At 35.5% G+C, this 57,671-nt stretch carries 46 protein-coding genes and 2 pseudogenes (1 of these 48 running past the window's edge); 30 read left to right on the top strand and 18 right to left on the bottom strand.

The window, feature by feature from the left end:
• The 5 genes in view from hypD to BKH40_RS06440 are tightly spaced (at most 41 nt apart) and all read right to left on the bottom strand, a layout consistent with a single transcriptional unit that may run on beyond the window.
• Nucleotides 1-716, bottom strand: the 5' portion of a protein-coding gene (hypD, locus tag BKH40_RS06460; RefSeq protein WP_095277963.1) for a hydrogenase formation protein HypD. 406 nt of this gene lie to the left of the window's left edge; only the first 716 of its 1,122 coding nucleotides appear in the window; the start codon lies at nucleotides 714-716; its stop codon lies beyond the left edge, outside the window.
• The gene (locus BKH40_RS06455; RefSeq protein WP_095277961.1) at nucleotides 691-1,878 is read right to left on the bottom strand and encodes an MFS transporter; all 1,188 of its coding nucleotides are present in this window, start codon (nucleotides 1,876-1,878) and stop codon (nucleotides 691-693) included. Before BKH40_RS06455 ends, hypD begins: the two co-directional genes overlap by 26 nt.
• Nucleotides 1,879-1,886: 8 nt before the next feature.
• Nucleotides 1,887-3,821 carry a 6-hydroxymethylpterin diphosphokinase MptE-like protein gene (locus tag BKH40_RS06450; protein WP_095277959.1) on the bottom strand — a complete coding sequence of 645 codons (1,935 nt, stop codon included), beginning with the start codon at nucleotides 3,819-3,821 and terminating at the stop codon, nucleotides 1,887-1,889.
• A 41-nt stretch (nucleotides 3,822-3,862) separates the two neighbouring features.
• A complete protein-coding gene (rny, locus tag BKH40_RS06445) occupies nucleotides 3,863-5,422 on the bottom strand; it encodes a ribonuclease Y (protein WP_219350157.1) in 1,560 nt (519 codons plus the stop codon).
• Between the two features lie 6 nt (nucleotides 5,423-5,428).
• A complete protein-coding gene (locus BKH40_RS06440; RefSeq protein ID WP_095277957.1) occupies nucleotides 5,429-5,992 on the bottom strand; it encodes a 5-formyltetrahydrofolate cyclo-ligase in 564 nt (187 codons plus the stop codon).
• 126 nt (nucleotides 5,993-6,118) lie between these two features.
• Between BKH40_RS06440 and BKH40_RS06435 the strand changes: the two genes are divergently transcribed.
• The 3 genes from BKH40_RS06435 (at nucleotide 6,119) to BKH40_RS06425 (ending at nucleotide 9,606) form a co-directional block, all read left to right on the top strand.
• Entirely contained in the window at nucleotides 6,119-6,760 is a 642-nt protein-coding gene (locus BKH40_RS06435) for a hypothetical protein (protein WP_095277955.1), read from the top strand.
• Between the two features lie 27 nt (nucleotides 6,761-6,787).
• A complete protein-coding gene (gene ftsY / locus BKH40_RS06430) occupies nucleotides 6,788-7,663 on the top strand; it encodes a signal recognition particle-docking protein FtsY (RefSeq protein WP_095277953.1) in 876 nt (291 codons plus the stop codon).
• A 296-nt stretch (nucleotides 7,664-7,959) separates the two neighbouring features.
• A complete protein-coding gene (locus BKH40_RS06425; protein ID WP_095277952.1) occupies nucleotides 7,960-9,606 on the top strand; it encodes an outer membrane protein transport protein in 1,647 nt (548 codons plus the stop codon).
• 131 nt (nucleotides 9,607-9,737) lie between these two features.
• On the opposite strand, the gene lon is transcribed toward BKH40_RS06425, so the two are convergent.
• Nucleotides 9,738-12,206 carry an endopeptidase La gene (gene lon / locus BKH40_RS06420; protein ID WP_095277950.1) on the bottom strand — a complete coding sequence of 823 codons (2,469 nt, stop codon included), beginning with the start codon at nucleotides 12,204-12,206 and terminating at the stop codon, nucleotides 9,738-9,740.
• 10 nt (nucleotides 12,207-12,216) lie between these two features.
• Nucleotides 12,217-12,837 (bottom strand): outer membrane protein assembly factor BamD, encoded by a 621-nt coding sequence (bamD, locus tag BKH40_RS06415; protein ID WP_095277983.1) that lies wholly within the window; start codon nucleotides 12,835-12,837, stop codon nucleotides 12,217-12,219.
• Nucleotides 12,838-13,226: 389 nt separating this feature from the next.
• Here bamD and fliW point away from each other — a divergent pair, with 389 nt between their 5' ends.
• The 3 genes from fliW to miaA all read left to right on the top strand — a co-directional run bounded on the left by fliW (nucleotide 13,227) and on the right by miaA (nucleotide 15,550).
• Nucleotides 13,227-13,622, top strand: coding sequence for a flagellar assembly protein FliW (fliW, locus tag BKH40_RS06410; protein ID WP_095277948.1), 396 nt, complete (start codon nucleotides 13,227-13,229; stop codon nucleotides 13,620-13,622).
• A 209-nt stretch (nucleotides 13,623-13,831) separates the two neighbouring features.
• Nucleotides 13,832-14,653, top strand: a complete 822-nt coding sequence (locus tag BKH40_RS06405; RefSeq protein WP_095277946.1) for a pyrroline-5-carboxylate reductase — start codon at nucleotides 13,832-13,834, stop codon at nucleotides 14,651-14,653.
• Nucleotides 14,654-14,662: 9 nt separating this feature from the next.
• Nucleotides 14,663-15,550 (top strand): tRNA (adenosine(37)-N6)-dimethylallyltransferase MiaA, encoded by an 888-nt coding sequence (gene miaA / locus BKH40_RS06400; protein WP_095277944.1) that lies wholly within the window; start codon nucleotides 14,663-14,665, stop codon nucleotides 15,548-15,550.
• Nucleotides 15,551-15,664: 114 nt separating this feature from the next.
• Here miaA and cysK read toward each other — a convergent pair whose 3' ends face one another.
• Nucleotides 15,665-16,585, bottom strand: coding sequence for a cysteine synthase A (cysK, locus tag BKH40_RS06395; RefSeq protein ID WP_095277942.1), 921 nt, complete (start codon nucleotides 16,583-16,585; stop codon nucleotides 15,665-15,667).
• A 135-nt stretch (nucleotides 16,586-16,720) separates the two neighbouring features.
• On the opposite strand from cysK, the gene acnB reads away from it, so the two are divergent.
• Complete coding sequence (acnB, locus tag BKH40_RS06390) at nucleotides 16,721-19,279, top strand: bifunctional aconitate hydratase 2/2-methylisocitrate dehydratase (protein ID WP_095277941.1); 2,559 nt, start codon at nucleotides 16,721-16,723, stop codon at nucleotides 19,277-19,279.
• 365 nt (nucleotides 19,280-19,644) lie between these two features.
• Here acnB and BKH40_RS06385 read toward each other — a convergent pair whose 3' ends face one another.
• Nucleotides 19,645-20,016: a hypothetical protein gene (locus BKH40_RS06385; protein ID WP_095277939.1), complete on the bottom strand. Its 372-nt coding sequence runs from the start codon at nucleotides 20,014-20,016 to the stop codon at nucleotides 19,645-19,647.
• A gap of 65 nt (nucleotides 20,017-20,081) precedes the next feature.
• Nucleotides 20,082-21,884, bottom strand: a complete 1,803-nt coding sequence (locus BKH40_RS06380; RefSeq protein WP_095277937.1) for a hypothetical protein — start codon at nucleotides 21,882-21,884, stop codon at nucleotides 20,082-20,084.
• 185 nt (nucleotides 21,885-22,069) lie between these two features.
• On the opposite strand from BKH40_RS06380, the gene BKH40_RS06375 reads away from it, so the two are divergent.
• From BKH40_RS06375 to cysS, 3 genes are all read left to right on the top strand, one after another.
• On the top strand, nucleotides 22,070-23,107 hold the full coding sequence (locus BKH40_RS06375) for a Cj0069 family protein (RefSeq protein WP_095277935.1): 1,038 nt from the start codon (nucleotides 22,070-22,072) through the stop codon (nucleotides 23,105-23,107).
• Nucleotides 23,108-23,172: 65 nt separating this feature from the next.
• Nucleotides 23,173-24,618, top strand: a complete 1,446-nt coding sequence (murJ, locus tag BKH40_RS06370) for a murein biosynthesis integral membrane protein MurJ (RefSeq protein ID WP_095277934.1) — start codon at nucleotides 23,173-23,175, stop codon at nucleotides 24,616-24,618.
• 11 nt (nucleotides 24,619-24,629) lie between these two features.
• Nucleotides 24,630-26,042 (top strand): cysteine--tRNA ligase, encoded by a 1,413-nt coding sequence (gene cysS, locus BKH40_RS06365; protein ID WP_095277932.1) that lies wholly within the window; start codon nucleotides 24,630-24,632, stop codon nucleotides 26,040-26,042.
• A gap of 282 nt (nucleotides 26,043-26,324) precedes the next feature.
• Here the strand turns inward: cysS and lgt are convergent, their stop codons facing one another.
• The 3 genes from lgt to coaBC all read right to left on the bottom strand — a co-directional run bounded on the left by lgt (nucleotide 26,325) and on the right by coaBC (nucleotide 29,544).
• Nucleotides 26,325-27,260, bottom strand: a complete 936-nt coding sequence (lgt, locus tag BKH40_RS06360; protein ID WP_095277930.1) for a prolipoprotein diacylglyceryl transferase — start codon at nucleotides 27,258-27,260, stop codon at nucleotides 26,325-26,327.
• 119 nt (nucleotides 27,261-27,379) lie between these two features.
• Nucleotides 27,380-28,159, bottom strand: coding sequence for a hypothetical protein (locus tag BKH40_RS06355; RefSeq protein ID WP_095277929.1), 780 nt, complete (start codon nucleotides 28,157-28,159; stop codon nucleotides 27,380-27,382).
• Nucleotides 28,156-29,544, bottom strand: a complete 1,389-nt coding sequence (coaBC, locus tag BKH40_RS06350; protein ID WP_095277927.1) for a bifunctional phosphopantothenoylcysteine decarboxylase/phosphopantothenate--cysteine ligase CoaBC — start codon at nucleotides 29,542-29,544, stop codon at nucleotides 28,156-28,158. The genes BKH40_RS06355 and coaBC overlap by 4 nt, the downstream gene beginning before the upstream one ends.
• A 68-nt stretch (nucleotides 29,545-29,612) precedes the next feature.
• Here coaBC and BKH40_RS06345 point away from each other — a divergent pair, with 68 nt between their 5' ends.
• The 6 genes from BKH40_RS06345 to BKH40_RS06320 all read left to right on the top strand — a co-directional run bounded on the left by BKH40_RS06345 (nucleotide 29,613) and on the right by BKH40_RS06320 (nucleotide 37,713).
• Nucleotides 29,613-30,554 (top strand): hypothetical protein, encoded by a 942-nt coding sequence (locus BKH40_RS06345; protein WP_095277926.1) that lies wholly within the window; start codon nucleotides 29,613-29,615, stop codon nucleotides 30,552-30,554.
• Nucleotides 30,554-31,840 carry a UDP-N-acetylglucosamine 1-carboxyvinyltransferase gene (murA, locus tag BKH40_RS06340; protein WP_095277924.1) on the top strand — a complete coding sequence of 429 codons (1,287 nt, stop codon included), beginning with the start codon at nucleotides 30,554-30,556 and terminating at the stop codon, nucleotides 31,838-31,840. The genes BKH40_RS06345 and murA overlap by 1 nt, the downstream gene beginning before the upstream one ends.
• 32 nt (nucleotides 31,841-31,872) lie before the next feature.
• Nucleotides 31,873-32,430: a GTP cyclohydrolase I FolE gene (folE, locus tag BKH40_RS06335; RefSeq protein ID WP_095277922.1), complete on the top strand. Its 558-nt coding sequence runs from the start codon at nucleotides 31,873-31,875 to the stop codon at nucleotides 32,428-32,430.
• A 9-nt stretch (nucleotides 32,431-32,439) separates the two neighbouring features.
• Nucleotides 32,440-36,348: an N-6 DNA methylase gene (locus BKH40_RS06330; protein ID WP_095277920.1), complete on the top strand. Its 3,909-nt coding sequence runs from the start codon at nucleotides 32,440-32,442 to the stop codon at nucleotides 36,346-36,348.
• A gap of 31 nt (nucleotides 36,349-36,379) precedes the next feature.
• Entirely contained in the window at nucleotides 36,380-36,796 is a 417-nt protein-coding gene (locus tag BKH40_RS06325) for a CrcB family protein (protein WP_095277918.1), read from the top strand.
• A 146-nt stretch (nucleotides 36,797-36,942) separates the two neighbouring features.
• A complete protein-coding gene (locus BKH40_RS06320; protein ID WP_095277916.1) occupies nucleotides 36,943-37,713 on the top strand; it encodes a hypothetical protein in 771 nt (256 codons plus the stop codon).
• A 113-nt stretch (nucleotides 37,714-37,826) separates the two neighbouring features.
• Here the strand turns inward: BKH40_RS06320 and BKH40_RS06315 are convergent, their stop codons facing one another.
• Genes BKH40_RS06315 through flgK form a run of 3 tightly spaced genes read right to left on the bottom strand, consistent with a single transcriptional unit; the run spans nucleotide 37,827 to nucleotide 41,178 of the window.
• Nucleotides 37,827-38,723, bottom strand: coding sequence for a CCA tRNA nucleotidyltransferase (locus BKH40_RS06315; protein WP_180675154.1), 897 nt, complete (start codon nucleotides 38,721-38,723; stop codon nucleotides 37,827-37,829).
• Nucleotides 38,724-38,737: 14 nt separating this feature from the next.
• On the bottom strand, nucleotides 38,738-39,346 hold the full coding sequence (locus tag BKH40_RS06310; protein WP_095277913.1) for a hypothetical protein: 609 nt from the start codon (nucleotides 39,344-39,346) through the stop codon (nucleotides 38,738-38,740).
• A gap of 11 nt (nucleotides 39,347-39,357) precedes the next feature.
• Nucleotides 39,358-41,178 (bottom strand): flagellar hook-associated protein FlgK, encoded by a 1,821-nt coding sequence (gene flgK, locus BKH40_RS06305; protein WP_095277911.1) that lies wholly within the window; start codon nucleotides 41,176-41,178, stop codon nucleotides 39,358-39,360.
• Nucleotides 41,179-41,515: 337 nt separating this feature from the next.
• Between flgK and lepB the strand changes: the two are divergent.
• The 9 genes and pseudogenes from lepB to BKH40_RS06260 form a co-directional block, all read left to right on the top strand.
• A pseudogene (gene lepB, locus BKH40_RS06300) lies at nucleotides 41,516-42,379 on the top strand (signal peptidase I); the annotation flags it as partial.
• Between the two features lie 222 nt (nucleotides 42,380-42,601).
• Nucleotides 42,602-43,258, top strand: a complete 657-nt coding sequence (locus tag BKH40_RS06295; RefSeq protein ID WP_095277908.1) for a site-2 protease family protein — start codon at nucleotides 42,602-42,604, stop codon at nucleotides 43,256-43,258.
• 9 nt (nucleotides 43,259-43,267) lie between these two features.
• On the top strand, nucleotides 43,268-43,696 hold the full coding sequence (rpiB, locus tag BKH40_RS06290; RefSeq protein WP_095277906.1) for a ribose 5-phosphate isomerase B: 429 nt from the start codon (nucleotides 43,268-43,270) through the stop codon (nucleotides 43,694-43,696).
• Nucleotides 43,697-43,706: 10 nt separating this feature from the next.
• Nucleotides 43,707-44,045, top strand: coding sequence for a hypothetical protein (locus BKH40_RS06285; protein WP_095277904.1), 339 nt, complete (start codon nucleotides 43,707-43,709; stop codon nucleotides 44,043-44,045).
• Between the two features lie 104 nt (nucleotides 44,046-44,149).
• Nucleotides 44,150-44,707, top strand: coding sequence for an adenine phosphoribosyltransferase (locus BKH40_RS06280; RefSeq protein ID WP_095277981.1), 558 nt, complete (start codon nucleotides 44,150-44,152; stop codon nucleotides 44,705-44,707).
• 11 nt (nucleotides 44,708-44,718) lie between these two features.
• Entirely contained in the window at nucleotides 44,719-45,342 is a 624-nt protein-coding gene (locus tag BKH40_RS06275) for a DedA family protein (protein WP_095277902.1), read from the top strand.
• Nucleotides 45,343-45,357: 15 nt separating this feature from the next.
• Nucleotides 45,358-46,779, top strand: a complete 1,422-nt coding sequence (locus BKH40_RS06270; protein ID WP_095277901.1) for a leucyl aminopeptidase — start codon at nucleotides 45,358-45,360, stop codon at nucleotides 46,777-46,779.
• Between the two features lie 2 nt (nucleotides 46,780-46,781).
• The gene (ychF, locus tag BKH40_RS06265; RefSeq protein ID WP_095277899.1) at nucleotides 46,782-47,873 is read left to right on the top strand and encodes a redox-regulated ATPase YchF; all 1,092 of its coding nucleotides are present in this window, start codon (nucleotides 46,782-46,784) and stop codon (nucleotides 47,871-47,873) included.
• 54 nt (nucleotides 47,874-47,927) lie between these two features.
• Nucleotides 47,928-49,073 carry an MraY family glycosyltransferase gene (locus BKH40_RS06260; protein ID WP_095277897.1) on the top strand — a complete coding sequence of 382 codons (1,146 nt, stop codon included), beginning with the start codon at nucleotides 47,928-47,930 and terminating at the stop codon, nucleotides 49,071-49,073.
• A gap of 290 nt (nucleotides 49,074-49,363) precedes the next feature.
• Here the strand turns inward: BKH40_RS06260 and BKH40_RS06255 are convergent, their stop codons facing one another.
• A complete protein-coding gene (locus tag BKH40_RS06255; RefSeq protein WP_095277896.1) occupies nucleotides 49,364-49,912 on the bottom strand; it encodes a hypothetical protein in 549 nt (182 codons plus the stop codon).
• Between the two features lie 74 nt (nucleotides 49,913-49,986).
• Here BKH40_RS06255 and BKH40_RS06250 point away from each other — a divergent pair, with 74 nt between their 5' ends.
• From BKH40_RS06250 to BKH40_RS06230, 5 genes are all read left to right on the top strand, one after another.
• The gene (locus BKH40_RS06250) at nucleotides 49,987-52,098 is read left to right on the top strand and encodes an FUSC family protein (RefSeq protein ID WP_095277894.1); all 2,112 of its coding nucleotides are present in this window, start codon (nucleotides 49,987-49,989) and stop codon (nucleotides 52,096-52,098) included.
• A gap of 29 nt (nucleotides 52,099-52,127) precedes the next feature.
• The gene (locus BKH40_RS06245; protein ID WP_095277892.1) at nucleotides 52,128-54,170 is read left to right on the top strand and encodes an FUSC family protein; all 2,043 of its coding nucleotides are present in this window, start codon (nucleotides 52,128-52,130) and stop codon (nucleotides 54,168-54,170) included.
• A 25-nt stretch (nucleotides 54,171-54,195) separates the two neighbouring features.
• The gene (locus tag BKH40_RS06240) at nucleotides 54,196-54,966 is read left to right on the top strand and encodes a TIGR02757 family protein (RefSeq protein ID WP_095277890.1); all 771 of its coding nucleotides are present in this window, start codon (nucleotides 54,196-54,198) and stop codon (nucleotides 54,964-54,966) included.
• Between the two features lie 86 nt (nucleotides 54,967-55,052).
• Complete coding sequence (locus BKH40_RS06235; RefSeq protein WP_095277888.1) at nucleotides 55,053-56,213, top strand: NifS family cysteine desulfurase; 1,161 nt, start codon at nucleotides 55,053-55,055, stop codon at nucleotides 56,211-56,213.
• Between the two features lie 10 nt (nucleotides 56,214-56,223).
• Nucleotides 56,224-57,204, top strand: a complete 981-nt coding sequence (locus tag BKH40_RS06230; RefSeq protein WP_095277886.1) for an iron-sulfur cluster assembly scaffold protein — start codon at nucleotides 56,224-56,226, stop codon at nucleotides 57,202-57,204.
• 252 nt (nucleotides 57,205-57,456) lie between these two features.
• On the opposite strand, the pseudogene BKH40_RS08760 reads toward BKH40_RS06230, so the two are convergent.
• Nucleotides 57,457-57,671, bottom strand: a pseudogene (locus BKH40_RS08760) (methyl-accepting chemotaxis protein); the annotation flags it as partial.

Here is a 57,671-nt window from a genome sequence, read left to right as displayed (position 1 = left end):
GAATGAAGCATATCTACTGGCTCAAAGCCACTAACTACTATTGGAATCTTAAAATCCCTAGCTAGCTCTTCATAGATCTTAGCACCCGTTATAACACTTACGTGAGAGGGTGCTAAGAGGGCGTTAACTTTGCAAAGTGGGTCGCTTAAGATAAGCTTTAGCGGAGGTGGGACTAAGACGTGGTTTATATGAAAGTAAAGGTTAGTTATATCTTGCTTTATTGCTTGTTCTAAAAGTGCTGCACTCATAGGCGTTGTAGTCTCAAAACCTATGGCAAAGTAGACTATCTTTTTATCTTTGTTTTCTTTGGCGATTTTTAGACAATCTAGAGGCGAGTAGACAAATCTTACATCAGCCCCTTGTGCTCTTGCATCACTAAGTGAGCCTTTAAGACCAGGCACTTTTATCATATCTCCTAGTGTGCAAAGGATGACGTCTTTATTAAGACTTAATGCATAAGCGTGAGATATACGTGACTTAGGCATAATGCATACTGGGCAGCCTGGGCCATGGATAAAGTGTAGATTTTTAGATTCTATTAAAGACTTTAAGGCGTACTTCATAAGAGTGTGGGTGTGACCTCCACAAACTTCCATAATATAAAGTGGCGCTTTTAGTTTTAAAGCCTCACGCTTTATCTCAAGACTTAAGGCTTTTAAAATCTTATCATCCCTATAAACCCCTATATAATCAAGCTTCTTTGCAGGCTTTTCCATAGTAAACCTTTCTAATAAATATCAAAAGTAAAAGTAGGCTAATAAGACTAAAGATAGCACTTAAGACCCCATTACTAAACACGCTTATATAAGCACTGCTTAAGCCTCCTACAAAGCTAGCTAGTGCTATGCCTACGTTAAAAGAGCCTTCATTTAGCGAGATAGTACTACTTATAGAATCTGGTGTAAATCTATGGGCTAAAAAAGAAGAAAGCATCTTTAGTGGGGCTATGCTTGCAAAGCCAAAAAAGCCTAAAAGCACAATACTTAATATACTTAAATCATGCTTTAAAACAAAGATATAGCTTAAGGATGAATAGCTTAGTACTTGTAAGATTAAAACTATCATCAAAGCTTTATATGAACCAAACCTATCAGTTATCTTTCCACCTACTAGATTCCCACAAATCGCACTTACCCCATAAAGCAAAAAGATATTAACTATAACTTCGCTGCTAAAGTGTAAAGATTCTAAATACACTCTAAGATAGATATAGCTTACAAACTGAGAGCCACAAGTAAAAGCCGTTATCAAAAAGCCTATGCTTAAAGCCTTAAATCTAAAAGCGTTAAATAGGGTTTTAAAACCATGCTTTATAGAATCTATTTTCGGCATAAAAACTAAGATTAAACCACTAACTATGAAGCTAACTACAGCTAGAAACAAAAAAGGAAAAAGTAGATGAAACCTTGCTAGATAGATACCAAGAGGCACGCCACTTACTAAGGCTAAAGTAAGGCCTAAAACCATAAGGCTTAAAGAAAAGCTAGTCTTAGCCTTAGGGGCGACTTTTAAAGCTACAACTGTGGCTATAACGAAAAATAGCCCGTGCATCAGCCCGCCAACAAAGCGTGCTACTAAAGAAAGCCAAAAGTTATCAAAGATAAAAATAGCCAAGTTAGAAAACCCAAAGACAAGTATGGTACTAGCAAGCTGTGTTTTGTAGTTAAAGCGTGAGATTAGCAAGCTAAGTATGGGTGCACCTATAACTACGCCTACTGCATAGACTGTAGACATATAGCCTATTAACTCATCACTTAAAGAGTACCTAGCCCCAAGCTTAGTTAAGATTCCAGCGACTATAAACTCAGCCACACCCATGCAAAAGCTAGATAACGCTAAAAGTAAGATTACTTTTAAGTAGCCTTTAGTTGTTGACATTAGTTTTTTTAATTAGATAAAAGGGGTTTTGACTTTGCTTTTAAAGACCTTAAAGCTTTACTTACTACTTTAAGTACAGAATCTATCCCGCCAGCAAGACTAAAAAGCCAGTATTTATGAGCATAAAGTAGCTCTAAAGTTTTAGCTTTTTGCTCTATCTCTGAAGTTATGGGCTTAACTAAGATTTTAGCGATGTCTAGTTCTTGATGGAAGATATAAGACTGCAAAGCATCTCCAAAGTAGTCTCTAAAACGCACTTCATTATAAGTCTCTTTTATCTTATCTATATCTTTACTTATAGATTCCATCTTATCAAATACAAGTAAGGTAAGCTTATCTTGGCTATTAAGCTTTTCTATCTTTTCTAAAAACTTAACTAGCTTTAAGAAAGTTTTTTCTACGTCTTTTTTAACCCTTCGTCCATAGCTAAGTAAGTCTTCAACTTGAAGCATGGCCTCTTTTAGTCTAGTCTTAGTGTAGTCTCTATCTGGATAGTGTAAAACTATAGGGTCTTTTTTAACTCTTGGGATTAGCTTGATGGCTTCTTTGAAAGGGATTTCTTTAGTGCCTTTTATCCTAGCACCCCCTTCAGTAGAGTTAATCACTTCTAGGTTGTAAGGAGTTTGGGCTATATCTTTTTCATAGAAGTTTAAAAAAAGCTTCCAGACTTCAGTAGTCTCTACTAGTCCACCACCTCCATACTTTTCTATCATAAGCCTATCTTTTTTAGGCTTTGGCTTTATCTCACTTTCTCCATAAACTGCACCTTTTGAGTGAGAAGTCCCATCCTCTCCAAAAGCTAGGTCTTGTCCTATGATGATACAGCGTTTAAAGCGTGAGTGGACTACTAGCTCATAAGCCATATTAGCCGCACTCATACCTATGCCAAGGTAACCATACTCATGAAAGGAAAAGATGCTTGTATAGCCAAAGGGTCTAAAGCTAAACTGCTTAGTGCCATTAGTTATAGCTTTTATAGTATCTCTATGCACTATAGAAGTTAGCTCAAAAACTACTCCTTCTTGGGCTTTTTTAGGAGTGTCTTTATAAAACTTCGCACTTTCTTTTACACGCTCTAAAGTAAAGACGATATCAGGCTTTATGCCAGCTTTATAAAGCACAGGAAAGCTTGCATCTATGCAAAAAAGCGTAGCAAAAGGTGCTATGTCTTTTAAGGTATCTAGCTGTTTATATAAACTTGGGCCAGTTGAGACTATGATGGCTGTGTCTCTATCTTTAAGGATGTTATGAAGTTCCATAAGATTGGGATTTGAAAGCACATCTAACATATTAAGTATATGGTGTTTCAGGCCAATTATGGCATCTTGTGTGTCATTACCAACGCTTATGACGTTATGCTCTATGGCTTTTATAAATTTGTGATTTATATCTATTAATTCATCTTTATAAGTGTCATAGAATCTAAAAGGGCAAAGCAAATCATAGACTTTAGAGTAGATTTTAGAATCTTTATCTATCTCAAAAAGAGAAGCTATCATATGATAGTTACAGTACTTTGAAAGTAAAAGTATCACTCTATCAGTATATATTTCACTACTTAAATCTATTAGATTAAGCACTATGTAGATTATCTCAAGCTCTGGCTCTATGATAACTAGACGCTTTAAGATAGTACTCCCTAAAAGCATCCTATAAAGCACGCCATTGCCCAGTCCATAAAAGTAAAGATAAGGATAGTAGCTATAAGATTTTAAGTCTTCATAGAGGGCTAGGTTTTCGCTTAAAGAGTTAGTTTGAAAAAGTGGAGTCTTAGAATCTATATCGATGATATTAAAATCGGCATTATCACTGCCTAAAAAAACTTCAAACTTAGTATTAGTCTTTACTCCTAAAAGGTCACTATAAAGCCTTGGGTCTTTAACTCTTAAGGCTTCTAGATTTTTTTCATATATGCTTAGTGCTTTAGTTGTATCTTGTGCCATTTTCTTTCTTTAATAGATGGGAGTTGTGAAAAGATTCTATCTTATTGTTTAGCATACTCTATAGCTCTAGTCTCTCTTATAACGCTTACTTTTATCTCTCCGGGATACTGCAAGCTTTTTTCTATCTCGCTGGCTATATCTTTTGATAAAGTAGTAGTTTGTAAGTCATCAACTAAGTCTGCTTTTACTATAACTCTAAGCTCACGCCCAGCATGTATTGCATAAGCTTGCTTTACTCCAAACTTATTCATAGCTATCTTTTCTAAATCTTGCATACGGCTTAAAAAGCCTTCTAGTACTTCCATCCTAGCACCCGGCCTTGCTGCACTTAATACATCAGCTGTGCAAACTGCACTACACTCTATAGACTTAGATTCCTCATTACCATGGTGGGCAAGCACTGCATTTATCACAACTGGGTGTTCTTTGTAGTGAAGGCATATCTCAGCACCTAAATCGACATGATTACCCCCTCTTTCTTGAGTTAGACTTTTACCTATATCATGAAGTAGTCCAGCTCTTCTTGCTAGCTTTTCATCTCCATTAAGCTCGCCTGCTATAGTGCCAGCAAGATAGGCTACTTCTATACTGTGTGCTAGTGCGTTTTGTCCAAAAGAAGCCCTATATTTTAGCTTTCCTATAAGCCTTTTTAGCTCAGGGTCCATATAGCCTAAGCCTAGATCAAGCACTACTTCTTCACCTTCTTGAAGTATCTCTTCATCCATCCTAGCTTTTACTCTTTCATAAACTTCTTCTATCCTTGCAGGGTGGATTCTACCATCCATGACTAGCTCTTCTAAAGTGCGTGTAGCCATGGCACGTCTATAGGTGTTAAAGCTTGAAAGGAGTATTGTATTAGGCGTGTCATCTATTATAAAATCAACGCCAGTTATAAGCTCTAAGCTTCTAATGTTTCGCCCATCTTTACCAATGATGCGTCCTTTTAACTCATCATTAGGTATATTTACTACATTGACTAAACGTTCATTTACATATTCACTTGCAAAGCGAGTGGTGGCTTGGGCTATGATGTAGTTAGCTTTAGCGCGAGATTCTTCCCTTGCAGCAACCTCAGCCCTTCTTATCATAAGTGCTTTTTCTCTCTCTAAGTCATCTTCTAATCTAGCAAGCAGCATCTTTTTAGCTTCATTTATATCCATGCTAGTGTAGTTTTGTAAGACTTCTTTGGCTTGCTTGTTAGCCTCTTCATAGTCTTTCATGACTTTTTCTTGCTCATAGTTAATTCTAACTAGCCTAAGATACTCTTTTTCAGCATTTTCATTATGAAACTTGGCTTCTTGGAGGTGATGGTCTATCCTATGCTCTAACTCTTTTTCTAATCTATCGATCTCATAAAGCTTATTTTTATACTCAGTTTCTAAGATACTTCTTTCTTTTTGCATGCTTTTTTCAAAGTCGTGTCTTTCTTCTTTTAGTTTTAGATGTCTATCTCTCATTATTTGTTTGATTTCAGATTCTAAGGCTTTGATTTGGGCTTTGCTTTGTTCAAGTTGTAAAACTACGTTTGAGTTAAAAAAGCGTTTAGTCATATATCCTATAAAAAGTATTGCTATTATTGTTATTATTACTGATGCTAAAATCTCCACTTAGATGCTCCATATATAATCTTTTGAGTAAATATCATGTTTTAATCCTACATTTAACCTAGTTATATTCCTTATCCTACTGACAAATATCAAAGAAGGTTTAAGTTTTTGTAAACTATAAAAAATATCATACATACCTTTTCCAAATCCTAGTCTTTTATAAGACCTATCAACTCCTAATACTGGGACTACTAAAACATCCATTTTGATAGTTAGGTTTAAGGGTCTAGCACTTGACTCTTTTATGCCAAAAGTTCCAGTTTTTAACGGCAGGTGTAATTTTACTACCTTAAAAGTTCTACTTTGTGAGTGGGGTGAGTTATCTATACTTGGGACATAGACTTCATAGAATCTATTAAATCTTAAAAGTTTTATAAGAGGGGATAGATTAACTTCATGAGGAAGGTTAAGATATAAAAGTACTTTTAGTTTATGATCTTTTGAAGTAAGTCTTTTAGATTCCAAAAGTTTTAGGATTTTAAGTGCGGCTAGATTGTCTCTAATATTAAAGCCACTTTTTTTAAAAAGAGCTTTCTTAAACTCTTTTCTAATCACTTCTTTCATATACCAAAACCCTTAACTATATCTTAAAGCCATATCTTGATGCCTGCCTTATAAAAACCTTAAACTTTAACTTTTTAAGCTTATAATTAAGCCTTTAATATCCCACTTCAAGGTCTTTTTTATAACATGAAAACAAACAAACTAAGATACTCTTTTCTACTAGCTTTTTTATGTGCTTTTATCTTTGTGGCTTGTAGCACACATAAAGATAAAGAAAACTCTTTTAGTTTTGCACCACTTAGCACTAGTGCTAATAGTGAAGCTAGTATACTTAATATAGCCATACAAAAGACTAAGTTTGATATAAGCACTTCTAGCCCTTCTGCTTCAGACACTAAAACGCAAAGCAAAGATTCCAAGCAAAAAGTAACTCTTATCTACTATATGCCAAGTGAGTGTTTAAGCTGTGCTAGTAGCTTAGTGCATCTAGATACGCTTTCTAAAAACGTCCCACTTTTGGATATAAAAGTAGTTGCTTCTTCTAAGCTTAAAGCAGCACTGCAAGATGACTACACTGGCAAGCTTCCTATATATATAGATACATCAAGTGAGGATTTAGAAGCTAAGACAAAAGAATCTAGTTCAAAAAAACCTTTAGAAAAAAAAGACTTTATAAATGTCTTAGGTACAAATCTCGGTATAGAGATAAAGCCAGATGAGCCATTTTTTGTCTTGCTAGATAAGGAGCATCAAGCGGTAAAAAGCTATGAAGGTATAATCTTAGAAGAAAACTTAGAGTTAGATTCAAGAGCACTAGTAGCAAGATAATAAACGCAATACATAAGGCAAGTAATAATGTTTAACTTTCTTAAAAAGACTAAAGAAAACCTAGCAAGTATTTTTAATACTAAAAAAACGCTTATCCCAAAAGATACCCTAGAAGAGATACTTATAGAATCTGATATACACTATGACATAGTAGAAAAGATGCTTAATAACTTAAGTGAAAATGTAAGTCGTGATATGCTAGATGTCGCTTTTAGGCGCTTTTTTAGAAAAGAAAGCTACTATGATAAGGTAAGCTTTGAAGAGCACGCTAATGTAAAACCGCTAGTTTATTTGATACTTGGGGTTAATGGCGCTGGTAAAACTACAACTATAGCTAAGCTTGCTAATATGAAGAAAAAAGAAGGCAAAAAAGTGCTTTTAGGTGCTGGAGATACCTTCCGTGCTGGGGCTATAGAGCAGTTAGAGCTTTGGGGTAAAAAACTTGGCATTGATGTCATCTCTACTCAAAAGACTAGTGATCCAAGTGCACTTTGCTTTGATGCTATTAATGCGGGTATTGCTAGGAAGTGCGATGTAATCTATATAGATACAGCAGGCAGACTTCATAATCAAACAAATCTTAAAAACGAACTAGTAAAGATAAGCAAAACTTGTGCTAAAGCCTTAAAACACGATTCATTTCATAAGCTTTTAATCTTAGATGGGACGCAAGGAAGTAGCGCTATAGCCCAAGCTAAAATCTTCCATGAGATGTTAGAGCTTGATGGAGTAGTGCTAACTAAGATGGATGGCACAAGTAAAGGCGGCTGCGTTTTTAGCATCATCCAAGAGTTAAGCTTGCCTATACTTTACATAGGTGTAGGTGAAAAAGAAGACGACCTTGTAAGGTTTGATGAAGAAAGTTATATCAATAGTCTTTTAGATTCTATATATCAAAGTTAGATTCTAGACTTGATTAATCCATCATAGAATATATGTCTTGATGCTAGAAGAAGGCATAAGCTTTAAAGTGATAGCCTTTAAGTTGTAATTAGGCTAAGCAAAAAGATAGATTCTAGTAAACATTAAGTCTAATCTTAAGCTTTATTATATGCATCTAAGGTCTAGGCTTTGGGATAGGGGGCTTAAAAACTAGGTCTGATTATAGATACTTAGTTAAAATATAATCTTTATCAGTTTTGATGGTTTGGTTTTTTGCATTAGGCGTTTAGGCAGTGAATATATGTAAGAGGTAGTTGATGCTAAGAAAAGTCATTATATGTGGAGTAGCTAGTTTATCTGTTATGTTTGCTAATGGCTTTAAGATTCAAGAACAAAGTCTAAATGGCACCGCCCTTTCAAGTGCTTATGTAGCAGGGGCTAGGGGGGCTGATGCAAGTTATTACAACCCGGCTAATATGGGCTTTGATAACGACTATGGGGAAAATAAAAATGAATTTGAGATGGCTTTTAGTATCATCAATATCCCGGGCTTTAGCTTCCAAGTGCCAACTACTAATAGAGGCTTAACTTCTATAACCCATCTTACTTATAAGGGTATAGCCCAAACAGGCGGGGCACTTTTAAATGGGATAAATAGTGCATTTAACTCTAATATCAACGTCCAAAATCTTATTCCTTCAACTATAGCCTTACAACACACTATGCCAGATAACTCCTATGTGCAAGGCTTTACTGGGGATACTAACTTTTTCATGCCTAAGTTTTTTTATAAGTCTAAAACTTATAATGGCTTTACTTTTGGTGCTAGTTTTATAGCCCCTAGTGGTCTAGCACTTCAGTGGCAGGGAAAAGGTGGGGAGTTTTTACAAGATATATTTATCTTTTTAGTTGAGCTTAGCACTCCTATAAGCTATACATATAACGACAGGATATCTTTTTCTATAGCCCCTAGAATCCTTTATGGCATGGGTAAGTTTAACAACACTGTTTATGTGCCTTTAGGCACGGCAGAAAAACCGGGCAATACCCCTTCATTTGACCCTAGCATACTTCAAAGCCTGCCTAATGGCCTTATACCTTCTAGCATGGTAGATAGTCTTGAGATGGTTAGAAGAAGCCCAGTGCTTTTGGGGATTTTGGGTCTTCCTCAAGGAGCTAGCCAGTTAGATGTTATAAAAAGCATGGTTTCTAATATACAAACTTCTATAGCAGGAACAGCGCGCGTTGATCAAAGAAGCGATGGAAGCGACCTTGGCTTTGGTTATAGGGCAGCTTTATCAGTAAGGGTTGCTGATAATGGCATGTTTTCAGTAGTTTATAGCTCGCCAGTTAGCTTTGACTTTAAAGGTAATCTTGATGCTAATACAATCATAGGTGGACCAGTAGGAAGCGTCAGGATGCAAACTACACTAGATCTTTTTATAACTATGCCTGAAATCATCACTTTAGCCTATGCCCACCAAATAGGCCCAGTGAGACTAGAAGCGGTTTATGAGAGGACTTTTTGGAGTAGGGGGAGGAAGTTTGATATAAAGTTTGATGCAGACCATGCTAAGTTTAGTGCAAGTGAGGGCAGTGTGGCACAAAGCTTTTCACAAGACCAACTAAAAGGCATGATTAATCTTGCTGACTTTAGTGCAGTTGCTATGGGGGTTGGCTGGAGGGATACTAACCACTTTAGGCTAGGGGCTACTTATATAGGCAGGAAACTCCGCCTTATGGCAAGTGTGGCTTATGAGCAGTCTCCAGTGCAGCAAGATATGATAGGTATACCAGATAGCGATGGTTTTATGGTTGGATTTGGTGCGAAGTATAACTTTAGGGGCTTTGATATAGGTGTGGCTTTAAGCCAGACTTTTAAACAAAATAGGGATTCTATATATAGTAACCCGACAATTGGTCAGCTTAGGATAGCGACTGCTTCACTAGGATATAGGTGGTAGTTGGATTTTGTAGTTTTATAGAATCTTTTTTCTATGATACTTTTGTATCTTATATAACGCAAATACTTTATTGTGTCATTTAAAGGAAGGGACTTAAAGTCCCTGATGTGGTAAGCAAATATTAAAAAAAGCTATTTGTTTATAAGTATCTCTTTTAAGACTTCATCTATGCTAGAAACTGGGACTATCTCTAAGTTATCTAAGACTTCTTTAGGGATCTCATCTAAGTCTTTTTCATAGTTCTTTTTTGGGATAAGTACTTTTTTAATGCCTGCTTTATGGGCAGCTATAAGTTTTTCTTTTAAGCCACCTATAGGTAGTACTTCTCCACTTAAAGTTAGCTCTCCAGTCATGGCTATATCTTGCCTTGCATCTTTTCCAAAAAGTATACTAGCTATAGCACTAGCCATAGTTATACCAGCACTTGGTCCATCTTTAGGTGTAGCACCTTCTGGCACGTGGAGATGTATATCTATGTTGTTAGTTTTAGACTTTTGAGAAGTTTCTTTTTCATCTTTAGATTCTAAAGTTTTAGCCTTTTTAGAACTTTTTTCTAACTCCATAGAATCTAACTTTGACTTTATAAGACTATAGGCTATCTGGGCACTTTCTTTCATGACATCTCCCAAGCTTCCAGTTAGCTTAAGATCACCTTTTCCGATAAGCTTTATAGCCTCTATAGTTAAGACATCCCCGCCAACACTAGTCCAAGCAAGGCCATTAACCACGCCTCTTTTTGGTTTAGGGTTAGTCTTTTGTATCTCAAAGACACTTTTTTTAAGATAGTTTGGTACGTCTTTGACACCTATAGTTATAGCAGTGGCTTTTTTTTCCAAAAGCTGAACTGCGACTTTTCGCATGATATTAGCGATACTTCTTCTTAGGTTTCTTACGCCTGCTTCTCTAGTATAGTTTTGGATGATAAGCTCTAAGGCGTCTTTTTGGATTTTCACTTCGCTAGGTTTTAGACCGTGCTTTTTTGTCTCTTGAGGGATAAGGTACTTTTTAGCTATCTCAAACTTTTCTTGAGGCGTGTAGCTAGATATCTGTATAAACTCCATCCTATCTCTTAGAGGCGCTGGTATAGCACTTATATCATTAGCAGTGGCGATAAAGACTACGCTTGAAAGGTCTATATTAAAGTTAGTGTAGTAGTCTCTAAAGCTTATGTTTTGCTCAGGGTCTAGCACTTCTAAAAGCACAGAAGTAGGATCACCTCTAACACCTCGCATAATCTTATCTATCTCATCTAAGACCATGACTGGATTCATACTCTTAGCATCTATTAGCCCTTGTACTATACGACCGGGCATAGATCCTAGGTAAGTTCGCCTATGACCTCTAAGCTCATTAACATCTTCTAGTCCACCTAAAGCTATCCTAACTAGTGGCCTTCCTATGGCTAGGGCTATGGAGTTTGCAAGACTTGTCTTTCCAACCCCCGGAGGCCCATAAAAGCAAAGTATGGTGCCTTTGTACTTAAAGTCATCACCTTTAGCTTCATCTTTTTTTAGCTCTTTGCTTTGTTGCTTAGTCTCTTTAGAATCTTTTTCTTTAGCCTCTTCTTCACTTCTTTTTTGTAAAAGCTCTTTTACTGCAAAGTACTCAACTATACGTTCTTTTGGCTCTTTTAAAGAGTAATGATCAGCATTTAGCTGCTTTTCTACGTTGCTTATACTTAGTTTTTTATGATTAAAAGTAGTAAATGGAATCTCAAGTACCCACTCTATATAGTTTTGAACTACGTTAGCATCTGAGCCATCTGGGTTCATACGAGAAAGTCTAGTGATTTGCTTTTTTATCTCTTTATACACATCTTCACTCATGCCACTTTTTAAAGCTTCAAGCTTTTTAAGATAGGCATCTATTTCTTCATCTTTTTGCTTATCAACGCCTAGTTCTTTTTGGATCTGCTTTAACTGCTCTCTTAAAAAGTACTCTTTGTTGACTTGGTCCATCTTAGTGTGGACTTTTGCTTTTATCTCGCGTTGGAGTTTTTGAGTTTCTATCTCTTCACTTACTAGCTGAGTTAAAAGCATAAGCCTTTCTTCTATGTCATCGCTAGCAAAGATTTGATAGCTTTGCTCTTTTTTGGGTCGTATGGCAGCACAGATAAGATCTATGGCTTTGTTTACATCTTCAGATTCTTCTATATTTCTAAGTAGGTCTGGTGAGATGACTTGAGAGATGTGGGCTAGGGCGTTTACTTTTTCAAAAAGGATGTTGCTCATAGCGTGGATTCGTGTAGGATCATAAGGCTTATAGCTCATACCTTGAACGTCAACTTTTTCCTTACTAGCATCGCTAAATCCTAAGAACTTCCCTCTTGAAAGTCCTTGAAAAAGTAGCTTTATCCTACCATCTTGGAGTATGGACTTGCGCATGATCCTGCCTATAACACCTACATCATAGAAGGGAAGCTCTTCAGCTTTAGGGTTGTTTTTCCCACAAACTACAAAGCAAAGCCCATCAGTTTCTGTGTCTTTTAAGCCTTTTATGCCACTTTTATCAATTACAAATATTGGAGTTATCATAAAAGGAAATATGAACATCTCATGCTCTATGATTAGTGGTAGCTTTTCTAAAATCTTAGAATCCATTTTTATCCTTTTACCAGTTTAATATCCATTTATACCAAGGAATCTTTGAAGGTTTAGCGTGGGCTTCTTTATTAAGCACATCATCTATCCTTTCATCATAAATAGCTACCGCTTTTGGTTTTTTTGCTTTTTTATAAACGCGGGCTATGGCTTTATTAAGCTCATTAGTCCCTAGTGTAAACTGTATCTCTATCTCTTGAACATAAGGTGTATATCTACTATTAGGATATCTATCAAAAAAGTCTTGCACTAAGGATAAAGTATCAGTCATAAAGGCTTGGTCTTTAGCAGAAGTTTTTATTGAAAGATATCTAGCTTTTAGTTTTAAAAAGGCTATGTAGTCAAAGTTGTTTGGATTCCCATAGCGTTTTGTGTACTCATTAAAGTAAAAATCTGATAGTAGATACTCGCTATTATACATATGAGCTTGTCCTAAAGCTAGCATAGCTTCTGGGAGTAAGGGAGAGTTTATATGCTCACTTTGCAAGGAAGTAAAGTTGTTATCAGCACTTTCTAAGTCTCCTACCCTGATGTTTTTAAAGATACCCGAGTACCAATAAGTCGCAGGTTGGTTAAAAGTAGTATTAGTCTTGCTAGCACAGGCTATAAAGAAAAAGCCAAGTGCAAAGATTAGCGTTTTAGGAGGTAGTAGTCTAAGTAGTTTACTTTTAGCTTTTAGGCTATTAGGCACGTTTGATTCTACGTAAGCTTTTATAGGTTTAAGAGTAGTTGACAAAAAGGACTCCAGTTCTTGAAAAATAATTCTAAATTATAGCAAATGACTTTCTTAAAAATTTAACTTAACCTTCTTTAAGTAGCTTATATAGATTCTTAGTGAGTAAAGTGAGTAAAGCTAGCTTTTTAGGCTTGAATGGGCTATAAATTTATATTTGTGTTATAATGACAAGATAGTGATTAAAGCAGTGCTTTTAAAAAGGCTTCATGCTTTAAGTCTTAAATGCAGCATAAGATATTTCTAGGGTAGTTGCTAATCAATCGTTCCTAAATGGAGAAGTGTAAATGGTTTTTGAAGTTAAGTCGCCAGTTTTAGGCTTCGAAAGTGTCAATAAGATGAAATTAGAAAAGATAGATGATGTTTTTATGCGCTTGACTAATGCAGAAGATTCTTCTCCGATATTCACTTTAGTAAATCCTTTTATGCTTAGAGAGTATGAGTTTGAAGTGCCAGCTTCTACTAAGATCTTACTTGATTTAGAACATAGTAAAAATATCCTAACCGCTAACATCATGGTTATACAAAACCCTATAGAAAACTCAACTATAAACTTTTTAGCCCCACTAGTTTTTAACTTTGACAACCTAACCATGGCTCAAATCGTACTTGATAGCTTTAGGTATCCAAACTATCAGTTAGCAGAGCCTATATCTGCTTACTACCCAAAAGATGAGAAGTAATAAAAACTTTACACAACTACTAGCTTTCATCTAGTAGTATGCATCTTATGACTACGCTTTATGTTTTTAATATGCCCTCTTACACTTTCTCTTGTCTGTACTTTTTTATCTTTACTTTTTTTTGCATTCCCCTTGTGTTTTAGTCTTTAATATAAAACTTAATAAAAATATGCCATATTTAAAACTTATAAAATACAAAAAGGCTAAGCATGGATACATTAGTAGTTATAGGCTATGGCAACATGGCAAAGGCAGTTTTAAGTGGAATCTTTAAAAGTGAAAAAAGTAGTTTTAGGCTGATAAGAGTAGTGGGTAGAGATCCGCAAAAGTTAAGGCCATGGGTGGAATCTAAGCTTTTAGAAAGTAGCAATAAAACTTCTAGTAAGCTTGAAATCTTATATGAGACTACTTATGAGGCAGATATCACAGGCTGTGATGTGCTGCTTGCTTGCAAGCCTTATAATCTAGATGTGTTTAAGTTTAAAGGCAAGGCTAATATCGTTTATAGTCTACTAGCTGGCATAAACTTTGCAACCTTAAGCAAGCACTTAAAGGCTATTAACTTGGTTAGAGTTATGCCTAATGTAGCGGCAAACTTTGGTCTATCTAGCTCTAGTGTGTGTATAGAAGATTCTAAGTGTGAGTATAAAGAGACTATAAAAGCTTTTATAGAGTGCTTTGGCAACTGTGTCTTTTTAGATAGTGAAGCTAAGCTTGATGCAAGCATAGCTACTAATGGCAGCACTCCTTCTATGCTAGCTATCATCGCCCAGGGGTTAATTGACGCTGGGGTCAATCAAGGCTTGCAAGTAAGTGATGCTAAGTCTTTAGTCGCTCAAAGCTTTTTAGGAGTAGCTAAGATGTTAGAAAACTACACTCCTAGAGAGATAGTTGATATGGTGACAAGTCCAGCGGGCACTACATCTGAGGCAAACTTATACTTGCAAGCTAAAGGCGTGCAAGGTCTAGTAAGTAAGGCTGGTATCAAGGCAGTATTAAGGGCTAAAGAGATAGCAAGAAGTAACGCTTAAAGCCTAAAGATGGAGTTAGTAGCCCTTGTTGGACCTAGTGGGAGTGGCAAAACTAAAGCTTCTATAAAGCTAGCAAAGATGTTAGATGCTAATATCTTTTCACTAGATTCTTTAAGCGTGTTTAAGTATGTTGATATAGCTTCAGCTAAGCCTACTTTAGAAGAAAGAGAAGGCATAAGGCACTTTGGCATAGATGTGCTTCCTCCAAGTAGCACTATTAATAACGCTGGTTTTTTTGCCACTCTTTTAGATAAAGCCTTGATGCAAAGTCTAAAGCAAGATAAGCCCTTAGTTATAGTTGGGGGTTCTAGCTTTTTTTTAAAAGCTATACTTTGCGGTCTTAGTCCATCCCCTAAACCAACAAAAGATTCCATAAAAGTTTATCAAGACCTAGAAAGCTACCCACTAGAGTATAAATACAAGCTTTTAAGCAAGCTAGATTATGCCTATATGCAAACGATAAGTCCGCAAGATACTTATAGGGTTAATAAAGCCTTAGAGCTTTACATCCACTCTCGCCTTACACCAAGTGAGTACTTTAAGAAACATCCTCCTAAAAAGTTTAAGCACAAAGTCCACACCTTTACTATGAGTGTAGAAAGAGAGGCACTAAAAGAAAAGATAAGGGCTAGGACTAAAGACATGATAGAAAGAGGGCTAGTTTATGAGGCAGAGTTTTTGTTAAAAAAATATGGCGAAAACATCTATCCTTTTAAAACTATAGGACTAAAAGAAAGCTTATCTTACCTAAAAGGAGAGTTAGACTTACAAGCTTTATGCACGCTTATAAGTGCTAATACTATAAAGCTTGCAAAAAGACAAAGCACTTTTAATAAAACTCAGTTTGATTCTAAACCTTTTAGCATAGAAGACGCACTTAAAGTATATAAAAAGTAAGAAGTTATTTTGTGAAAAAAGACTAGAGTTAGAATCTTCTAAGCCCTTTTATAGGCTTAAAAGTTTATGCACAATCAAAAAAGCTAAATTAAAAAGCAAGCTAAAGGCTAAGTCTTACTCTTCAAAAAGGTCAGTTGAAAGGTAGCGTTCACCCGTGTCATTTAGCGTAGTAAGTATGTTTTTACCCGGAAAGTCTTTAGCTAGCATACAGGCTGCTTGGATATTAGCTCCACTTGAGATTCCAGCTAGGATGCCTTCTTGCTTACCTAAAAGCCTTGCCATGTTGTAGGCTTCTTCATTAGTTACTTTTAAGATTCCATCATAGATGTGAGTGTTTAGATTATCAGGGATAAAGCCAGTACCTATACCTTGAATCTTGTGTGGGCTTGGTGTGCCTCCACTTAGAACTGGGCTAAGACTTGGTTCCATAGCAAAGATTTTAATGTTTGCATTATGTGCTTTTAGCACTTCGCCAACACCACTTAGTGTCCCACCTGTGCCTACTCCTGCTACAAAGACGTCTAAAGTAGTGCTTCCAAAAGCATCTATTATCTCTTCTGCGGTTGTTTCTCTATGGGCTTGAGGGTTAGCTTTGTTGCTGAACTGATTAACTATTATGGAATCTTTAATAGCTATGTTTAGCTCTTCAGCCTTAGCTATAGCACCTTTCATACCAAGCTCTGGAGGAGTTAACTCTAAAGTGGCACCAAGTGCTTTCATAAGCTTGCGTCTTTCAACTGTCATAGATGAAGGTATACATATAACTAGCTTTAAGCTTAGGGCTGCACACACACTTGCAAGTCCAACTCCAGTGTTACCAGAAGTAGCTTCTATGATGGTTGTAGTTGGTCTTATGCTGCCATTATCCATGCCAGCTTTTATCATAGCGTAGGCTATCCTATCTTTGATAGAGCTATTAGGGTTCATAAACTCGCATTTTGCAAAGATGTTTGCACCATATTGCTTACTAAAAGTTTGTAGCTTTACTATAGGTGTGTGTCCTATAAGCTCTGTTACATTTTGTGCTATTTTCATTTTAGTCCTTTTTATCTACGTATGTCTTGGGATTATTATATAAATGAGATAAAATATACCTTAATCTTAGCTTAAGTAATTAATGCTAAAGATTTTTATCCCAAAACTACCTAGGGCTATATATAAGGAGAATTGATGAGTGATTTTATAAAGAACTATAAGTTAATGGAAGAAGAAAGGGCAAAGGAGGGAGTGCCACCTTTAGCATTAGACGTTAAGCAAACTATAGATGTGCTTAAGATACTACTAGATTCTAAAAGTAGTAAAGAAGATGCTAGCTTTGCTAAGGAGCTTTTAATACATAGAGTAAATCCGGGAGTTGATGATAGCGCTAAGCTAAAAGCTGAGTTTTTTGGGCAAGTACTAAGCGGGCATGCTTGTGAGTTTGTAAGTAAGGAAGAAGCAGTTAAGTATCTTGGCACCATGCTAGGAGGCTATAACGTTCCTTACCTTATAGAAGCTTTGTCTAATAAAGATGCAAAAGTAGCAAGTATCGCGGCAGATTCTTTAAAACACACTTTACTTGTTCATAACGCCTTTGAAGATATAGCAAAGCTAAGTGAGACTAACCCTCTAGCCAAAGATGTCATAAAGTCTTGGGCTGATGCTGAGTGGTTTTTAAACCGCAAAAAGCTTGATGATGAGATGAATTTCATAGTATTAAAGATTGATGGTGAGACTAATACTGATGACTTAAGCCCAGCAAGCGATGCCTTTACAAGAAGTGATATACCACTTCACGCAAAAGCCATGCTTAAAAACAGAGTGCCAAACTATGAAAAAAGACTAGCTGATATCAAGTCTAAAGGCTATAAAGTAGCTTATGTTGGTGATGTTGTAGGGACTGGAAGCTCTAGAAAGTCAGCAGCTAACTCTATCATGTGGCACTTTGGAGAAGAGATACCTTATATACCTAATAAAAAAGGTGGTGGTATCGTTATAGGTGGTGTTATAGCGCCTATCTTTTTTGCAACTTGTGAAGATAGTGGCTGCCTACCGATAATCGCTGATGTAAGCAAGCTTAAAGAAGATGACATCATAACCGTAAAGCCTTATGAAGGTAAGATTCTAAAAAATGGCGAAGTAGTAAGCACTTTTACCCTAGAGCCTAACACTATGATAGATGAGATGAGGGCAGGAGGTCGTATACCACTTATAGTAGGTAGAGGTTTAACTAATAGAGCTAGGAAGTTTTTAGGACTAGGAGAAAGTGACGTCTTTACAAAGGCTACTTCTCCAAAGGCTGCTACTAAAGGCTTTAGTCTAGCACAAAAGATGGTTGGGCTTGCTTGTGGAGTAGAAGGTGTAGTGCCGGGGACTTACTGTGAGCCAAAAGTTACAACAGTAGGAAGCCAAGATACAACTGGCGCCATGACTAGAGATGAGATAAAAGAGTTAGCAAGCTTAAAGTTTAGTGCTGACTTTGTTATGCAAAGCTTTTGCCATACAGCAGCTTACCCAAAACTAGCTGATGTTAGCTTGCAAGCTACTTTACCAGACTTCATGACAAGTCGTGGTGGAGTTGCTTTAAGACCAAAAGATGGAGTTATACACTCTTGGCTTAATCGCTTCTGCTTGCCTGATACTGTAGGAACTGGTGGAGATTCTCATACTAGATTCCCAATAGGTATAAGTTTCCCTGCAGGAAGTGGACTAGTGGCATTTGCTGCAGTTACTGCCTCTATGCCGCTAAATATGCCAGAATCTGTATTGGTTAGATTTAAAGGTAAGCTTAATCCGGGCATAACTTTAAGAGATCTAGTAAACGCTATACCTTACTACGCTATCAAACAAGGGCTTTTAACAGTGCCTAAGCAAAATAAGAAAAATATCTTTAATGGCAGAATCTTAGAGATAGAAGGCTTAGAAGATATAAAAGTAGAGCAAGCTTTTGAGCTAAGTGATGCTAGTGCTGAAAGAAGTGCTGCAGCTTGTACAGTCGCTTTAAATAAAGAGCCAATAATTGAATACCTTAAATCAAACATCACTCTAATTGAAGGTATGATAAAAGATGGCTATGAAGATGCTGAGACCTTAAAAAGAAGAGCTAAAAGGATGGAAGAGTGGATAGCTAATCCTAAACTTTTAAAAGCGGATAAGGATGCAAGTTATGCCGCAGTTATAGAGATAGATATAGCTGATATAAAAGAGCCAATCCTAGCTTGTCCAAATGACCCTGATGATGTTGCTACTTTAAGTGAGATACTAGCTGATAGTAAAAGACCACATAAGATAGATGAAGTATTTATCGGTAGTTGTATGACTAATATTGGTCATTTTAGGGCTTTTGCTGAGATAGTAAAAGGAAGCCCTGCAAGTCCTACTAGGGTTTGGCTAGTGCCTCCTACTAAGATGGATCAAAAAGAGCTTAGCCAAGAAGGCTTTTTCTCTATCTTTGGTGCAGATGGTGCTAGGATAGAAGTACCGGGCTGCAGCCTTTGCATGGGGAATCAAGCCCGTGTTAGAGACAACGCAGTAGTTTTTTCAACCTCTACTCGTAACTTTGACAACAGGATGGGTAAAGGTGCACAAGTCTATCTAGGAAGTGCGGAGTTAGGTGCGGTTTGTTCCTTGCTTGGTCGCTTGCCTACGCCAGAAGAATATATGGATATAGCTGCTAAAAAACTAGAAGGTAAAAAAGATAAGATTTATAGATATCTAAACTTTAATCTAATGGAAGATTTTAGATTATAGTTTTTATAAAGCAGCCTTAAGATTCTCTAGTCTTGCATAAAGCAGGGCTAGGGATGACCTCTCTTTTTTATATATGGTTTTAAAAGGGTGAGTGCTTAGGTCTAGCAAGAAGCATTAGCCCTTGTTTGTGCATTTTACATATCAAGATAGAATCTAGCTTAATGTGATAATCTTAAAAGCACGCCTAAGTCCCCCTTAACTTTCTAGGTTTGATAACATCTTTTATACTTTGAAGCTTTGTTTTCTTGCTTCTTTATGCTTTGCTTATACTATGTCAAATGTGATTAAAATGCATTTATTAAATGAAATAACACACAGATTGCATTAAATCTCAAAATGCATATCCTTAAGATATCACTACGCCCTTAGTTAACTCCTTCATAAAGCAAGCTTTTATAGTCTTCACAAGCTTGCAAGCTTCCAGCTTGACATTTAGTTTTTAGCCCTTTTAGTATGGAGAGTTTTTCTTCTTGACTGGCTTTGTCCCACTTTATTTTTAGCAAACTAGGGTTTTTAGAATCTTCTTTTATCTTTGTCTCTAAAGGTGTAGGTGAAGTTACCTTTACTTCTTTTACTTCTTTAGTCGCTGTGTCTTTTACTTTATTTTTTTTAGCAGATTCTGTTATAGCATAGTGTTGATAGAGATAAAAAATGATAGCAGCTATAGGTATGATGATAAAGTCTGCCTTTCTTAGGCGGAGTCTAAAGCGTCTTTTGGGTTTGTTATCTCGCTCCACTTTTTAGCATCCTTTCTAAAGTCTTAAATATCAAGATATAAAATCTAAGCTAGATGTTTAAAAGTCTACTCAGGACTTATCTTTTGAAGTTTATAGTCTTTATCTAGCTCGATATCAAGCATATCACTATCTTCTAAAAGTATGCTTGATTTTTCTTCTACTGGGAAGAATCTATGAAGTATTATCTCATTATTATCCCGCCAGCTAGATTCTGTAGTGATCTTTGCTTGCAGCAACTCTCCTTCTAAGCCTGTAGCTAGGGTAGCGTTTTCTATCCTATCGTTTTGCAGCTTTATAGCAGTGTCTCTTTGCAAGTGGACTTGTTTTAAAAGGGCAGCATAGTACTGAAGCATCTTTTTTACTTCGGAATCTAGTGGAGTTGCCTCAGCCTTGCTTTTAGCTATTAGTGGTTTTAGTGTTTCTATAACTGGTTTTAGTTTTCTAGCTTTTAGTATTAAAGACTTACAGTAAGCAACACGTGATTTGATGTGTTCTTTTAAAAGGGTGTCTTTTGCTAGTATGCCTAAAAAGTGGGGCTTTAGCTCGATATTAGCCATGATGTTAAACTCTAGTTTATTTTCTACGCCATCTATTAGCTTTAAGTGTACATCTTCTGAGAAGTAGATATTACAGTTATTTCTTAGTCTTGATACTACTACTCTTTTTGCTACGACCTTCCCGCCATTAAGTTGTAAGATGTTGGCATCTTGTGCATAGATTCTTCCAAGTTCAAGATACTCTACATTTGCCTCATTTTTCGCATAAAGAGTTCCTTTGTGTATGTTTATAAAGGCTTCGTTTGCATATATGATAGAGCTTTGATGGGTTTGACCTTTTATGTTTAGGTTGTTTGCTTTTATGATGGTGTTTTCCCCGACATTTCCAGTTATGTTAACTACGTCAGCTTCTATGATGGCGTTAGTTTGCAAGGCATCTTTTGAGTTATCACTACACTCCACATCTACTTCTATACCCTTTTCTAAGCCGCCAAGTATGCTTCCAGTTTTATTGCTAACTGTGTCAAAGGTTGCTATAGAGATTATCTTAAGGTTATCTTGGTAGTCAACTATGCCTTTAGTCTTTGCTTTATAGATTATTTTTTTATCATTTTCTTCTTTGTCTATGTTTTCATCTATGTTTGGTGGGCTTATAGAAGAGATATCTTTATCTTTAGATTCTCTTTCATAGATGGATTGCATGTTTATGTACTCGCCTGTTAGATTGCGTCCATTAATGATTTCATCATCTTTTAAAAAGATGGCTATCTCTTCGCCTTCATTGGCAGCATAGAGTGCATTTTCTATGATTTCAGTGTGATTTTTTTTAACCCAAGCTTCCTCTAAAAGATTGATAAGGCCTCTAGTTTTATAACTAGCCTTGCTTTTTAGTATCTCAACGCTAAGGGCTTTAGTTAAAACTATGTTTTCTGAGAAGTCATTTAGTATATGCACTAGGACTGCTTTTAGAATCTTGGAGTTATGCAAAATCACATTTTGTTCTACTAGCTTTGCTAAAACACAGTCTATAAACTGCATCTTGTAAACTTCAGTGTTATCTATAAAAAGTCCTTCTTTTAACGTAAGTGTTGCTACTAGGTTATTTCTATCTATCCTTACATCTAGGGCATTAAAGTCATACTCTTTAGGAGTTATCTCTACATCATACTTTTGATATATCTCTTTATCTGAGTTTTCATACTCACTATCAAAATATCCAGCAGGCACTGGCATGTCATTAGTAAAAAAAGTTCTTATAGAACTTATGTGGATGTTACAATTTTGCAGGTTGATATCTGTGCTTTTGCTAAAACTACTTAGATCCTTCTCCCAGTTTATTATGCTAAGTTTTTTCTTAGAGAAGAAGTCCATATTAAAGCTCCTATTATGTTGTTTGTTGGTCACCTTGACCAGTTAAAGATATGTGAAAAGAATACGTATTTATACAAAAAGTAAACTTACTCTTAAATAATATAGCTATAGAAAGTAAGTATTTCATGCAACTTTTATCATTATTGTACTAAGCTTAAACATAAAAATAGTAACAAGGTGTAAATATGAAAAAAAATGTAGTTTTCTTTGAAGTTAGAGGTGGTAGTGATAAGGGCAAAGATGGGTATAGACCAGATACCATGCCAATGGTTAATGCACTTAAGGCTAAGGGCTATGATGCAGAAGTCATCTTTTTTGAGATAGGTAAGATGGATGAGATATATAACTATGTAAAAAATAACGCCATAGCCTATGTTTCTCGTATCAACCCGGGGAATCTAAAAGAAGAAAATGAGTACTTTGACATGCTAAGGAAGCTTTGTAAAGATGGAATCGTGCCTATGCCTCATCCTGATGCCATGATAGGCTATGGAGCAAAAGATGCACTAGTTCACTTAAATGACACTCCATTAGTTCCAAAAGATACCTATGCCTACTATGATATGGAATCTTTTAAAGCAAACTTTCCTAAGACTTTAGCAAAAGGGCAAAGGGTGCTAAAACAAAACCGAGGCTCAACAGGAGAGGGAATCTGGCGTGTGCAGCTACTACACCCTCTAACTAAGCCAGTAGATTCTTTACCACTAGATACTGAGATAAAGTGCACTGAAGCTAAAGATAATCACACTGAGATAAGAAAGCTAGGTGAGTTCATGGACTTTTGTCATCAATATATCACTGGGGAAAATGGCATGCTAGTAGATATGACCTTTTTACCTCGTATAGTAGAAGGCGAGATAAGACTTTTAATGCTTTATGACAAACCAGTAAATGTAGTTCACAAAAAGCCAGCTAGTGGTGGTGATAACTTCTCAGCCACTCTTTTTAGTGGGGCAAAGTATAGGTATGATGACCCAAGTTTATGGAAAGGACTAGTAGATACTTTTCTTTCTGAAATCCCTATGATAAAACAAAAACTTGGTAATTACGACTTGCCTCTTATATGGACTGCTGACTTTATATTAGATACTGATAAAGATGGCAAAGATAAGTATGTCTTAGGTGAGATAAACTGCTCTTGTGTTGGCTTTACTTCACAGCTAGAGTTGGCACCAAAAGTCGCAGATGAGATAATAGCCATAATTAACCGTGCTAAAAAGTAGCTTTTAAAAAAGCACAAAATGACTGTAGAATCTAAGTTGATATAAATTTCAACTTAAGGCTCTTAGTGCTACTTAGAACTGCTTTTTTAATAAATATAAGTGGGATCTTAACCTCTCGTATCTTTGGCTTTTTACGCGATGCTATGCAGGCTTATGTGCTAGGGACTAGTATCTATAGTGATATCTTTTTTCTAGCCTTTAAGTTTCCTAATGTCTTTAGACGCGTTTTTGCAGAAGGGGCTTTTACACAAAGCTTTCTTCCTTACTTCTTGCACTCTAGAAAAAAAGGTGCTTTTAGTGTGACTATAGCTTCTATCTTTGGAATCTTTTTAATAATCTTAAGCTTACTTATCATGCTTTTTAGTCCCTATGTGACACGAATCTTAGGGCTTGGCTATAGTGAAGATATTATAAAGCTTGCAACCCCTATAGTTGCGATTAATTTTTGGTATCTAATCTTTATTTTCTTTGTGACCTACTTTAGTACGCTTTTGCAGTATAAAAATATCTTTTGGGTAAATGCTTATAATACTGCCCTTTTAAATATAGCTATGATCTTAGCTCTATTTTTTTCCCGCCATAAAGACTTGCTAGATATAGTTTATATACTAAGTTATAGCGTGGTCATTGGCGGGGTGGCACAAGTGATATTACACTTTTATCCACTTTATTACTCTCATATCTTAAGACTTCAGCTAACTGGCTTTAAAAGCCTTTTTATCTGGAATCTAAAAAAAGACAAAAAGTCTAAAAGAAATTTAGCCATACTAAAAGAAGACATAAAACACTTTTTTGGTGGCTTCTTCCCTGCCATGCTAGGAAGCTCAACTGCTCAAATAACTAGCATGATAGATACTATATTAGTTACTTTTCTCCCAGTAGTTGGAGGAGTTAGCATGCTAAGCTATGCTAATAGAATCTTCCAACTCCCCCTAGCCCTTTTTGCCATAGCCATATCTTCTGCACTTTTCCCAATGATAGCTAGGGCTTTAAAAAACAATGAAGAGAAAAAAGCCCTAGCTTTATTAAAAAAAGCCTTTACTTTCTTGCTTTATATGCTTTCTTTTTGTGTGCTTGGGGGCATCATGCTGAGTAATGAGATAATTTGGCTTTTATATGAAAGAGGTCACTTTACAAGAAGCTCAACGCTAGAAGTAGGCTTAGTTTTTATAGGCTATCTTATAGGGCTTTTACCATTTGGACTAAGTCGCATTTTTTCACTTTGGCTTTACTCTCAAAAAAAGCAAGCCTTAAGTGCTAAGATCTCAGCTATATCCTTACTTATAGGACTTGCTTTTTCTCTTATACTTATGTGGCACTTTAGTGTTTTTGGACTAGCTTTAGCGGGCTCACTTGGGGGATTTGCCCTCTTTTTTATGACTATTTATTTCTTTGGAGTTAAAAAGTTTATCTCCTTGTTAGATTACAAAAGGCTAGTATTATTGTTAGTTTTATTAGTTATTGAATTTATAGTTATTTATCTATTTAAGCTGAAGTTCAGCATTACTTAAAAGGAAACCTAATGTTTATATTTGACTCAAGCAGTAAGGAAAAAGTAGAGTTTAAGCCTATAAGAGAGGGCGAGGTAAGGATGTATGTCTGTGGTCCTACCGTTTATGATGACGCACACTTAGGACACGCAAGAAGTGCTTTAAGTTTTGACATCTTAGCACGCCTTTTAAGACGCCTTGGCTATAAGCTAACTTTTGCCAAAAACTTTACAGATATAGATGATAAGCTTATTAATAAGTCTTTGCAAAGTGGGAAAAGCGTAGCAGAGCTTGCAAGCTACTACACTAAAAGATACTTAGAAGATATGGAAGCTTTAGGGGTAAAAAGGGCAGATATAGAGCCTAAGGCTACTGAGTTTATAGAAGAGATGGGCGAGTTTATAAAGACTTTGCTAGATAAGGGTTTTGCTTATAAGATCTCAAATGGTGATATCTATTTAGATGTTAACAAAGATAGCAAGTATGGAAGTTTAAGCCATCACTATCAAGATAGTGATTCTATAAGTCGTATAGCTGAGGAAAGCCAAAAGAGAGATAAACGCGACTTTATACTATGGAAGGCATATAAGGGGGAGGGTGATGTAGGCTATGAAAGCATCCTTGGTAAGGGGCGTCCGGGCTGGCATATAGAGTGTAGTGTTATGATAGATTCTATACTTGCTTATAAAGATGAAGCTTACTGTATAGACATACATGGCGGTGGGGCTGATCTTTTCTTTCCACATCATGAAAATGAGGCTAGTGAGACAAGGTGTGAGTGTGGTAAGGAGCTTTCAAAGTACTGGATGCATAATGGCTTTGTAACAGTAGATGGCGAGAAGATGAGTAAAAGTTTGGGTAATAGCTTTTTTATAAAAGATGCTTTAAAAAGCTATGAAGGTGAGATTTTGCGGAACTATCTTTTAGGTACGCATTATAGGGCATCTTTAAGTTTTAACGAGCTTGATTTGCTGGCTAGTAAAAAGCGTCTTGATAGGCTTTATAGGCTTAAAAAGCGAATTAACTTTACATCTGAGCTAGAGCGTAAAAAAGATACTGAGTTTGAAAGTGCTTTTTTAAATGCCCTAACTGATGACTTAAATATCTCTTTAGCCTTAAGTATCTATGAAGAGATGCTTGCTAGGCTTAATGACGCACTAGATAAGAATCCAAAAGATAAAGAAGCTTTAAGTAAGGCTGCTAGTAACATAGACCTTTTACAAGACATCTTAGGCATAGGACTGCTTCCTACTGCTAAGTACTTCCAGCTAGGAGTTAGTGAAGAAGATAAAAAAGAGATAGATGCTTTAGTTGCTAAAAGACTTGAGGCTAAGGCTAGTAAAAACTACGCACTAAGTGATGAGATAAGAGATACTTTAAAAGCTAAAAATATTAATGTTATGGATAAACCAGGTGGCATAAGTGAGTGGGAAGTTATAAGCTAGCTTATAACTTCTTATCTTTTTATTACGTTTTAGGGGCATTTTAGGAATGCCCTTTTATTTTTCTCCTTTTATTTGTCTCTTTTTTTATTTTCCTTCTACTAACATTAGATATCTTTCTTATCCTCCATCCCTCACATAAGAAGCACAAGGTTGGAAAAGCAATCTTGATACTAAAAGATGCTTAAAATGATTTGGCAATCTCTGCATTTTTACTGCAAAGAAGGGCTAAAAGCCAAAAACTAGCAATTATATATTTTTAGATTCTATAAAGTTATAGATTTATTACTTTTTATCTTTAGTGGATTTTAGCTTGCGTTTCATAGAGTTTAGACTAGTCTTTGTGTCTACTTTTTTAGCACTCAGTTTTTCTTTAGAAGTTTGAAGCACTCTTTTTTTGGCATCCCACTTTAAGCAAAGTATAAAAACTATAGCACTTATGATAAACATGATGACTGAAAGAATCTGCCCCATAGTAAAGTCTCCATAAAAGCCAAGCTGGATATCAGGCTCTCTAGTAAACTCAGCCATAAATCTCATAAAGCTATAAGCCATACCATAAATCGTTATAAGAGCGCCATTAAACCTTATCTTTTTAGATACAAAAAGCACTATGAAAAAGACCACTATGCCTTCTAAAAAAGCCTCTATAAGCTGGCTAGGATAGCGAAGATAGCCATCTACATAGATTCCTATAAACTTTAAGTGTGCATCTACTATAGGACGTCCAAAAAGCTCTTTATTTAAAAAGTTGCCAATGCGTCCAAAAACATAAGCTAGCGGTAAAGAGAGGGCTACTAAGTCAAGATAGATAAAGATGTTGATTTTTTTTACATAGGCAAAAAGAAGACTACCTATAATAAAGCCTATAACCCCACCATGATAACTCATCCCAGCTATACCCACAAAATGGCCATCCATAAAAGGATTAAGTGCCTGCCAAGGATGGGTTAGATAGTACATTGAGTTAGGATCATAAATAAAAACATAGCCAAATCTAGCACCCAAGATAACGCCAAGTTCAGCATAAACAAAGTAGCTATCTATCATAGCACTAGTTACACTTGCAAAGCGAGGGTTAGTTTTAATAAAACGTTTAGCTATAAAAAGTGCACCAAGTAAAGCTACAACATAAGCCATACCATACCAGTAAACTTTAAAGCCAGCTATCTCAAAAGCTATAGGGTTAAAATGCGTATAAATTTCATTCCATGCGTTCAAAAGACATCCTTAGGGGTAAAAACTGTGTGTATTATAGAGGCTTAGTTGTAATAAAATTAAACATAGTCCATCTTAAAGACTTCTATCTTGCTGCTTTAAGAGTTATAAAGCCAATTAGATTAGATTTTTATATCTAGCATTTTTAGATTAGACTTTGGGCTTAGGTCATAAAGCATGCTAGCTTGCTTTACATTAATATCTATCTTAGAAAAGCCTTTTAAAGAATCTAGCTTAGATTCTAAAAAGCTTTTTATTTTCTTACTCATGACATTCATACTAAGGCTTAAGTCTTTTTTAGATTCCATATAAACCATGCCATCTATCTCCCCAAGGCTAGGAAAAAGAGCGTAAAAGTCAAGCCTTACTTTTTGCCTTTTTATCTGTAAAAGAGAGTCTTTTTCTTCATCTCTAACCACTAGACTTATAACTCCTTTTTGCAGCCCTAAAAGCATCTGGGCTAGTTCTAAAAACTCTTGCTTATTAGCGACTAAAGGAAGCTTATCTAAAAGCAAGTCTTTATAGCTAGATTCTATAGTTTTATCACTTTGTTTAGCATCTTTGAAAAGCGATTCTAAGCTTTTAGAATCAAGCTTTAAAGCAAAGTTAGCTAGGGTTTCTAGGGTCTTTGGCTGGGCTATTAGATTAGTTATATTTAGCCCACCTAGTTTATTTTGAGATACATTAGCCCAGTAGGTTTTTCCAAGCTCTAAAGGGACATCGCTTTTAGTTTCTAGTATAAGCTTTCCAAGTTGGACTTGATAGGAGTTGCTACTAGTTTGTGATAGGATTTTTAAAAGCGTTGGAAGGGTTGTGTTTAGCTCCTTAGGGCTTAGCTTACTAAGTGCGTTAAGGAGGCTTACTGTGCTGGTGTTGAAAGTGGCATTAGTTTGAGGGATCATGGCTTTGAAGAAAGGGCTCTTTTAACTTGCATGGCTTTTTGTTCAAGTCTGGCTTTATTGCTTAGTTTTGTTTTAGATTCAGTTTTAGAATCTAGTTTGGTTTCTAAATTAGATTCTACTTTGTGTGCTAAGTTAGATTCTGCACTAGGTTTTTTGCTATATAAAAATTCCTCTTCTTCTATGAATCTAGCTATTTCAAAGCTAATTTCAAGCTTGCTTAATCTATCAGTTTTAACCTGCCTTTTATTTGTGCTTAAAAGTATCATTTGATTATTATCTTTATTACTTGAAAAACTTTTTTCATCAAGTAAGTTTAAACAGACATATTTGCAGCCCTTTTCTTTCATTAAAGAAAGTGCACTTTGTAAGGCGTCTTTTTCACTACTAGAGTTTTCATGCTCAGCCTTAAAGCCAACTTTTATGATATTTGCCTTAGTTATGGACTTTAAGATGTCTGTGTTTAAGTCAAGTTTTAGGTCTAGACTGTTTGGACTATCAGTCTTTTTTATCTTGCCAAGTTTTGCTTTTGGGACATAATCACTAATAGCAGCTGCCATAAAAAGATAGCCTTGAGATATAGAATCTAGTGTCATATCAAGCCTTTCTTTATACTCTTTTGAGCTTGCTACTTCATGTATCTTTACTCCAGTAGGTAGGCTTAGAGGGAACTTTGAAGATATAAGTGTAACTTTTGCCCCTAGAAAGTAAAGTGCTAGTGCTAGATAGCTAGCTTGAAGACCACTTGAAAAGTTACTTATACATCTTATATCATCAATCTTTTCTATGCTTCCTCCACCAGTTATAACTACTTCTTTATCCTTCCAAAAACTAGTTTGAAGTAGGCTTCTTTTAACTCTAAAGACTATCTCATCTACACTTGCTAAAGCACCTTTGCCCTCATCCCCACAAGCTAGCATTTTTAGCTCTGGCTCTATGACTTCATAGCCATAGCTTTTTAGAATCTTAAGTGAGTTTAGGCTTTGTGGGGCTTCTAGCATGAAGTTATTAGCACTTGGGGCTATAAGCTTAGGGATAGTGCGTAAAGCAATGGCTGTGCTTAAGTAGACATTATCAGCTATGCCATAAGCTAGCTTATTAAGACTATTAGCACTTAGTGGGGCAAAAAGGGCTATGTTTGCCCACTTTGCAAAAGATATATGATTAAGCCCATTTATCTTATCACTCCAGTCTTCACTTTCATCGCTTAAAAGCTTAGTATTGCTTAATGCTTCAAAACTTAAAGGCGTCACAAAACGTAAAGCTGCCTTTGATGCCACCACTTTTATGTTTGCTTTTTCTTTTCTTAGAGCACTTATCACATCCAAAATCTTGTAAGCAGCTATGCTTCCACTTACAAAAATTAGCACATTTTTACCTTTTAGCATACAATTCCTTTTAATCTCGTGTATAAGATTATAGAATCTTTATTACTAAAAATCATCAAAGGTGTTAAATGGACTACCTCCACAACTTAAGTTATGAAAACTTCATCTTGCTAATAATTGGCATAGTTGTGTGTTTTACTTTCATTATGGTTTTAATCTGCCTCCAAATAAGCTATAGCCTATTTAAAAGATTAAATATTTTTATGGATAATGGCCTTCTTATCATAGGTGGATGGAACATCTTTTTTATGCTTTTAACTACTACTATCTTTCCTTTAGAGTATAAAAACGTCAACTACACAGCAGTGAGTGTCCATATCTATGCTATAAGTTTTGTGCTACTTTTTTCTAACCTTTTATCCGGGATAAAAGGCCCCATACTTCGCTTTTTAGCCTCTATCTACTTTATAGTTTTTATAAGCTATATAACTGAAGATTTTATAGGTAACATCTATAGCAACATAGCAGCCTTTGTCATGCTTTTTATCACCTTAAAAGGCTTTGCTGGCTTTGTAGAGACAAAACATGGCAACAGTAAGCTAGCAGTATTTTCTCTCTTCTTAAGCGTTGTTATCTTCTTGCTTTGCTTCTTTTTAGGCTTTACTTATGGCTTTTTGTTTAGTTCAGTCTTAATAGGTGCCATACTTGGCTTTATGGTCTTTAATATCTTTGGCTTAAAGGTAGTGCTTAATAAAGGTGGGGCTTACTTTATGGGCTTTATACTTTTCTTTTTAGTCTACTTGCTTGTAAAAGTTTATGATTTAAATCTCTTATTTCTCCTAGCTGTTTTCATCTACCCGCTTTGTCTTGGCATAAAAGCCTTTTTAAGGATAGGCTTTTTGCTAAGTAGCTCTATCTTTTTAAGCTTTTTGTATCTAGTCATAGTTATACTTGCTTTTTACTTTTATGATGAGATCTTAGCACTTGGTATGTTAAGCATTATTTTTGTTGTACTTTATGTTATAAGTAGTTTAGTTTTCATGTTTATACAAAGGAGAGTTACCGCATAATGGATTATTTACAAATAGTTGGGGGAAAGCCCCTTCATGGCGAGATTAATATATCAGGGGCTAAAAACGCAAGCCTTCCTTTGCTTGCTATGTCTTTACTTTCAAAAACCCCTTTTAAGTTAACTAATGTCCCCCATGTCGCAGATATAAATACTTTTATAAAGCTTTTAGAAAACCTTGGTGCTAGTATCTCCCGCTTAGATAAAAATGAAGTTTTACTTGATACAAGTAGTGTTAATAACACCAAAGCAGTCTATGACATAGTAAGAAAGATGAGGGCTTCTATACTTGTGCTAGGTCCTCTTCTTTCAAGATTCCACCATTGTGAAGTTAGTCTTCCTGGAGGCTGTGCTATAGGTGCAAGACCCGTTGATATGCACTTAAAAGCCCTTAGTGCTATGGGTGCAGAGATAGATATCAAATCAGGCTATATCTTAGCCAAAGCCCCGCATGGACTTAAAGGTGCTGTTATAGTCTTTGATAAAAAGACAGTTACAGGCAGTGAAAATATCATCATGGCAGCAGCTTTAGCACACGGCAAAACTAAGATAGTTAATGCTTGCAAGGAGCCTGAAGTCGTGCAGCTTTGTCAGATTCTAAGTGATGCAGGGCTTGAGATAGAAGGCATAGGCACTGATGAGATAAGCATAACTGGAAGTGAAGGAAGCCTTTTAAGCTTAAAAGAAAGTGCAGTCATACCTGATAGGATAGAAGCGGGCACTTACCTTTGTGCAGGGGCTATAACTAACTCTCCTATCACACTGCATAACGTTATAGAATCTCACATGGAAGCCATCACTGTAAAACTTCAAGAGATAGGCTTTGATATAAACTACTCTTGTGATGATGATAGGGTTTGTACTATGAAGCTTTTAAAAGCTAAAAATATGAAAGCTTTTAATATCACAACTAGCGAGTTCCCCGGATTCCCAACTGATATGCAAGCACAGTTTATGGCACTAGCTACGCAGTGTGAAGGCACTTCGGTTATACGTGAGACACTTTTTGAAAACCGCTTTATGCATGTTAATGAGCTTCAACGCTTAGGGGCTAATATATCTATGAATGGCAATGTAGCTCAAGTCACTGGTAAAACTCCTCTTTTTGGCACTGATGTTATGGCTACAGATTTACGTGCTAGTAGTGCTTTAGTTTTAAGTGCTTTAGTTGCTAAAGGCACTTCAGATATACATAGAATCTATCATCTTGATAGGGGCTATGAAGACTTAGAAAGCAAGCTAAGAAGTTTAGGGGCTGATATAAAAAGACTTAAAGAGCAAGCTTAAAGTTTTTATATGCTAAAAGCAAAGGGATGTAAATGGACATAGAAGAAAGCAGCAAAGTCTTTTTTAAAGATTTTTTTAGTGCCATTGGCGAAGATGGCACAAGGGAAGGACTAAAAGATACAAATATGCGTTTTTTAGATTCCATGAAGACCCTTTATAGTGGCTATGGCGAGGATCCTCATAAGATTCTTAGCACTACTTTTGTAACTGAGTGTGATGAGATGGTAATCGTTAAAGATATAGAGTTTTACTCTATGTGTGAGCATCATTTGCTTCCTTTTTTTGGACATATATCAATTGGCTACATACCTAGTGATAGGCTAGTTGGCATCTCATCTCTAGCTAGGTTAGTTGAAATTTATGCAAGGCGTTTGCAGATTCAAGAGCGCTTAACTACACAAATCGCAGATACCATAGCTGATATAGTAAAGCCAAAAGGCATTATGGTAGTTTGTAAGGCACGCCATATGTGTATGGAGATGAGAGGGGTAGAATCTAAAAGTGCAAGTGTTTTAACCTCAGCCCTTCGTGGGCTTTTTAAAAAGGATTCTAAAACTAGGGCTGAGTTTTTAGACTTTATAAAAGGCTAGGAGCTAGGCTTGATTACAAGAGACAATTTTAAAAAACTTTTAGAGTACCTAGATTTTAAAGAAGATAATCAAGTTTATATTAAGACAATTGATAAATGTGAGCTAAAAGTAGACTTTAAAAATGAAAAACTCATTTATCCAGAAGATAAAGGCTTGATAGTAAATGATAAAACGACTTGCAACCTCGATAAGCCTGAAAATTTTGTTGTTTTTGAGTGTGTGCATAGGCTACTTGAAAAGGAATATAAACCTGAACATATCGAGTTGGAGCCCAAATGGAAGTTAGGACATGAAGCCAAGAGTGGAAAAGCTGATATTGCCATTTATCCTAATAGTGAAGATGGAGAAAGAAAAGCACTTTTAATCATAGAGTGTAAAACTATGGGAAAAGAGTTTGAGAAAGCTTGGAGTGACACTTTAGAAGATGGCGCACAACTTTTTAGCTATTTTCAACAAGAAAGGTCTGCAAAGTTTTTATGTCTTTATGCAAGTGATTTTGGTACATCTATACAAACAAAATACCGCCTTATAAAAGTACAAGATAATGATGAGTTTATTAAAAATTTAAAAGAGCCAAAAACCTACACAAAGGCAAAAAATAATAAAGAGCTTTTTAGTGCTTGGAAAGATACCTATGATAAAAGCTTTGATACACGCGGACTTTTTGAAAAAGAAATGAAAGCCTATGATATTGGCAAAAATAAATACACTTTGGATGATTTAAAAGAAGTAAAAGATGATAAAGAGATACAAGATAAATACCATGAGTTTGCCACTATCCTTAGAAAATATAATGTTAGCGGACACGAAAATGCCTTTGATAAGCTAGTAAATCTATTTTTAGCAAAAGTTGTTGACGAGACAGAATATAACGATGAAAAAGGTGTGCAGTTTTATTGGAAAGGTGTAGCCTATGATACTGATTTTGATTTGCAAGACCGCCTGCAACTACTCTATAAAACAGGTATGAAGAAGTTTTTAAGTGAAGATGTTACTTATATAGATAAAAAAACCATAGAAGATGCCTTTAAACTCTTTAAAAATAAACCTGATGAGACTAAACGTACTGTGCTTAATTATTTCACCCAACTTAAATTTTACACAAACAACGACTTTGCTTTTATAGATGTGCATAATGAAAGGTTATTTAAGCAAAATGCGAAGGTACTTAAAGAAATCGTACGGATGTTTCAAGATATCAAGCTAAAAACTAGCGAGCAACATCAGTTTTTGGGCGACCTTTTCGAGGGCTTTTTAGACCAAGGTATCAAGCAAAGTGAAGGGCAGTTTTTTACACCTATGCCGATTGTTAAGTTTCTAATTTCTTCACTACCGCTCGAAAATATAATCACTGAAAACGCCGAAATACCCGCTGCTATCGATTATGCCTGTGGGGCAGGACATTTTTTAAATGAATACGCAAGCCAAATAAAATCTATAGTCCCAAAAAATAGACTTTCAGACTATTATAAAAACATTGTAGGCATAGAAAAAGAATATCGCCTTTCAAAAGTCGCCAAAGTATCCGCGTTTATGTATGGGCAAGATGAGATAAATATCATCTATGAAGATGCCCTTGCTTGCAGTGTCTTGCAAGATAAGCACCATATAGAAAGCAATACTTTTAGTGTCCTTGTTGCCAATCCACCCTATAGTGTAAAAGGATTTTTAAATACACTGAAAGAACAAGACCAAAATCTTTTTTCCTTAACACAAGAAGTGAGTGATAAAGAAAAAAACAACTCCATAGAAGCCTTTTTTATAGAACGTGCTAGTCAGCTTTTAAAAGGTGGTGGCGTGGCGGCTATAATCTTGCCTTCTTCTATTTTAAGTAATGGCAACATCTATATTAAAACAAGAGAGATTATCTTAAAGTATTTTGATCTTATAGCCATTACTGAATTTGGAAGCGGCACTTTCGGCAAAACTGGCACGAATACTGCCACTTTATTTTTACGCAGAAAAGAAATACAACCAGATATTGCTAAACATTATCAAAATCGTGTGGATGCGTGGTTTGGTGATGATTTTAGCGTAGATACAGTATTTAAAGATGAGTATTTATTACAAGACTACTGCACACATATCGGCATAGATTTAAGAGACTATAAAATTTTATTACAAGAAGATAGGCTAACAGACATATTACAAAGTACAGATATTTTTAAAGAGTATAGAAGAAAATTTGAAGATGATGCAAAAGCAAAAAACATAAAGAAAAAACGTATTACTGACAAATATACTAAAGCCAATAAAACAGCCGAACTTGAAAAATATATGATGCAAGCTACCCGCAATGCCGAAAAAGAAAAATTGTACTTTTTTATGTTAGCAAAAAGCAATCCGCAAAATGTGATAGTCGTAAAAAGTCCTGCTGACAACAAGGCAATGAAGCAGTTTTTAGGATATGAGTGGAGTAGTGCAAAAGGAAATGAAGGCATTAAGTATATTGGCATTAACGCTCAAAAAAATGAAGATGATGCTACTATCAAACAAATAACGCAAGGCATCAAAAAAATAAACACACCGCTTTTTAATCCTAATAATTTAAATGACGCAAATAAGATAAATACACTCATCCGCCAGAATTTTATGGGGGGGGGGGGGGGAATTTCTATTCCCGAAAGCCTGAAAGACTTTGTTTCTGCCATCCGTCTTGTGGATATGCTTGATTTTTCCCGCGTGGAGTTTGATAAGGCTTTGCACACAAGTAGCATTAAAAAAGTGGAAATTGAAAGTAAATATCCGCTTGTTAAGTTGGGGGATTATGTAAATATAATTCGGGGAGTTACATTTGATAAAAAATATCAAACTCAAACAGAAACAGAAAATATAATTCTTACCGCAGACAATATTACTTTAAGTGGTGAGTTTATTATTACAAAGAAAATTTACATTAGTAATAATATTACATTGGATATTAATAAGAAATTACAAAAAAATGATTGTTTTATTTGTTTTTCAAGTGGTAGCAAACAGCATGTAGGAAAGATAGCTTTTATTACTGAAAATCAGCCATTTTTTGCAGGTGGTTTTATGGGTATATTGCGGGTGTCTAATGATAACTTATTACCCAAATATCTGTATGAAATAATGAACAATGAAGTAATGCGCAACATTATACGTTCTCAAAGTAGTGGAACTAATATTCAAAATCTATCAAATACCATTACCACTACAAAAATCCCCCTACCACCCCTTGACATTCAGCGTAAAATCGTAGCCGAATGCGAAAAAGTGGACGAAGAATATAACACAAGTAGAATGACTATAGAAGCGTATAAAAAGAAGATTGCGAAAGTGTTTGAAGATTTAGAGGTGCTTAAAAATAGTTCGGGGGGGGGAATTTTATATAAGCTCGGTGAAGTGTGTGAAGTAAACGCACATACAATAAATCCGAAACATTATCCAAATAAAGAGTTTATATATGTAGATATTAATTCTGTAGAAAATGGGACAGGGATTTTTTCATTATCACAAAAAATTACAGGGAATAATGCACCTTCAAGAGCAAGACGGATAGCTCAATCAGGTTCCACCATTATCTCAACAGTTCGCCCTAATCTAAAAGGATTTGCTTATATAGAAAATGAAATTGAAAATACTATTTATTCTACAGGTTTTTCTATTATAAGAAGTAAAAATAAAAACGTGCTTTTAAATCGATGGATTTATTTCAATTTTATGTATGCTAATGATTTGATGCAACAAATGGAAAAGGCAATGCCCAAAGGTCAATATCCAAGTATAAATAAAGCTGATATTGATAGTTTTCAAATCCCCGTCCCGCCCCTTGCCAAGCAACAAGAAATCGTACAAGAAATAGAAAGCTACGAAGCCGAGATAGCTCAAGCCAAAGCGGTTATGGAAGGCTGTACTAGTCGTAAGGAAGCTATTTTAAAGCGATATCTTTCTTAGATATGTTTAGATTCCATATAGAAGTAGGACGATGAGTATTTTAGTAGTGTTTATAGGTGGGGGAGTTGGCAGTGTTTTAAGATTCTTAATAAGTAAAGGTGTAGCTAAGCTTTTTACTAGTCTTTTTATCTTTGAAAGTAGCACTAATCTAGCTTATGCAAGTGCGGCTGCTACTTTTTTTGTCAATATCTTTGGAAGCTTGCTTATAGGCTTTTTAAGTGCTATCTTCTTATATAAGTTTAGCGCGTCTGAGCATCTAAGGCTTTTTTTAATGGTTGGGCTTTGTGGTGGATTTACTACCTTTAGTGCTTTTTCACTAGATACTTTAAATCTTTTAAAGCTTAACCAAACTCTTGCCTTAGCCTATCTTTTTGCCACGCTTTTTATATCCATAGGACTTTGTTTAGTTGGAATCTTGCTTGGGAAAAATATAGCTTTAAGCTGCTAGGTTTTGGCTTTTTAAGTGGCGTATAGAAACATTATGTTTAAAAAAGTTTAGTTTGTGTAGTTATGTAAAATATATAGCTTAGTTTACTTGACAGTGTTTTTCTAAATCCAGTAAGGTTTAGCCATACTTTTAAAAAAGGATTAAGCATGCAAACACAAAGTACTGCAAAACAAGACATAAACCTACCTCCTAAGAATCTACATAATGCAAAATCTACCCTAGACTTTGTCTCTGCTAACAAGATAAAAGAGGCTGCTAGCTTGGTTGATACCTTAGACTTTACTAAGCTAAACTCAAAGCTTATAAATCACTATGGCTGGGATAAAGTAGAAGTAAGCACACTAAATAGCCTTTATAAAGAGTGGTTAGTGCTTCATATCTGCTATCCTCATATAAGTCTTACGCCAAACATTAAGCTAGATGAGTACTGGCATATGCATATCTTAGATACTAAGGCTTATGCCAAAGACTGCTTGCTGCTTTTTGGGGAGTTCTTACACCATTATCCTTACTTTGGATTAGAAGATAATGAAGAAGAAGCAGAGATGACATTTGATCTTACCAATGATCTTTTTTTCCATCACTTTGGTCATACTCAAAGCACAGCTTTGGCATCTTGCAAATCTAGCAAATGTGAATCTAGTAAATGTAAATCTAGCTCTTTTGAAGCAGCAAACTGCAAGTCTGATGTAAATAAGGCAAATTGTAAATCTAATATCAAAGCTTCTGCAAGCCATAAATTAGATACAGAATCTGCAAATTACAAATCAAGCTCTTTAAAGTCTGCAAACTGCAAATCAACTAAAAGTGCTAACTGTAAGTCTCAGACTTTAAAACAGGCAAACTGTAAGTCAAGCAAAGCAAACTGTAAATCTACTAAGAGTGCAAACTGCAAGTCTAGCATCACAAAGGCTTAGTTTAAACCTTTATAAAGTAAGTTATGTACAAATAGCCTGCTTTAATCTTTGCTAAAAAGATTAACATCAAGGCTATTTGCAAAAACTAGGCAGTTATTAATGAGGCTTCTAAATCACTCTTTTATTAGACTTGTAACTTCTTTGCAAGAGAGTTTTAAAGATGTCTCTAAGCCTAGGCTTTTTAAGACTTTTTTATCTTCTAATATATTCAAACCATCACCCCTTAATACAATATCTACAAGCTCTAAAAAGTCACACCCAAAGATGAAGTCTAGCTCTTTTTGAAAGCTAGTAGCTAGGCTTAAGCTAGTATTACTATATAAGTCTTTTTTACTACTAGCTAGCAGGGAGTTTAGGTATCTAAAAAGATAGTGTTTTTTATGAAAAAGAGAGATAGATTTTGAAAGCTTATAGTTTTGATGCAAGGAAGATTCTAAGCTTTTATCTAAACTTAGGTTATATCTAAAAGCAAAGTCTAGGGCACGCAAGATCCTTAAAGCATCTTCTTGCAGTTTAAGATTAGCATCTCCTACTGCCGTAAGTCTTTTTTCTTCTAAGTCTTTTAGGCCACTAAAAGGATCTAGCAGGCTAGAATCTAGCAAGCTTTCATAGATGGCATTAATGCTAAAGTCGCGCCTTAAGGCATCAAGATATAAGTTTTTTGTAAAAAGTATCTTATCTGGACTTCTTAAGTTAGTGTAGAAAAGCTCACACCTCATAGGCACAAAGTCAAAGCTATGAGTGCCTAGTTTTATGCTTAGTATCTCATATCTTGCAAAATAGCTTAGCTCTAAAAAGTCATTTTTATAGATAAAATCAGAACTTAGATCAAAGTAGACATTAAGCCTAAAAGCCTTTAAAACTGGTGCTATATATATCTTAGCCCTAGAATCTAAGACTATATCTAAGTCTTTAGATTCTATCCCTAAAAGCCTATCTCTTATAAAGCCACCTACTAAGTAGGCATTTACCTTGCTTTCTAAAAAGTTAGTCCTAAGAGTTGAAAGCACTTTAGTATAAGCACTTAGAAAGATAGAAGTTTATAAAGGTACTCTGTAGGTTTTTGGAAGTTTATCCTAGCTACTGTTTGATTTATAAGCGCACTATAGACTTTAAAGTCTGGTGCCTCTCCGGGCTTGCTAAAGACGTTACCTACAGCATACAAGGCAAGAGTGTGCACGTAAGCGTCATACCAGTCTATGGTAAAGCTATAGACATCACTTATATTTGCAGTTGTATTTTTAAGGTCATTTTTATTATTAGTTATGCTGCAGTATCTACGTCCATCTATCACCTTGCAGATGCCAGTTGCGTTAAAGGAGTACTCTATATTTTGATTAGGCATAAGTCTTTGCTTATTAACTCTCATATATAAGATATTTCTAGCATAAGGAGTGGGTATCTGCCCTTCCATATAGATGTTAGTAAAGCCTCTTTTTTTAAGTGCAGCAAGTGCGACTTTAGCGTAGAATCTAGATGATATATCCCAAGGGTCAGTTACTAATATAGTTGGGGCGTTAGTATCGAAATTATAATCAGGAATCACAGTTGAGTAGTACTGAGTTCTTAGTCCACTACTACAAGCTACAAATAAAAAGCCTATCAAACCTATAAAAACCGCTTTAAACTTCATGGACTCTTTCCTTACTGTTTGATGCTTAGAAGGGTATCTATCATCCTATCTATTGCTGTTATAACTTTAGCGTTTGCCGCGTAGCCACTTTGAAACTTTATAAGATTAACCATCTCATCATCAACACTTACTTGAGATATGGAAAGGTGTTCTTTTTTAGCAGCTTGCATAACGGCGTCTTTGGTATCAAGGGTGGTTTTGACATCTTGAGTTTGATTAGCCACGCTGCCTGCTACGTACTGATAAAAGTCGCTTATCTTCATCTCTTGTCTGTTTGACTTTTCATCATAAAACTCAACTTTATTATACTGAAGTTGCTGCATCATGTTAGCTATCTCGAAGTTACCACTTACTGGGGCTAGGTGGGCTCTGATACTTCCGGGGTCTCTTTGATAAGCCCTTGCTATATGCATGGTGCTAGCATCATTGCCTTCAAAAAAGCGATTTAGCCCAAGGGCTCCGGGGATATTAGTGCCGTGGTCTTTTATAGATACACTCATGCCATTACTTGGTGACTTAGGTCTTATGCTAAATTGCTTGGTGTTGTTATCATAGCTTGCTATGAAAAAGTCATCAAAGTCATTTAGGGAGTTGTTGTCTTTGTTATCATCAGTGTTGGCATTTATCTGATTTACTACATCTTTCATGGTAGTAGTCGCACCTATAGTTATAGTCTTGCTAGCTATGATGCTGCCTTTGTTGTTATAGGCATTAAGCGTGAAAGTTCCAGTATGGATTTTGTAGTTAGTGTCTTTTAAAGCGTCAAAGTCCATGATGCTAGTTTTATCGCCAGTTAGCTCTTTAGCTGCACTTTCAGCATAGATAGTATTAGTCGCATTTATCATGCCTTTAGCAAAGGAATCTAAAAGATTTATATAGTTTTGAAGCTTGCCAGTTTTAGTGCCATCATAGCCAGAGTTGTAAAGATCTAAAAGTGCGCCTGCTTTACCTTCATCTATCCTATCTGTTATATCTACGTCTTTAAAGTCATAGCCTCTAATGTAGATTCTATTAAGGTTTTCTTTGTTGTCATCTTTTTTAAGCACTATAGGGTGGAAGTTAGAACCATCTATCATATTAAAGCCATGCCCCACATTAAAGGTATAGCCATCATCAAAGTCTGCTTTTCTACCATCTGCTAGGTTGTTAGCTTGGATGTTTTTCTTAAAAACATTCCCCCCTAATACTTCTTGCAACCTAAACTCTAGCTCATCTCTTCTATCACGAAGCTCATTAGCCTGTTTTAAAGTGGCTCTATCTTCTAGCTCATTTAGCCTTTGGTTTATTTTAGCTATCTGTGAACCTAGACGGTTAGCGTCTTTTACTTGGGCTTCTAACTCATCACTTTTCATCTTTTGTAAAGCTAAAAGTTTGTCTTTGGTAGAGTTTATGTCATTAGTTAAGACATTGGCGTTTTTTACTAGGACTTGCTTTTGAGAGACGTTATTTGGATTCTTAGCGACATCTTTCCATGCATTGAAATAGTGTTCTAAGTCATTATAGATTCCAACATCTTGCAAGTCTGGGAAGTAGCTACTAGCCTCTCTTAAAGAATCAAACTCAGTTTTATAGAAGTTATGGTCTCTTGCAGCCTTTGTGTATCTATCAAAGGCAAACTCATCATGAAGTCTTTGGATGGAATCTACACTAGTACCTGTGCCTACGTTTAACTCACCTAGACGTAAGGGTGCTTGAGGATGGGCTATAACTCTTTCTCTGGTGTAGAACTCGTTACTTGCGTTTGAGATGTTATTACTTGTTACATCCACCATTAACTGGTGGGCTTGCAAGCCAGTATATGAGGTGTTTAAGGAAGAGAGTATTCCACCCATGTATAACCTTTTAAGTTAATTTGATATCTAACAAGCAATTTAGATGCCAACTTTATATGTTATATATCGTTTGATATGGATTGTTTTGTATGGGTAGATTTATTATGTTATTTTATTTGGTGAATATTATTTGGATGCAAGGAGTTTGGTATGTGCTTTTAGTATCAAGATATAAAATAACTGCCTATAAGATTATTCTATGTCATGGATGCATGGCATTTATTTATATCTTTTTTTGATTTTTAGGCTATGAAAATTAAACATCATCTCTTTTTTGATAGAATAAAAACTAAGTTCTTTTTTAAAGCATAATTTTTCAAGTGGAAGGCATTTTTATATGAAAGTAATCAAATCAGCCAAGATCTTTGCGAGCAGCTGGATAGGCACTATAATAATAGTGCTGCTATTTATCTTTTTTATAGCGCAGGGTTTTGTCATACCTTCTAGATCCATGGTTGGGACCTATTATGAAGGCGATATGCTTTTTGTAAAGAAGTTTTCTTATGGAGTTCCTATCCCTATGCTTCCTTGGGTTAATCGTAGAATCTTGCCAGATTTTAATCACAACGGCCATCTTATAAGTGGTCCTAGACCAAAAAGAGGTGATGTAGTAGTCTTTTTTCCTCCCGGACTTGATCATGTGCACTATATAAAACGCACCTTTGCCATAGGAGGCGATGAGGTAGTTTTTGCACCAGATGGTATGTATCTAAGGCCAAGTGGAGGAGATGAAGCTATACAAAAAGACTTTAGCAACTACCCGACAAAAGAGTTTTTTGGTGAAAAGTATGTTTATGAACCTTACTCAAAAGAACACCATGGAATCCACTACGGTGGTGACTGGCCAATACTAGCTAGCTTTGATGCTTTAAAGCAAAGATATGAGTTAAGCAAGTATGACCCAAGTGCTAAAATAGGCATGGATATGAGAGAAAGCAAGTATGGAGAAGTTTTTTATACAAAGATTCCAAAAGATTCTTTTTTCATGATGGGGGATAATCGTGATAATAGTGAAGATTCAAGATTTTGGGGGACTATTGATTACTCAAGAGTAGTTGGAAAGCCTTGGTTTATAGCTTTTAGTATAACTCTTGCAAACAGTAGGGAAGCAGATGTTAGCGCCCATCCTAAAAATAAGTTTAAGATAAGGTGGAGTAGGATGTTTGAATCTATACATACTTTAGAAAAAAATATCCCAGAGTATGGCAAAGATGCTGAAGTTATAACTAATAACACAGCCATAAGTCCTATGAAGCTTCATAGCCTTATAAAGCTAGTCCCACTAGGCAGTGGAAGCAATGGAAGCAATCTTGCCCCAGTAGGTGGAGTTTTACAAGAACAATAATTTTTGCAAATAAAAATTGCAGATATATGAGACTGCAAATATATAACATTGCAAATATATAGAAACGGAAATATGTAAATGGAGCACTTTCCTATATATCTAAATATCATCATTCAAATAGTGACACTTTTAATAGCAGTCATAGGCCATGAGATTATGCATGGTCTTGTGGCACTAAAGTATGGTGATACAACAGCAAAAGATGCCAAAAGACTTACTATTAACCCAATCCCTCATATAGACCTTATAGGGTCTATCATATTGCCGCTTGCCCTTTTACTTTTAAACACACCTTTTATGATAGGTTATGCTAAGCCAGTGCCTGTTGATATGAGTACGGTTATAAAAAATGGAGGCTATAAGGCTGCGTTTTTTGTAAGTATGGCGGGCATTGTCTATAATCTTGGGCTTGCTATAGTTGCAGCTGTAGCGTTAAAGTTTGAGATGTTTGCTGAAGCGACTTTTTTAAATGTAGTAGTTTATGTCTTTTTGCTTTCACTTTTTCAGATAAATATAGTCCTAGCTATCTTTAATATCTTGCCTATCCCTCCCCTTGATGGCTCTAAGGCTTTAGCTTTTATAGGGCTTATGGCAGGAGTGCATGTTTTAGCAAGATTTTATAACAGTCTTGAAAGGTATGGTATTATTATCATTCTCTTGATAATAGCTACGCCTATCTCTAGGTATCTTGGTGAGTTTATGGGTTTTGTGGCCAATGGAATATTGAGATTATAAAGGGTTTTTATGTATTACATAGCAAGTGATCATGCTGGTTTGGTGGTGAAAAACTTTATCCTAGAGTATTTTAGTGAGAGGAATCTAGCCATAAAAGACTTATATAAACTAGAAAAAGATTCCAAAGTGGACTATCCGGATATAGCCTTTTTGGTAGCTAAAGAGGTTCAAAAAGATAAAGATAGTAGGGGCATACTAATATGTGGAAGTGGCATAGGCGTTAGCATAGGTGCTAATAGATTTAAAGATATAAGAGCAGCCCTTTGCACAGATAGCTATATGGCAAAGATGGCAAGGATGCATAATGATGCTAATATCCTCTGCCTTGGTGAGAGGGTAAGTGGACTAGGAGTTATAGAATCTATCTTAGAAGCTTTTTTAAATACAAGTTTTGAGGGTGGACGACATACTCTAAGAGTTAATAAACTTTATAATTAGGGGTAGTGTTATGGCTGAGTTAGCAGAGTGGTTCCTAGTTACTATTATCATCTTGTTTGTACTTTTTATGTTAATAGGTACATTTTATTATAGAAGCATGGCACAAAAAGAAAAAAAGGAATCAGCCCATATGAGATACACGCTAGCAGAAGCAGAAGTTTTAATACAAAAGCACCAGCTAAGTTTGCAAAGAGCCTTAGGTAATATAGACATACTAACTAGAGAGCTAAACTCTTTAAAAGTTGAAGTAAAAAATCTAAAGACTAGAAACTCTCAATATAGGGTTGAAACTGATAACTATAAAACTAGGATAAGAGACCTAGAACAAAAAATAGAAGCACTACTATAGGCTAGAGAAGGATGAATATGAAAAAAGAAACTCCTATTACCAATATAAATGGTTTTAGTATAGAGGACTTAAAAATAGAATCTAATCAAGCCCACCACGTAAAAATGGCAAAACATATCCCTTCTTTAAAAGAAAGGATTAATGACTCAATAAGGACTATAAAAGACTTCCCAAAAAAGGGCATAGACTTTAAAGATATAACTACATTTTTACAAAATGGAGTACTTTTTAGCAAGTATATAGACTTTTTGGCTGCAAGGTATGCACACTTCCATCTAGACTATGTTTTAGGGATAGAATCTAGAGGCTTTATCTTTGCAAGTGCCCTAGCTTATAAGCTTCAGTGTGGCTTTGTGCCTATAAGAAAAAAAGGTAAGCTTCCTAGCAAGACTATAGAACAAAGCTATGCCTTAGAGTATGGTAGCGATATAGTTGAAATCCATGTAGATGCTTTTCATGGTAGCAAAGATGCAAAAGTAGTCATACTTGATGACTTACTAGCCACTGGAGGCACAGCAGCAGCAGCCTTAAAACTAGTTAATGCTTTGCAGGGCAAGTGCATAGAGTGTTCGTTTTTGATGAATCTAAGTGAGTTTGATGAGCTAGATTCTAAACAGCAATTTTTAAAAGAAGCGAAAGTTTTTAGCTTGCTTGATTGTTAGGAGTTAGTTTTATGGAATATTTAACTAACTTATTAGACACACTTTGGAACTCTCACGTTGAAACGTGGGGCTATTTGATACTGTTTATTTGGAGTATCTTAGAAGGAGAGTGGGGACTTTTTTTAGCAGGACTTGCATCTTATGATGGCAAGCTAGATGTAGTTATAGCCATCTTAGTCGCAGGACTTGGAGGCTTTGTAGGCGATCAGATCTATTTTTATATAGGCAGGCTTAATAAAAAGCTAGTCCAAAGAAAGCTAAAGTCCCAACGGCGTAAGTTTGCCCTAGCTAGCCTTTTGATGTCGCGCTATGGTTGGCCTATCATCTTTGTTCAAAGATATCTTTATGGCTTAAGAACTGTGATACCTATAAGCATAGGGCTTACTAAATATAGTGCCTTAAAGTTTGCTATCATTAATTTAATATCTGCTTGGATTTGGGCGTCTGTGACTATACTTCCAGCGTGGTATTTTGGCTCAGCTATACTTACTTTTTTCAAAAAGATTAAAGATTATCTGATAGAAAATCCACTTCATCTATCTATATTTATAGTGATAATAGTAATCTTAGTAGGACTTTTTATCTTCTATAAAAGAAGAAAATATATAAAAGCAAAACAAGCAAACTCTAAATAATAAAAGGACAAACACATGATAGAACTTACAAATATTAAAAACGAAGGCGTGCAAATAGTCCTAGTCACAAAGGCTGACTTAGATAGTGGTGCTAAAAGTTTAAGTAAAGATTTAGAACTTTTAAAAGAGTTTAACTTTAAAGCTAAAGGGAGCTTTTTTTCCCAGCAAAGCAAAACTCTCTACATTGGCATAAAAGACTTTAGTCCTAATAGCTTAGAAGAGGCTGCATTAAGCGCTGTAAATACACTAAGAGAGCTTGGAGTAAAGTCTGCTTTTATAGATGTAGATGATGCTTATAGTCAGATTCTAGCTTATGCTTTTTTACTAGGAAGTTATAAATTTGATAGATTTAAGTCTAAAGATTCTAAGTCTAAAGACAAAGAAGAAGGTGATGAAACCCTAAGTATCTCTATAAAAAATGCAAGCCCATCTTTATTAGATGAAGTAAGCCTTATATCAAAAGAAGTGTGCTTTGTTAGAGACTTAGTTAACACTCCTCCAAACATTGCTAACTCTACTTATCTAGCCTATGTCGCAAGAGATAGAAGCTTAGAGAGGGGAGTAAAGAACGTAACTTGTAATCTTTATGATAATGACTTTTTAGAATCTAAAAATATGGGCGCTTTCTTAGCAGTAAACCAAGCCTCAAACTTCCCAGCCTACCTAGCCCACTTAATCTATAAGCCAACAAGACCTAAGAAAAAAGTAGTCTTAGTTGGCAAAGGACTAGTTTATGATACAGGTGGTTTAAGCTTAAAGCCAGCAGACTACATGACTACTATGAAGGCTGATAAAGCAGGGGCTTGTACAGTTTTGGGTGCCTTTTTTGCTATAGCTAAGTTAGGACTTGATGTAGAGCTCCATGCCATCATGGGTATAACTGATAATGCTATAGGCAAAAACGCTTATAGACCAGATGATGTCTTAGTGTCAAAAGAAGGAAAGACTATAGAGGTTAAAAATACAGATGCTGAAGGAAGGCTAGTGCTAGCTGACTGCTTAAGCTATGCACAAGATTTAGAGGCTGATGTGATATTAGACTTTGCTACCTTAACAGGGGCTTGTGTGGTAGCTTTAGGAGAGTATACAAGTGGAGTTATGGGCTTTAATGAAGACTTGAAAGCTAGCTTTGTAAAAGCTTCTTTAGAGATGAATGAACTTGCACATACACTACCTTTTAATCCTCATCTTAAAAAGCTTTTAGAATCAAAAATAGCAGATGTTTCTAATATCTCTAGCTCACGCTATGGTGGGGCTATAACTGCGGGGCTATTTTTAAGTGAGTTTATAAGGGATGAGTACAAAGATAAGTGGGTGCATGTAGATATAGCAGGGCCAGCTTATGTAGAAAAGACTTGGAGTGTAAACCCAAGTGGTGCAAGTGGTACTGCCTTAAGGTCTATAGTTAACTTTGTTAAACATTATATAAAAGGCTAGATATGGGCTTAAGCATAGGCATAGTAGGGCTTCCTAACGTAGGGAAGTCTACCACTTTTAACGCACTTACTAAAACTCAAAATGCAGAAGCAGCCAACTATCCATTTTGCACTATAGAGCCTAATAAGGCTGTAGTTCCAGTGCCAGATCCAAGGCTAGAAGAGCTAGCAAAGATAGTTAATCCTAAAAGGATTCAGCACTCTGTAGTTGAGTTTGTAGATATTGCTGGACTTGTAAAGGGTGCTTCAAAAGGCGAAGGACTTGGCAATCAGTTCTTAGCTAATATTAGAGAGTGTGAGTGTATCTTGCACGTGATACGTTGCTTCGAAGATGAAAACATAACTCACGTTGAAGGTAAAGTAAACCCACTTCATGATAGTGAAACTATAGAGTTAGAGCTAATCTATGCTGATTTAGGAAGCCTAGATAAGCGTATACAAAAGCTGCAAAAAGGCCTTAAGGCTAGTAAAGATGGACAAAAAGAGCTTGATTTATGTCTTAAGCTAAAAACTCACTTAGAAGACTTAAAGCCAGCAAGCACTTTTAAAAGTGAAGGCTTTGATGAGCTTAATAAAGAGCTTAGACTACTTAGTGCTAAAGAGATGATTTATGCACTAAATGTAGATGAAGACTCCTTAAGTAATGGGGGTAATGCATACACAAAGTCTTTTTTAGATTCCATAAAAGAGCTTAATAGAGATGCTATTTTAATCTGTTCTAAGCTAGAAGAAGACATGCTAGGGATGGAAGATAGTGAGAGGGATGAGTTTTTAAAAGATATGGGCGTAACTTCAGGACTTGCACAAATCATACAAAAAAGTTATAGCAAGCTTGGTCTTATAAGCTACTTTACAGCAGGCGTTCAAGAAGTAAGGTCTTGGAGTATAAAAGATGGTGATAGTGCCCCTCGTGCTGCTAGCGTTATACACAAAGACTTTGAAAAAGGCTTTATTAGAGCTGAGACCATTTCTTATAGTGACTTTATAAAGTGTGGTGGGGAAAAAGGTGCAAAAGATGCTGGTCTTATGAGGCTAGAGGGTAAAGAGTATATAGTTAAAGATGGTGATGTTATGCACTTTAGATTTAATGTATAAGTTTTTGTGCAGTTAAAGTTTGTGAATGTTTTTAATAATTACTAGGGCTAAAGTTTGAATCTAAATCTACTTGTATATATCATCTATCCTTTTGTCATAAGCTTGCTTGTATCTGTCATCATGATATTTTTTGCTAAGCAAAGTGGGGCTTTTATAGATGAAGCTAAAAGTCTAAAGCCCCAAAGATTCCATAGCACGCCAACTCCTCGCGTAGGGGGCTTAGGCATCTTTATAGGCTTTTTACTGTTTGGGACTTTGCTTTTTTTTAACATACCTATATTTACTGTTTTTGTTTACTCAATCATTGGTGGAATCATAGTTTTTATAAGTGGTTTGATAGAAGACTTCAAAGGAAACCTTAGTCCAAAACTGCGTCTTTTGCTGCAGTGTGTAGGTGTGTTTATAGCCACTTTTGGAGCTAATATCTACATATATGATCTTTCTTTTGGCTTTAATCTACCCTATATCATAGGCATACTTTTTACCATCTTTGCAGTAGTTGGCGTTATAAATGCCTTTAATATTATAGATGGTTTTAATGGCCTAGCTTCGGGCCTAAGCCTTTTAGTGTTAATAGCCCTCTTTTTTGTTTCATACACTGTTGGAAACTACTTTGTATTTTACGCTTCAGTCCTTCTTTTTGGGGCAGTACTTGGCTTTTTTGTCTTAAACTTTCCTAAAGGTAAGATCTTCTTAGGTGATGGTGGGGCTTACTTTTTAGGCTTTATGCTAGGCTTTATGCTAGTAAGTCTTACTCAAACCACCCATTTTGATGATGCCTCTTTATGGAGTCTAACTATCTCAAGAATCTATGCGCTTTTAGGCATAGATCTAAACTCTGCCCTGCAAGCTTCAATAATTAGCACACTTGGGGCAAAAGGCGTTAGTGCGTGGTATGGAGTAGCTCTTTGTATCTATCCTATATGGGAAGTACTTTTTTCTATATATAGAAGGAAAAAGGTAAAAAGAAAGGCTACAAGCCCGGATAATCTCCACTTTCACACGCTAGTTTTTAGAACCTTAGCCCATCAAAATAACGCTAAGACTTCTTTTTACATCCTAGCTTTTAACCTGCCTTTTATCATACTTTCATCTATCTTTTTTGATAATATCTACGTACTTTTTGCACTTATCATAATCTTTTGTGTGCTTTATACTTTGATATATAAAAGGCTTTTAAGTATATATATTAAAAGATAAGTTAGGTTTGGTGTTAATAGCACCTAGTTTAAGTGGGTAATTAGATATTTAAAATATAAAAGACTTACACCTAATTTAAAAGCAAAGCTTTATGACTGGTTGTAAGATGTTGAAATGATATTTTTTTAACATGTTATCTATGCTTATTTTGTATACTTAGCTCACAACTTAGAATCTTAAATAGGGCTTTGTTTATAAAATATCTATCGCGACTTATGTGCTAGGCTTTATTTAGTAAGGCAGCTTGTGGCATAAACTCTTGTTTTTTCATTTCTATGCCTTGAGTATTATTAAAAATCTTTTCTATCTAAGTCTTCATTATGGCGTAAGTTATGCTTTACTAACTCTTTATAACGCTCCATCAAAGCACAAAGCTTTTCATCTTTTAAAATGATAGGAAAGTTGCCTTTAGATCTTTCATAAATCCTAACTTTTGGAATCTTTACATAGCTTAAAAGATAGTCTTTAGGAGTATAAGCCTCACACTTTATGATAGATTCTAAGCCTAGGGTTTTTGCTAATTCTAAGTTGTCTTTTATAAAATCTAAGTTATCTTTAGCGTAGAATTTATTGTACTCACTGCTTGCAGAAGTTGAATCAAACGCAATTTTTACAATATCATTGCGGACAAATACAAACAAAACACGGCTTTGTAAATGCATGGGTAAAAGCAGTTTGAATTTAGCACAGCTTTTTTGGATACCATTTTTTTTAAAAGCTTCACTATGTTTTAACCTATCTGATGATAGAATCTCTTTAATGGATTTCATGATGAAAATATTAGCAAAACTAGCCATAGTAGTTGGCATTATATTTATATTTAATGCCTGTGGTAACAAGCAAGATCCTTATTGGGGCACACCGCCTAAAGATAGTGGCAAGCCTTTGATTTAACGCTTGATGAAGGGAAGTAATGGATAAAATTGTCAATAAGTCAAGCTTTCTAAAGTTAGTAAAAAAAATCTTTTTTAAAGCAAAAGGTTTTGTGCAAAAGTATGACCCCGGATACTTTAGCTTTATCTTTGCCATAAAAGCTAGTATATCCTTAGTTATAAGCGGTTTGATAGCCTATTATATCTTTGGAAGTAGGGTGCCTGTTATACTTACTACACTTGGTGGGCTGTATGTCTTTTTTTTAACGCTTACTTTAAGTCCAACTTCTGCTAGGAAAAGCTATGTATTTTTATTTATAGTAGTTTCTAGTATTGGTGCTGCTATCTTTATGGAACTAGCAAGGAATGCCTTAGGTGGGAATATATATGATTTATTATGGTTAATCATACCCATCATTGTTTTAAGCTTCATAGTAGGTATGTCAAAGGCCTATGATATGGAGCTTCATAAAGTCATGGTACTAGTTATCATAGTGGCTTTGATAGCTTGTCTTTACGTAGAAGCAAAGATAACTATAACCCTAACTTGGATACTAGTTTGTATGCCACTAGGTGGCTTTATGGCTATGATATTTTCTTTTGTAAGCTTAACGCCTCATAGAATCTATGGCCGCTATATTAGAACCCACTATCCGCTAATCTTAGATCACTGTGTATTAATGATAAAAAATATCCAAGATTTAAATTTCTATCATAGAGAAAGAGAAGAAGCATTAACGCTAATAACCAATCTAAAAAAAGTCTTAGAATCTAAATCAGGCTATGTGAAAAACGCCTATGCTATCAAAAACGTCCAAAGGGCTATATTTTATCTTTACAGGATAGAAGATATAGTTTTAAGCATAAATAACCTCCATGAGTACACTTCAAAAGAAGGCATTGAGCCAGAGTTAAGAAAAGAGCTTGTCTATAACATCATGCAGTTAAGCGATATCTTTTCTGGACATGTGCCTAAGATTCAAAATACTTCTTTAGATGGCTTTTTAGCACAAAAAGGGCACAGCCATAATACAGCTGAGATAAATGCACTTAAGATTTTATATATGAAGATAAAGGTGTTTTCTAAGTCTGATGACTTCTCTGCTAGTAATCACACTAATGGCATAAAGTCTTTTAACTTTTTTAAAGCTTGTAGTACGTCTTTTATGTCCATAGGCTGGAGAAATGAAGTTTATAGATTTAGCGTTAAGTACTCTTTAGCTGTAACTATAACCTTAGCTATAGCTACTATGTTTGACCTTTATAGAGGCATATGGATGTGCTTTGGAGTTGTCGCTACTATACGCCCTTCAGTAGGAGGCTTACAAACCTCAGGCAAGGAGTACATATTTGGTAATATTGTAGGTGGTATCATAGGTATAGCAGTAGCTTATGTCACGCATGATACGCCTGTATTTTACGTATTGCTAGTTATAGTTATGTTTTTAATGATTTATTTTAGAGTTTTTCCAAACTGGCTTTGGACTGGGACAGTGGTGTGTGCTTTAGCAATGCTTTACTCCATAATCTTTTATCAAGACTTTATGGAGTTTGTCTTCCAACGCTTCATTGATGTTTTAACTGGCTTTGTTATAGCAGTTGGTGTCTTTTGGGCGATCTGGCCTCGCTACTCTTATAACGCCCTTTTTGAGCAGTTTAAAAAGCAGATAGATGAGTTAAATAGCATAGCAGACTTGCTAAAAAACAGCATAAGTGTAGGAAGTATAGATCACTCACTTTTACAAAGTAAGCAATCAGAATTTTTAGCGCGCGATAAGGAGATAAAAGCAACTATTAAAGAATCCAAAAATGAAAAACGCTTTTTTTGGATTATAGAAGAGAGTGAAAAGGTTATGGATATATTAGATTCCATGCTTATGCACTTAAATGAGCTTACTCACTTTATAAACACACACATAAGTCAAGGAAAAGATGTCTACCTTTATATAAACGACTTAAACACCATAGCGACAAGATTTACTATGATAGATAACTTAATGACTGCAACCCCGCACTATTTTAAATACAACATTGATGATAAACTACTAGAAGTGGATGATAAGTACTTTGCTTGGGTGGTAAGAAATATCTTTGATAGCCAAGATGAGCTTTATGCCATAGCTAGTAAGTATATGGCTGATATATCAGCTTAGTAGATTAATATTGTAAAAGGCATTTTTAAATGATGGATTATGTGAGAAAATATGATCCGGGCTATTTTAGCTTTGTATTTGCATTTAAAGCTTGCATATCTCTTGTAATAAGCTGTCTTATAGCCTATTACATATTTGAGAATAGGATAGCTGCCATACTTGCTGCCTTTGGTGGCGTTTATGTTTTTTTCTTAATCTTTAATCTAGGTCCAACTTCTCCAAGAAAGAGCTATGTTTTCTTTTTTATCGTTGTCTCAACTATCTGTGCAGCACTTTTTACCTTTCTAGCTAGGGACGCACTAACTGGCAATATACGCGATATCTTATGGCTAGTTATACCTATCATTGTTTTAAGTTTCATAGTAGGTATGGCAAACGCTTATAGTCTTGAGCTTTATAAAGTTATGGCTTCAGTTATGATGGTAGCACTAGTTGCTTGTCTTTATGTAGAAGCAAAAGTCGCCCTAACCACACTTGAGATAGTAGTCTCTATGCCAATAGGTGGCTTTATAGCCATGTTTTTTATATTTTTTAGTTTTACACCTCATAAAATCTATGGCCGTTATGTTAGAACCCATTATCCTTTAATCTTAAATCTATGCACATTAATGATTAAAAATATACAAAATCCTAGTCTTTATCACAAAGAAAGAGAAGAAGCACTAACGCTAATTGCAAACTTAAAAAAAGTTTTAGAATCTAAATCTGGTTATATTAAAAATCCTTATGCTATTAAAAATATACAAAGGGCTGTTTTTTATATCTATAGGATAGAAGAGCTAGCCTTAAGTATAAACAACCTCCATGAGTACACTGCAAAAGAAGGGCTAAACCCCAAGCTAAAAAAAGAGCTGATGCATAATCTAATGCAGCTAAGTGATATCTTTTCTGGTCATGTGCCTAAGATTACAACAAAGGAGTTAAATAGCTTTTTGCAAGAAAAGGCTTCTAAGTACAACGCAGTTCAAGTTGATGCTTTAAAAATCTTATACTTAAAGATTAAAATCTTTTCTAAGCCTTATAATCTAGCTATTAACAAGCAAGAGACTAGGGCTAATCGCTTTGATGTTTTTAAAGCCTGTAAGGTTTCTTTTATGTCCATAGGCTGGAGAAATGAAGTTTATAGATTTAGCGTTAAGTACTCTTTAGCTGTAACTATCCCACTTATCATTGCTACAAGCTTTGATCTTTATAGAGGGATATGGATGTGCTTTGGAGTTGTAGCCACTATACGCCCTTCAGTAGGAGGCTTGCACAACTCAGGGAAAGATTATATATTAGGCAATATTTTGGGGGCATTACTTGGTATAGGGGTTGCCTATATCACACATGGTACGCTAGTTTTTTATGTGATATTAGCAGTGGCTATATTTTTTATGCTTTATACGCGTATCTATCCTAGCTGGCTTTCAACTGCTACTTTAGTCTTTTCACTTGTCTTGTTTTACTCACTACTTTACTATCATGATTATATGGAGTTTGTGCTTCAACGCTTTATAGATGTGATAACTGGTTTTGTTGTGGCTATAGCTGTGTTTTGGGTGATTTGGCCTCGCTACTCTTACAACACTCTTTTTGATCAGTTTAAAAAGCAGATTAATGAGCTAAAAACTATGACTATCTTACTTGAAGAAGGCATAAGTAATGCCCATATAGATAAAACTCTTTTACACAGCAAGCAATCAGAGTTCCTAGGAAGAAATAAAGAAATAAAAGCCATCATTAAAGAATCTAAAAATGAAAAACGCTTTTTTTGGATTATAGAAGAAAGCAAGGGCGTTATGGATGCACTAGATTCCATACTTATGCATTTAAATGAGCTAACTCACTTTTTAAGCGATTCTATGAGTAAGGGTAAAGATATACAGCTTTGCATTAATGACTTAAATATCATAAAAATACGCTTTGATATGATAAGTAATCTCATGACATCAACTCCAAGCTACTTTGAATACGACGCACAAGATAAGCTTTTAATGGTTGATGATAAGTACTTTTCTTGGGTTGTAAAAAGTATATTTGATTCTCAAAGTAAGCTTTACTCCATAGCTAGTAGATATATGTATTACTAAGCATTGAATTAAGCAAGGTGGCAAGATGGACTTAGAAAGCATTAAGTTAAAGGATTTTTTAGATAAGCAGTATGAAGGCTTTAATAAAGACTTTGATGAAAACTCATACGCAGATCCTTTGATTTTTGTTAAAAAGCATCTTGAGTTTAAGCACCTTGATGAGCTAGCTTTTATAGCAGCACTTTTTTCTTATGGAAATGCAAAGCAGATTCTAAAGTTTTTGCACACCCTTCCTTTTGAAGTCTTAGAATCTAAAACTTTAGACTTTAGTAATGTAACTTTTCCTTACTACAGATTCCAAACTTCTAAAGATGTAAAAGATTTATTTAGCATTATGTGCTTGCTTATAAAAGAGGGAGGGTTAAAAAAAGTTTTTGTGACTAATTATAAAAAAGTAGACCTTTTAGAAGCCATCTATACCACCTTGCAAACTTTAAGTGATCTAGGAAAAAAGCTTGATATAGATGTGGAAAAAAGCCACGGTCTTAGTTTTTTGCTAGCTGGGAAGAGGGGAGTTAGTCCTTTGAAACGCATTAATATGTTTTTAAGGTGGATGGTAAGGAAAGATAATTTAGACTTATATAGATGGAAGGAAGTAGATAGAAAAGACTTGCTTTTACCACTAGATGTCCACACCTTTAATATCTCAAAAAAGCTAAAACTTTTAGAATCTAAAAGCTATAATCTTAAAGCCTGCTTGGAGATTAGTGCAAAGCTAGCTACTTTTGATCCTAGTGATCCTATAAAGTATGACTTTGCACTTTATCGCATAGGGCAATTAAAGCTTTTAAACTAGCTTTAATTTTGTTAAAAGTTAAGAATTTTGGATATATTTCGTGGGCTAACTTTGGCAAAAAGTAGCAACACTCTTTAGGAGATACAATGAAAAGAATTTATTTAGATAACAATGCAACGACTATGGTAGATCCAAAGATAACAGAAATGATGCAGCCTTTTTTTAGTGAACTATATGGAAATCCAAACTCATTACATAAGTATGGAACTGAAACTCATGCAGCTATTAGCGATGCTATAGAAAAGCTTTATGTAGGCATTAATGCAAGTCCTGAAGACGATGTCATCATCACTTCTTGTGCTACAGAATCTAATAACTGGGTATTAAAAGGAATCTATTTTGATATTTTAAGACATGGTGAAAGAAACCATATCATAACCACAGAGGTAGAACACCCTGCGGTTAGGGCTACTTGTGCGTTTTTAGAAGAGCTAGGAGTGGATATAACCTATCTGCCAATCAACTCTAAAGGTCTTATAGATGCAAAAGATGTTTTAGCTGCCATAAAACCAACAACTGCACTAGTTAGTGTTATGTGGGCTAATAATGAAACAGGTCTTATCTTTCCTATAGAAGAGATAGGGCAGATTTGTGATGAGTATGGAATCTTATTTCACACAGATGCTGTTCAAGCCATAGGTAAGGTTAAGGTTGATGTTGCGCGTGCAAAAGTTGACTTTTTAAGCTTTAGTGCGCATAAGTTCCATGGACCAAAGGGCATAGGTGCACTTTATATCCGCAAAGGTATAGAGTTAACTCCTTTGCTTCATGGTGGTGAGCATATGAGAGGTAGGAGAAGTGGTACTTTAAACACTCCTCTTATCGTGGGTATGGGCGAGGCTATGAGACTTGCTAATGAGTATCTTGACTTTGAAGGATCTGTCATAGGACCTTTGAGAGATAGACTAGAAGATGGCATCTTAAAAAACCCAGATGTCTTTGTTGTAGGTAATAGAGAGCATAGAGTTCCTAATACTACTCTTGTAAGCGTAAAAGGTATAGAAGGTGAAGCTATGCTTTGGGATCTAAACAAAGCAGGGATTGCTGCTAGTACTGGAAGTGCTTGCGCAAGTGAAGACTTAGAAGCAAACCCAGTTATGGTAGCAATTGGTGCTGATAAAGAGCTAGCCCATACTGCTATAAGGTTTAGTTTAAGTAGATTTACTACTAAAGAAGATATTGATTACACGATAGAAGTTTTTAACAAAGCTGTAAAACGCTTAAGAGAAATCTCTTCTACATATTAAAGGGAATATAATGGCGAAAAATGACTTATTAGGCGGTGCTTTATGGGATGCTTACTCTAAAAAAGTAAGCGAGCGTATGGATAACCCAACTCACTTAGGAGTTATAACAGAAAAAGAGGCCAAGGAAAAAGACGCAAAACTTATAGTTGCAGACTATGGTGCTGAATCTTGTGGTGATGCTGTTAGGCTTTATTGGCTAGTAGATAAAAACGATGTCATCATAGAGGCAAAGTTTAAAAGTTTTGGCTGCGGTACGGCTATAGCAAGTAGTGATATGATGTGTGAGCTTTGCCTTGGAAAAAGAGTGCAAGACGCAGTTAAGATCACAAACATTGACGTAGAAAAAGCACTTAGGGATGATGAAAACACTCCAGCAGTTCCGGGTCAAAAGATGCACTGTTCAGTTATGGCTTATGATGTTATAAAAAAAGCAGCTGGTATGTATCTTGGAAAAGATGAAGCAGACTTTGAAGAAGAGATAATAGTCTGTGAGTGTGCTAGGGTAAGTCTAGCTACTATAAAAGAAGTCATTAAGCTTAATGACTTAAAAACAGTAGAAGAGATAACTCAGTACACAAAAGCAGGAGCTTTTTGTAAGTCTTGCATCAAGCCAGGTGGGCATGAGAAAAGAGAGTACTACTTAGTTGACATCTTAAGGGATGTAAGGGCTGAGATGGAAGAAGAAAAGATGAAGCAAGTAGCAGATGCAAGTGCTAGTGGCCATCTTGGATTTAGAGATATGACCTTGGTTCAAAAAGTAAAAGCAGTTGAAAAAACAGTAGATGATACAGTTAGACCTATGCTTATAATGGATGGAGGTAATATGGAGATTATAGACATCAAAGATACTAGTGATGGTCATATAGATGTTTATATAAGATATATGGGTGCTTGTAATGGCTGTGCTGCAGCAAGCACAGGGACACTTTTTGCTATAGAGAGTGTTTTACAAGAAAGACTAGATAAAGACATTAGAGTTTTACCTATCTAGTAGCTATTTTTAAGCGCATTTTGTGGAATCTAATTTAGATTCCATATCACTATTTAATTTGTTTTTTACTTATTTTTAAATATCCACTCACACTAAGACTACTATCGTAGTCTTGCAATGATATAAATATCTCCCACGCCACGCCATAGACTTTAGCCCCTAGCATCAAGACATAAATAAAAACCTAGATTCCATAAATCTATAGAATCCATATATTTATAGAATCCCCCCCTATAAGAATAGAATCTAAACTTATATCCTCTTCCTATTAGCATCATTCATTATCTCATCTGCTATATGAGTTACAGAGTTAGAAATCTTAGAAGCATCATCTGCTATGTTTACATTACCTTGAGTAGATTGCTCTAGTAAAGATATAGCATCATTTATCTGAGTTATACCATTAGCTTGTTCTTTTATAGATTCAGCCATGTCATTAATTGATTGAACTAAGATATTAGTATTAG

The organism is Helicobacter sp. 11S02629-2 (assembly GCF_002272875.1).
Taxonomy (GTDB): Bacteria; Campylobacterota; Campylobacteria; order Campylobacterales; family Helicobacteraceae; genus Helicobacter_I.
Note: the sequence above shows the minus strand (reverse complement) of the source record. Positions and strands in the feature narration are given on the sequence as shown.

Bases quoted from the DNA above. Each gene is read 5' to 3' on its own strand.
- BKH40_RS06455 (WP_095277961.1), bottom strand. From the start codon at position 1,878: ATGTCAACAACTAAAGGCTACTTAAAAGTAATCTTACTTTTAGCGTTA.
- BKH40_RS06450 (WP_095277959.1), bottom strand. From the start codon at position 3,821: ATGGCACAAGATACAACTAAAGCACTAAGCATATATGAAAAAAATCTA.
- BKH40_RS06440 (WP_095277957.1), bottom strand. From the start codon at position 5,992: ATGAAAGAAGTGATTAGAAAAGAGTTTAAGAAAGCTCTTTTTAAAAAA.
- BKH40_RS06435 (WP_095277955.1), top strand. From the start codon at position 6,119: ATGAAAACAAACAAACTAAGATACTCTTTTCTACTAGCTTTTTTATGT.
- ftsY (WP_095277953.1), top strand. From the start codon at position 6,788: ATGTTTAACTTTCTTAAAAAGACTAAAGAAAACCTAGCAAGTATTTTT.
- BKH40_RS06425 (WP_095277952.1), top strand. From the start codon at position 7,960: ATGCTAAGAAAAGTCATTATATGTGGAGTAGCTAGTTTATCTGTTATG.
- lon (WP_095277950.1), bottom strand. From the start codon at position 12,206: ATGGATTCTAAGATTTTAGAAAAGCTACCACTAATCATAGAGCATGAG.
- fliW (WP_095277948.1), top strand. From the start codon at position 13,227: ATGGTTTTTGAAGTTAAGTCGCCAGTTTTAGGCTTCGAAAGTGTCAAT.
- BKH40_RS06405 (WP_095277946.1), top strand. From the start codon at position 13,832: ATGGATACATTAGTAGTTATAGGCTATGGCAACATGGCAAAGGCAGTT.
- miaA (WP_095277944.1), top strand. From the start codon at position 14,663: ATGGAGTTAGTAGCCCTTGTTGGACCTAGTGGGAGTGGCAAAACTAAA.
- cysK (WP_095277942.1), bottom strand. From the start codon at position 16,585: ATGAAAATAGCACAAAATGTAACAGAGCTTATAGGACACACACCTATA.
- acnB (WP_095277941.1), top strand. From the start codon at position 16,721: ATGAGTGATTTTATAAAGAACTATAAGTTAATGGAAGAAGAAAGGGCA.
- BKH40_RS06380 (WP_095277937.1), bottom strand. From the start codon at position 21,884: ATGGACTTCTTCTCTAAGAAAAAACTTAGCATAATAAACTGGGAGAAG.
- BKH40_RS06375 (WP_095277935.1), top strand. From the start codon at position 22,070: ATGAAAAAAAATGTAGTTTTCTTTGAAGTTAGAGGTGGTAGTGATAAG.
- cysS (WP_095277932.1), top strand. From the start codon at position 24,630: ATGTTTATATTTGACTCAAGCAGTAAGGAAAAAGTAGAGTTTAAGCCT.
- BKH40_RS06355 (WP_095277929.1), bottom strand. From the start codon at position 28,159: ATGATCCCTCAAACTAATGCCACTTTCAACACCAGCACAGTAAGCCTC.
- coaBC (WP_095277927.1), bottom strand. From the start codon at position 29,544: ATGCTAAAAGGTAAAAATGTGCTAATTTTTGTAAGTGGAAGCATAGCT.
- BKH40_RS06345 (WP_095277926.1), top strand. From the start codon at position 29,613: ATGGACTACCTCCACAACTTAAGTTATGAAAACTTCATCTTGCTAATA.
- murA (WP_095277924.1), top strand. From the start codon at position 30,554: ATGGATTATTTACAAATAGTTGGGGGAAAGCCCCTTCATGGCGAGATT.
- folE (WP_095277922.1), top strand. From the start codon at position 31,873: ATGGACATAGAAGAAAGCAGCAAAGTCTTTTTTAAAGATTTTTTTAGT.
- BKH40_RS06325 (WP_095277918.1), top strand. From the start codon at position 36,380: ATGAGTATTTTAGTAGTGTTTATAGGTGGGGGAGTTGGCAGTGTTTTA.
- BKH40_RS06320 (WP_095277916.1), top strand. From the start codon at position 36,943: ATGCAAACACAAAGTACTGCAAAACAAGACATAAACCTACCTCCTAAG.
- BKH40_RS06310 (WP_095277913.1), bottom strand. From the start codon at position 39,346: ATGAAGTTTAAAGCGGTTTTTATAGGTTTGATAGGCTTTTTATTTGTA.
- flgK (WP_095277911.1), bottom strand. From the start codon at position 41,178: ATGGGTGGAATACTCTCTTCCTTAAACACCTCATATACTGGCTTGCAA.
- BKH40_RS06295 (WP_095277908.1), top strand. From the start codon at position 42,602: ATGGAGCACTTTCCTATATATCTAAATATCATCATTCAAATAGTGACA.
- rpiB (WP_095277906.1), top strand. From the start codon at position 43,268: ATGTATTACATAGCAAGTGATCATGCTGGTTTGGTGGTGAAAAACTTT.
- BKH40_RS06285 (WP_095277904.1), top strand. From the start codon at position 43,707: ATGGCTGAGTTAGCAGAGTGGTTCCTAGTTACTATTATCATCTTGTTT.
- BKH40_RS06280 (WP_095277981.1), top strand. From the start codon at position 44,150: ATGGCAAAACATATCCCTTCTTTAAAAGAAAGGATTAATGACTCAATA.
- BKH40_RS06275 (WP_095277902.1), top strand. From the start codon at position 44,719: ATGGAATATTTAACTAACTTATTAGACACACTTTGGAACTCTCACGTT.
- BKH40_RS06270 (WP_095277901.1), top strand. From the start codon at position 45,358: ATGATAGAACTTACAAATATTAAAAACGAAGGCGTGCAAATAGTCCTA.
- ychF (WP_095277899.1), top strand. From the start codon at position 46,782: ATGGGCTTAAGCATAGGCATAGTAGGGCTTCCTAACGTAGGGAAGTCT.
- BKH40_RS06250 (WP_095277894.1), top strand. From the start codon at position 49,987: ATGGATAAAATTGTCAATAAGTCAAGCTTTCTAAAGTTAGTAAAAAAA.
- BKH40_RS06245 (WP_095277892.1), top strand. From the start codon at position 52,128: ATGATGGATTATGTGAGAAAATATGATCCGGGCTATTTTAGCTTTGTA.
- BKH40_RS06240 (WP_095277890.1), top strand. From the start codon at position 54,196: ATGGACTTAGAAAGCATTAAGTTAAAGGATTTTTTAGATAAGCAGTAT.
- BKH40_RS06235 (WP_095277888.1), top strand. From the start codon at position 55,053: ATGAAAAGAATTTATTTAGATAACAATGCAACGACTATGGTAGATCCA.
- BKH40_RS06230 (WP_095277886.1), top strand. From the start codon at position 56,224: ATGGCGAAAAATGACTTATTAGGCGGTGCTTTATGGGATGCTTACTCT.